The 57,671-nt window shown below is 40.1% G+C and carries 41 protein-coding genes, 1 tRNA gene, 1 pseudogene and 1 riboswitch (2 of these 44 cut by a window edge); of the genes and pseudogenes, 30 read left to right on the plus strand and 13 right to left on the minus strand.

What is annotated here, in order from left to right; genetic code table 11:
* From LI162_RS04885 to LI162_RS04895, 3 genes are all read left to right on the plus strand, one after another.
* Nucleotides 1–539, plus strand: the 3' portion of a protein-coding gene (locus LI162_RS04885) for a class C sortase (protein WP_227155884.1). It extends 517 nt beyond the left edge of the window; the window shows 539 of its 1,056 coding nt (coding positions 518–1,056); its start codon lies beyond the left edge, outside the window; it ends in the stop codon at nt 537–539.
* On the plus strand, nt 475–1,020 hold the full coding sequence (locus LI162_RS04890; protein ID WP_227155886.1) for a hypothetical protein: 546 nt from the start codon (nt 475–477) through the stop codon (nt 1,018–1,020). The genes LI162_RS04885 and LI162_RS04890 overlap by 65 nt, the downstream gene beginning before the upstream one ends.
* Nucleotides 1,021–1,130: 110 nt before the next feature.
* A tRNA-Arg gene (locus LI162_RS04895) sits at nt 1,131–1,202 on the plus strand.
* A 73-nt stretch (nt 1,203–1,275) separates the two neighbouring features.
* Here LI162_RS04895 and LI162_RS04900 read toward each other — a convergent pair.
* Entirely contained in the window at nt 1,276–2,181 is a 906-nt protein-coding gene (locus LI162_RS04900; RefSeq protein WP_020436167.1) for a deoxyribonuclease IV, read from the minus strand.
* Between the two features lie 286 nt (nt 2,182–2,467).
* Between LI162_RS04900 and argS the strand changes: the two genes are divergently transcribed.
* From argS to LI162_RS04930, 6 genes are all read left to right on the plus strand, one after another.
* The gene (argS, locus tag LI162_RS04905; RefSeq protein WP_227155888.1) at nt 2,468–4,231 is read left to right on the plus strand and encodes an arginine--tRNA ligase; all 1,764 of its coding nucleotides are present in this window, start codon (nt 2,468–2,470) and stop codon (nt 4,229–4,231) included.
* An 8-nt stretch (nt 4,232–4,239) separates the two neighbouring features.
* The gene (locus LI162_RS04910; protein WP_227155889.1) at nt 4,240–5,454 is read left to right on the plus strand and encodes an alanyl-tRNA editing protein; all 1,215 of its coding nucleotides are present in this window, start codon (nt 4,240–4,242) and stop codon (nt 5,452–5,454) included.
* Nucleotides 5,444–6,349, plus strand: a complete 906-nt coding sequence (locus tag LI162_RS04915; RefSeq protein WP_055144871.1) for a CPBP family intramembrane glutamic endopeptidase — start codon at nt 5,444–5,446, stop codon at nt 6,347–6,349. Before LI162_RS04910 ends, LI162_RS04915 begins: the two co-directional genes overlap by 11 nt.
* 371 nt (nt 6,350–6,720) lie before the next feature.
* Nucleotides 6,721–11,256, plus strand: a complete 4,536-nt coding sequence (gene gltB / locus LI162_RS04920; RefSeq protein ID WP_227155891.1) for a glutamate synthase large subunit — start codon at nt 6,721–6,723, stop codon at nt 11,254–11,256.
* Between the two features lie 11 nt (nt 11,257–11,267).
* Nucleotides 11,268–12,767 carry a glutamate synthase subunit beta gene (locus LI162_RS04925; RefSeq protein ID WP_226871210.1) on the plus strand — a complete coding sequence of 500 codons (1,500 nt, stop codon included), beginning with the start codon at nt 11,268–11,270 and terminating at the stop codon, nt 12,765–12,767.
* Between the two features lie 334 nt (nt 12,768–13,101).
* Nucleotides 13,102–14,277, plus strand: coding sequence for a C40 family peptidase (locus LI162_RS04930; protein ID WP_227155893.1), 1,176 nt, complete (start codon nt 13,102–13,104; stop codon nt 14,275–14,277).
* A gap of 47 nt (nt 14,278–14,324) precedes the next feature.
* On the opposite strand, the gene LI162_RS04935 is transcribed toward LI162_RS04930, so the two are convergent.
* On the minus strand, nt 14,325–14,693 hold the full coding sequence (locus tag LI162_RS04935) for a VOC family protein (protein ID WP_015528774.1): 369 nt from the start codon (nt 14,691–14,693) through the stop codon (nt 14,325–14,327).
* A 311-nt stretch (nt 14,694–15,004) separates the two neighbouring features.
* Between LI162_RS04935 and LI162_RS04940 the strand changes: the two genes are divergently transcribed.
* Both LI162_RS04940 and LI162_RS04945 read left to right on the plus strand, forming a co-directional pair.
* The gene (locus LI162_RS04940) at nt 15,005–16,291 is read left to right on the plus strand and encodes an aminotransferase class I/II-fold pyridoxal phosphate-dependent enzyme (RefSeq protein ID WP_055144859.1); all 1,287 of its coding nucleotides are present in this window, start codon (nt 15,005–15,007) and stop codon (nt 16,289–16,291) included.
* Nucleotides 16,292–16,564: 273 nt separating this feature from the next.
* Nucleotides 16,565–17,254: an HAD family hydrolase gene (locus tag LI162_RS04945; RefSeq protein WP_020436158.1), complete on the plus strand. Its 690-nt coding sequence runs from the start codon at nt 16,565–16,567 to the stop codon at nt 17,252–17,254.
* 98 nt (nt 17,255–17,352) lie between these two features.
* Here the strand turns inward: LI162_RS04945 and asnA are convergent, their stop codons facing one another.
* Complete coding sequence (gene asnA, locus LI162_RS04950) at nt 17,353–18,363, minus strand: aspartate--ammonia ligase (RefSeq protein ID WP_020436157.1); 1,011 nt, start codon at nt 18,361–18,363, stop codon at nt 17,353–17,355.
* A gap of 194 nt (nt 18,364–18,557) precedes the next feature.
* Between asnA and LI162_RS04955 the strand changes: the two genes are divergently transcribed.
* Nucleotides 18,558–19,613: a transmembrane protein gene (locus LI162_RS04955; protein ID WP_020436156.1), complete on the plus strand. Its 1,056-nt coding sequence runs from the start codon at nt 18,558–18,560 to the stop codon at nt 19,611–19,613.
* Nucleotides 19,614–19,682: 69 nt separating this feature from the next.
* On the opposite strand, the gene LI162_RS04960 is transcribed toward LI162_RS04955, so the two are convergent.
* The 3 genes from LI162_RS04960 to LI162_RS04970 form a co-directional block, all read right to left on the minus strand.
* Nucleotides 19,683–20,177 (minus strand): 4Fe-4S binding protein, encoded by a 495-nt coding sequence (locus LI162_RS04960; RefSeq protein WP_015528779.1) that lies wholly within the window; start codon nt 20,175–20,177, stop codon nt 19,683–19,685.
* A 2-nt stretch (nt 20,178–20,179) separates the two neighbouring features.
* Nucleotides 20,180–22,762: a selenium-dependent xanthine dehydrogenase gene (xdh, locus tag LI162_RS04965; RefSeq protein WP_227155895.1), complete on the minus strand. Its 2,583-nt coding sequence runs from the start codon at nt 22,760–22,762 to the stop codon at nt 20,180–20,182.
* 290 nt (nt 22,763–23,052) lie between these two features.
* Complete coding sequence (locus LI162_RS04970; RefSeq protein ID WP_055144847.1) at nt 23,053–24,234, minus strand: hypothetical protein; 1,182 nt, start codon at nt 24,232–24,234, stop codon at nt 23,053–23,055.
* A 276-nt stretch (nt 24,235–24,510) separates the two neighbouring features.
* Here LI162_RS04970 and LI162_RS04975 point away from each other — a divergent pair, with 276 nt between their 5' ends.
* On the plus strand, nt 24,511–24,825 hold the full coding sequence (locus LI162_RS04975) for a YerC/YecD family TrpR-related protein (protein WP_015528782.1): 315 nt from the start codon (nt 24,511–24,513) through the stop codon (nt 24,823–24,825).
* 112 nt (nt 24,826–24,937) lie between these two features.
* Here LI162_RS04975 and LI162_RS04980 read toward each other — a convergent pair whose 3' ends face one another.
* Entirely contained in the window at nt 24,938–25,564 is a 627-nt protein-coding gene (locus tag LI162_RS04980) for a DUF1836 domain-containing protein (RefSeq protein ID WP_020436153.1), read from the minus strand.
* A 153-nt stretch (nt 25,565–25,717) separates the two neighbouring features.
* On the opposite strand from LI162_RS04980, the gene pcrA reads away from it, so the two are divergent.
* From pcrA to LI162_RS05005, 5 genes are all read left to right on the plus strand, one after another.
* Nucleotides 25,718–28,024: a DNA helicase PcrA gene (gene pcrA, locus LI162_RS04985; RefSeq protein WP_227155897.1), complete on the plus strand. Its 2,307-nt coding sequence runs from the start codon at nt 25,718–25,720 to the stop codon at nt 28,022–28,024.
* A 105-nt stretch (nt 28,025–28,129) separates the two neighbouring features.
* Complete coding sequence (locus tag LI162_RS04990) at nt 28,130–28,372, plus strand: hypothetical protein (protein WP_015528785.1); 243 nt, start codon at nt 28,130–28,132, stop codon at nt 28,370–28,372.
* A gap of 96 nt (nt 28,373–28,468) precedes the next feature.
* The gene (gene rlmD / locus LI162_RS04995) at nt 28,469–29,839 is read left to right on the plus strand and encodes a 23S rRNA (uracil(1939)-C(5))-methyltransferase RlmD (protein ID WP_227155899.1); all 1,371 of its coding nucleotides are present in this window, start codon (nt 28,469–28,471) and stop codon (nt 29,837–29,839) included.
* Between the two features lie 336 nt (nt 29,840–30,175).
* Nucleotides 30,176–30,664 carry a Panacea domain-containing protein gene (locus LI162_RS05000; RefSeq protein ID WP_155203971.1) on the plus strand — a complete coding sequence of 163 codons (489 nt, stop codon included), beginning with the start codon at nt 30,176–30,178 and terminating at the stop codon, nt 30,662–30,664.
* Complete coding sequence (locus LI162_RS05005; protein ID WP_155203969.1) at nt 30,657–31,457, plus strand: hypothetical protein; 801 nt, start codon at nt 30,657–30,659, stop codon at nt 31,455–31,457. The genes LI162_RS05000 and LI162_RS05005 overlap by 8 nt, the downstream gene beginning before the upstream one ends.
* A gap of 414 nt (nt 31,458–31,871) precedes the next feature.
* On the opposite strand, the gene LI162_RS05010 is transcribed toward LI162_RS05005, so the two are convergent.
* The 5 genes and pseudogenes from LI162_RS05010 to LI162_RS05030 form a co-directional block, all read right to left on the minus strand.
* A complete protein-coding gene (locus LI162_RS05010) occupies nt 31,872–32,060 on the minus strand; it encodes a hypothetical protein (protein ID WP_155203967.1) in 189 nt (62 codons plus the stop codon).
* Nucleotides 32,061–32,075: 15 nt separating this feature from the next.
* Nucleotides 32,076–32,368 (minus strand): annotated as a pseudogene (locus tag LI162_RS05015) (ssDNA-binding protein).
* Nucleotides 32,369–32,460: 92 nt separating this feature from the next.
* On the minus strand, nt 32,461–33,129 hold the full coding sequence (locus LI162_RS05020) for a DUF2800 domain-containing protein (RefSeq protein ID WP_330582935.1): 669 nt from the start codon (nt 33,127–33,129) through the stop codon (nt 32,461–32,463).
* 32 nt (nt 33,130–33,161) lie between these two features.
* Entirely contained in the window at nt 33,162–33,446 is a 285-nt protein-coding gene (locus tag LI162_RS05025; RefSeq protein WP_330582934.1) for a hypothetical protein, read from the minus strand.
* A gap of 290 nt (nt 33,447–33,736) precedes the next feature.
* Nucleotides 33,737–34,255, minus strand: coding sequence for a helix-turn-helix transcriptional regulator (locus LI162_RS05030; protein ID WP_155203965.1), 519 nt, complete (start codon nt 34,253–34,255; stop codon nt 33,737–33,739).
* 546 nt (nt 34,256–34,801) lie between these two features.
* Here LI162_RS05030 and LI162_RS05035 point away from each other — a divergent pair.
* From LI162_RS05035 to LI162_RS05090, 12 genes are all read left to right on the plus strand, one after another.
* On the plus strand, nt 34,802–34,996 hold the full coding sequence (locus LI162_RS05035) for a helix-turn-helix domain-containing protein (protein ID WP_004851913.1): 195 nt from the start codon (nt 34,802–34,804) through the stop codon (nt 34,994–34,996).
* Between the two features lie 36 nt (nt 34,997–35,032).
* On the plus strand, nt 35,033–37,702 hold the full coding sequence (locus tag LI162_RS05040; protein WP_155203963.1) for a type I restriction-modification system subunit M: 2,670 nt from the start codon (nt 35,033–35,035) through the stop codon (nt 37,700–37,702).
* Nucleotides 37,696–39,021 carry a restriction endonuclease subunit S gene (locus LI162_RS05045; RefSeq protein ID WP_155203961.1) on the plus strand — a complete coding sequence of 442 codons (1,326 nt, stop codon included), beginning with the start codon at nt 37,696–37,698 and terminating at the stop codon, nt 39,019–39,021. Before LI162_RS05040 ends, LI162_RS05045 begins: the two co-directional genes overlap by 7 nt.
* Before the next feature lie 13 nt (nt 39,022–39,034).
* Nucleotides 39,035–42,175, plus strand: coding sequence for a type I restriction endonuclease subunit R (locus LI162_RS05050; RefSeq protein ID WP_155203959.1), 3,141 nt, complete (start codon nt 39,035–39,037; stop codon nt 42,173–42,175).
* 3 nt (nt 42,176–42,178) lie between these two features.
* Nucleotides 42,179–44,728 (plus strand): YgjP-like metallopeptidase domain-containing protein, encoded by a 2,550-nt coding sequence (locus tag LI162_RS05055; RefSeq protein WP_155203957.1) that lies wholly within the window; start codon nt 42,179–42,181, stop codon nt 44,726–44,728.
* Nucleotides 44,729–44,750: 22 nt separating this feature from the next.
* On the plus strand, nt 44,751–47,465 hold the full coding sequence (locus LI162_RS05060; protein ID WP_155203955.1) for an ATP-dependent DNA helicase: 2,715 nt from the start codon (nt 44,751–44,753) through the stop codon (nt 47,463–47,465).
* 19 nt (nt 47,466–47,484) lie between these two features.
* On the plus strand, nt 47,485–50,010 hold the full coding sequence (locus tag LI162_RS05065; protein ID WP_155203953.1) for a DUF4268 domain-containing protein: 2,526 nt from the start codon (nt 47,485–47,487) through the stop codon (nt 50,008–50,010).
* A gap of 29 nt (nt 50,011–50,039) precedes the next feature.
* Nucleotides 50,040–51,086 carry a virulence RhuM family protein gene (locus LI162_RS05070; RefSeq protein WP_155203950.1) on the plus strand — a complete coding sequence of 349 codons (1,047 nt, stop codon included), beginning with the start codon at nt 50,040–50,042 and terminating at the stop codon, nt 51,084–51,086.
* Between the two features lie 421 nt (nt 51,087–51,507).
* A complete protein-coding gene (locus LI162_RS05075; protein ID WP_173021107.1) occupies nt 51,508–52,383 on the plus strand; it encodes a YitT family protein in 876 nt (291 codons plus the stop codon).
* Between the two features lie 92 nt (nt 52,384–52,475).
* Complete coding sequence (locus tag LI162_RS05080) at nt 52,476–53,270, plus strand: 7beta-hydroxysteroid dehydrogenase (protein WP_155203946.1); 795 nt, start codon at nt 52,476–52,478, stop codon at nt 53,268–53,270.
* Between the two features lie 188 nt (nt 53,271–53,458).
* Complete coding sequence (locus LI162_RS05085) at nt 53,459–54,655, plus strand: hypothetical protein (RefSeq protein ID WP_227155901.1); 1,197 nt, start codon at nt 53,459–53,461, stop codon at nt 54,653–54,655.
* A 158-nt stretch (nt 54,656–54,813) separates the two neighbouring features.
* Nucleotides 54,814–54,982, plus strand: a riboswitch (Lysine riboswitch).
* A 140-nt stretch (nt 54,983–55,122) separates the two neighbouring features.
* The gene (locus LI162_RS05090; RefSeq protein WP_226871199.1) at nt 55,123–56,757 is read left to right on the plus strand and encodes a Na+/H+ antiporter NhaC family protein; all 1,635 of its coding nucleotides are present in this window, start codon (nt 55,123–55,125) and stop codon (nt 56,755–56,757) included.
* Nucleotides 56,758–56,875: 118 nt separating this feature from the next.
* Here the strand turns inward: LI162_RS05090 and LI162_RS05095 are convergent, their stop codons facing one another.
* A protein-coding gene (locus tag LI162_RS05095) for a phosphoribosylaminoimidazolesuccinocarboxamide synthase (protein ID WP_015528795.1) crosses the window boundary here: on the minus strand, nt 56,876–57,671 show its 3' portion. 80 nt of this gene lie beyond the right edge of the window; 796 of the gene's 876 nt are visible here — the last part of the coding sequence; its start codon lies beyond the right edge, outside the window; its stop codon occupies nt 56,876–56,878.

Raw genomic sequence — 57,671 nt, forward strand, 5'->3', positions numbered from 1 at the left:
TGGAAGTACTGGGAGAAAAACTCGCATATAAAGTAGAAGAAATAAATGTAATCTTACCAGAAGAGGTAGAAAGTCTGGAAATCAGACCGGGAGAAGATCTGGTTTCGCTTGTCACATGTACCCCATATGGAATTAATACCCATCGGTTAGTGATTACTGGAAAGCGGGTTGTGTATGAAGAGAAAAAAGAAGAGGAAATCAAAAAGAAACGTCCGTCTGTCAGAGAAATAATCTTCACAATGATTCCAATTCTCTTTTTGGTATATGTTGTGATTGAAAGAATAAAAAGAAAGCGAGAAAAAAGAAATTGTGAGGGAAAGAGAAAAAGAAACAGAAACCAGAAAAGGAAATGTAAGCACTACAGGAGAAAGAAACGTAAAAGAAAGAAAAGCAGGAGACAAAAAAGAAAGATGCAAAAGACGGCAAAATGGGAAAATCAAATGCGGAATTCTTCTTCTTTTGATATGTTTTCTGGTGGTAGCAGTAAAGAACCCGGCGTTTGCAGAAACAGAAACAGGAAATATAGAAATCTGTATTGAAGATACCAGAGAACAAATTAAGAGAGAAGGTGTTACATTCCAGTATTCCAAAGTGGCATCTCTTGTTGATGGTGCTTACGAGATGGAGAAAAGATATGAAGATAAAGGCGTGGATCTCAATGAGGTAAGGTATGCCAGAGAACAGGAAGAGCTGGCGCGGACTTTGAGTAAATATCATTATAGTGATGGATTGTGCAGGACGGATTGTGATGGAAAAGCAACCCTTACGAATCTGAGGGCAGGAGTTTATCTGATCTATGTTGAAGATGAATCAGAATACGAGGTTCAGCCGGTTCTTGTCCAGCTGCCAAAATGGGAAGAGGACAAAGGGGCAATGAACTGGAATGTCAGGGTATGTCCAAAACAAACGATAAGGGAAGAGGCTGCAAAGACCGGAGATTCACAACAGGCAGGTGCATGGGCAATGCTTTGTCTTGGGGCAGGGATATTAATTCTTCTGCTTGCAGTGAAAAAAGATTAACCGCAGAAAGTTAGAGGTTTATTTGCCACTTTACATTTATACAGAATTGTGCTAGGATAAAAAAGGTTGTTAGCTGTACGAAATTAAATTTTCCTACTAACAACCGAGATGCGTCTGTAGCTCAGTGGATAGAGCGATGCCCTCCGGAGGCATGTGCGGCGGTTCGACTCCGCTCAGACGCTATAGGATAAAAAAGTCCTGTTATTTCAGCGCATTCAGATGGCTGATAATAACAGGATTTTTTCATATAGTTTTTTATTCACAATCTGCAAGGATGTGGTCTTTCATTTCAGGATCAAACCGGTTGTTTCTTAGCATTTCAATCTCATACTTATAAGGGGCATAAGATTTCTTTGCTTTTGTTACAGAAGGAATATAAGGAGTCTCAAGGATCTTCGGTACAGATTCGAAATCCGGGTGATGGACAATTGTAGAAATTGCATCAAAACCGATTTCTCCAAAGCCAATATTTTCATGCCGGTCTTTCGCGGCTCCTGGAATATTTTTGCTGTCATTGATATGGAAGACGGCAATCTGATCTTTTCCAAGCAGACGGTCAAAAGACTCCATAACATCATCAAAATGATGGATGATATCATATCCGCTGTCGCTTGTATGACAAGTGTCAAAGCAGACTCTCAATTTATCATTCTGGACAACTCCATCATAAATCCGGGCAAGTTCTTCAAAATTCCGTCCGATTTCTGATCCCTTTCCGGCCATTGTTTCAAGGGCAATACAGCAGTCAGTCTCAGCAGTGAGAACTTCATTGAGTCCTTTGATGATCTGTGCAGTTCCGATTTCGACACCGGCACCTACATGAGCACCCGGATGAAGGATCAGAGTATGGCTTCTGCAGGCAATCGTGCGGTCGATTTCTTTTGCCAGAAATTCTACGGCAAGAGAGAACGTTTCTGGTTTTACTGAATTACCGAGGTTGATGATATAAGGTGCATGAACGACAATTTCATCAATTCCGTGTTCTTTCATATATTCCCATGCTGGTTCGATATTCAATTCACTGATTTCTTTTCGGCGGGTATTCTGTGGGGCTCCGGTATAAAACATAAATGTATTGGCACCGTAAGAAACGGCTTCTTTCGCAGAACCAAGAAGCATTTCTTTTCCACTCATGCCAACGTGTGAACCTAATTTTAACATTGTTGGGTATCCTTTCTGTCTGATGTTACATCATACAGGTAACAGTATGTGTAAAGTTTTGGTTACATTATAAGTATTCGATATTTTTATGTCAATCAGTTTTGCGACTGGTTTCATTATCTTTGCACTTAATCTCTGTTAATCTCTGTTTACAGTATGTTAATCTCCGTTTACAGTAACGCTTGCTGTTCTGTTGGATACATGATAGAATAAATAGTGGCTGTTTGTCTCCAGAAAAGTTGGGAGGCAGAAAAGACAAACGAAAAGTAAAGAGGAGTGTGAAACTTTGAAGACATTACTGGAAATGATCACAATAGAAATGAAAGAAGCGTTCAAAGCAGCAGGATATGATGAAGAGCTTGCAAGAGTTACGCTTTCCAACCGCCCGGATCTCTGTGAATATCAGTGTAATGGTGCAATGGCAGGTGCGAAGAAATATAAGAAGGCTCCAATCATGATTGCGAATGCAGTTGTGGAAGAACTTGCAGATAGCAAGTATTTTGCATCAGCAGAAGCGGTGAATCCGGGATTTATCAACCTGAAGCTGGCACCGGAAGTTGTTGCAGAGTATTTGAATGAGATGGCAGCAGATGAGAATCTTGGTGTTGAAAAAGAAAAGAATCCGAAAAAAGTTATTATTGATTACGGCGGACCGAACGTGGCAAAACCGTTGCATGTCGGACATCTTCGTTCTGCGATTATCGGAGAGAGTATTAAACGTATTATCCGTTTTAAAGGAAATGATGTAACAGGAGATATCCATCTGGGAGACTGGGGATATCAGATGGGTCTGATCATCACAGAGCTGAAAAAACGTAAACCGGAACTCCCGTATTTTGATGAGAGTTTTGAAGGAGAATATCCGGAAGAAGCACCATTTACGATCAGTGAACTGGAAGAGATTTATCCTACAGCAAGTGCTTATGCAAAAGAGCACGACGATTATAGAGAAGAAGCACTTCATGCAACTTATCTGTTACAGAATGGATATAAAGGATATCGTGCAATCTGGAAACATATCATGAATGTGTCTGTAACTGACTTGAAGAAGAACTACGAGCGACTGAGTGTAGATTTTGATCTCTGGAAAGGTGAAGCAGATGCCCAGGCATATATTCCGGATATGGTTGAGATGCTCAAGGAGAAAGGATTCGCACATTATGATGAGGGTGCGCTTGTAGTAGACGTTGCAGAAGAGACAGATAAGAAAGAGATTCCTCCGTGTATGATTCTGAAATCTGACGGAGCTGCGCTGTATGATACAACAGATCTTGCTACACTGGTAGAACGTGAGAAACTGTATGATCCGGATCAGGTGATCTATGTTGTTGATAAGCGTCAGGAACTGCATTTTGTGCAGGTATTCCGTTGTGCGAAGAAAACAGGAATTGTAAAACCGGAGACAGAACTTACATTCCTTGGATTTGGTACAATGAACGGAAAAGATGGTAAGCCGTTTAAGACAAGAGAAGGCGGTGTTATGCGTCTTGAGAATCTGATCCGTGAGATTGATGATGAGATGTATAAGAAGATCATGGACAACCGTACAGTAGAGGAAGAAGATGCAAGACGTACAGCAGAAGAAGTTGGACTTGCAGCGATCAAGTACGGAGATCTTTCTAACCAGGCTTCTAAGGATTATATCTTTGATGTTGACAGATTTACTTCCTTTGAGGGAAATACAGGACCGTATATTCTTTATACAATCGTTAGAATTAAGTCTATTCTCAAGAAATATGCTGAGAATGGTGGAGTTCTTGACGGAACGATCAGACCGGCTGAGAATGATGCAGAGAAGTCTCTGATGCTTCAGGTAGTGAAATTCAATGAAGTGATCGATAATGTATATAAAGAGACAGCTCCTCATAAGTTGTGTGCATATATCTATGATCTTGCGAACGACTTTAATAAGTTCTATCATGAGACAAAGATTCTTGCAGAAGAAGACGAAGAGAAGAAGAAAGGTTATCTTGCACTTCTTACACTTGCGAAGCAAGTGCTTGAGACTTGTATTGATCTTCTTGGATTTACAGCTCCGGAAAGGATGTAATACGAATTATGACAGAAAATGGATTGATGGATGGTACAAGAACAGAAAAACTGTTTTACAATGACAGCCATCTTTCAAAATTTACTGCAATGGTTCTGGAATGTGAGCCGTATGAGAAAAAGGAAGGATGCTATGCGGTAGAACTTGACCGTACAGCATTCTTTCCGGAAGGCGGCGGACAGTATGCAGATACAGGAAAACTGAAGGATGCGAAGGTATCTGATGTTCGGGAAAAGAATGGAAGAATTTTGCATATTACAGATCAGCCGTTTGAAGCAGGAGAGATTGTTGAAGGCGAGATCGACTGGGAGACCAGATTTATGAAGATGCAGCAGCACACCGGAGAGCATATTGTTTCCGGAATCGTGCATGCAAGATACGGTTTTAACAATGTCGGATTTCATCTTGGAACAGAAGATTGTACGATGGATTTTGATGGAGAGATATCAAAAGAAGCACTGCAGGAGATTGAACTTGAAGCAAATCGTGCAGTGTGGAAGAATCTGACAATAGAAGTGTCCTATCCATCCAAAGAAGAGCTGGAAGAACTGGATTACCGCAGTAAGATTGAGATTGAGGGACAGGTTCGTATCGTATCGGTTCCGGGATATGATATCTGTGCGTGCTGTGCGCCGCATGTTGAACGCACAGGAGAGATCGGTATGATCAAGCTTGTTAATATGCAGCGATACAAAGGCGGCGTTCGTGTGACAATGCTCTGTGGAAGCCGTGCACTTACAGATTATGAGAAGAAGCAGGAACAGAACAGGAAAATTTCAGCGTTGCTCTGTGCGAAAGAATATGATACAGCAGAGGCAGTGGGACACTTGAAAGAAGAGCTGGATTCTTTGAAACGGACACTGGTGGAGAAAGAACGCCAGCTTGTACACGTCTGGGCGCAGTCTGTTCCGGAAGAAGAAAAAACGGTCTGTATGTTTTCGGAGGATATCAGTGCGGATGCCATGCGTCAGTATGTGAATGAAGTGCTTGGAAAAGAAAGAATTCTTTGTGCTGTGTTTTATGGAAATGATGCAGCGGGATACCGTTATGTGATCGGAAGCAGAACCCAGGATCTTCGTGCATTTTCCAAAATGTTAAATGCTGCATTCGAAGGACGGGGAGGCGGAAAGCCGGAGATGGTTCAGGGAACTGTAAAAGGTGAAGCCGGAAAGATCAGAGAGTGGATTCAGAAGATAGCGGAGGAATTGTCTTATGAAAAATGATCCGAGACGCTCCTTCTGGAGAGCTGCCGGTCCTTTACTTGGATTCTGGGGAATCCAGCTGGTGATGGAATTTGTGATTGAGTTTATAATCATTCTTCCTTTTATGGGGGAAGCATCTTCCAGGATGACACAAAGTGGAGAAGTTCTTAATTATCAGGAAATGATGAATAAGTACTATGAAGTGTTAAGTCCTGCGTTTGATAAAATCATAGGAGGTCAGATTGCGATTGCAGGGATTGCTACAGCAGCAACGTTGTTTCTGACAGTTACATTGTTTGTTATCGATCGAAAGAAAGAGCAGATTGCAGGGATACAGCGGATGGGGGTTCAAAAGCCACTGAAGAATTACTGGTCACTTTTTGTGATGGGAGTGATCGGAAGTATTGGTGCTACATGTCTGTCCGCTATGGCACAGGCCGTTTTGGTTGATCCGGAGTATATCCAGACCGCACAGAATATGTATTCAGCAGATTTTGTGGTCCAGATTATTGTATTTGGATTTGTAATTCCGATTGCAGAGGAATTTATGTTCCGCGGAGTGCTCTATCAGAGGTACCGGGAGACCAGAGGATTTTATTATGCGGCAATCTGGTCAGCACTGTTTTTCTCAGTCACACATACCAACACGGTACAGATGATTTACACTTTCCTCCTAGGAATTCTTCTGTGCTATATTTATGAGAAATTTGGTTCAATGAAAGCTCCGATTATGCTTCACGTTGTTTTGAATCTGGGCTCTTTGATCTTTACAGATATCGGAGTATTTAAATGGCTTGCCAGAGAACCGTTTAAAATGGCAGTGGCAGTGATCATCAGCACATTTATCTGTGCAGCTTGTTTTGTGTGGATTCAGAGAAGCGGGGATCCGGTGAGTACTCAGAAAACAGAAGAATAGTGAAAAAATACGAATGAAATAAATTGTACTAATAAAAATACAATCTTAAATTGTGCGCGATGAGGTGCGAAACCTTGTCGCGCATTTTCTTTTTAATCCAGTATTTTATTAAATAAAATCAAAGAAAAACAGAAATCTTAATAATTAATATTATTTTTATAAGAAAATCAAAATAATCTGACTATTAAAAGAAAAATAATAAAAAATCAAATAATCAGACAATTTACAAGAGTTTCCCTATTTACAGCCTAGGTAAAAGGGTGTATATTCTAGAAAAAGTTTTACACGACGTGAGAAAGAAATGATTGAATGCGCCGGACAAAGAAGATTTTAAAGTAAACTTTAGATTACAGGAAGAAAGGATAGCGACTATGAGGAAAGAAATGGAAAGTCAGAATCGTGGTCTTTACCGCGAAAGTTTTGAACATGATAACTGTGGTATTGGTGCAATTGTCAATATCAAAGGCAAAAAGACACATAGTACAGTGGCAGGAGCCTTGAGTATTGTAGAACAACTTGAGCACAGAGCCGGAAAAGATGCAGAAGGAAAGACAGGAGATGGCGTGGGTATTCTGACACAGATTCCTCATGGATTTTTCAAAAAAGTCTGTCAGCCACTTGGGATCAAGCTGAAAGATGAAAGAGATTACGGTGTAGGTATGTTCTTTCTTCCGCAGGATGAATTAAAACGCAATCAGGCGAAAAAGATTTTCGAGGTTATTGTAAAAAAAGAAGGATTGAAGTTCTTGGGCTGGAGAGAAGTTCCGATTCATCCGGACATTCTTGGAAAGACAGCAGTAGATTGCATGCCATGTATTATGCAGGCATTTATTGAACGTCCTGCAAAATACGAGAAAGGAATCGACTTTGACCGTCGACTGTATGTAGTCAGAAGAATCTTCGAACAGAGCAGTGATGATACTTATGTTGTTTCACTTTCCAGCAGAACAATCGTTTACAAAGGAATGTTCCTTGTAGGACAGCTGAGACTTTTCTTTGAAGATCTGCAGGATGAAGAATTTATTTCTGCAATTGCAATGGTACATTCAAGATTCAGTACGAACACAGCACCGAGCTGGCAGAGAGCGCATCCGAACCGCTTTATGGTCCACAACGGAGAGATCAATACGATCCGTGGTAATGCAGATAAGATGCGTGCCCGTGAGGAAACGATGGAGGCAGGATGTCTGAAAGGCGAACTTCACAAAGTACTTCCAGCAATCAATACTTCAGGTTCTGACTCCGCAATGCTTGACAACGCATTAGAATTCATGGTGATGAGTGGAATGGATCTTCCGCTTGCAGTTATGATCTGTATTCCGGAACCATGGATCAACAATAAAGAGATGTCCCAGAACAAGAAAGATTTCTATCAGTATTATGCAACAATGATGGAGCCATGGGATGGACCGGCGTCAATCTTGTTCTCAGATGGAGATGTTATGGGAGCCGTACTTGACCGTAACGGACTTCGCCCTTCCAGATATTACATTACAGATGATGACAATCTGATTCTTTCTTCAGAGGTTGGAGTTCTGGATATTGATCCATCCAAGATCGTGATGAAAGAAAGACTTCATCCAGGCAAAATGCTTCTTGTTGATACTGTTGCAGGACGCGTGATCGATGATGAGGAATTAAAAGAAAAATATGCAAATCAGTTCCCATATGGAGAATGGCTGGACAGTAATTTGATTCAGCTGAAGGATTTGAAAATCCCGAATAAGGATGTGCCAAAGTATACTGCCGAAGAGTGTACACAGCTTCAGAAAGCATTTGGCTATTCTTATGAAGACGTGAAAACTTCTATTCTGACAATGGCAAAGAACGGTGCCGAAGGAACTGCAGCGATGGGAATGGATGCACCGATTTCAGTCCTTTCGCAGAAACGTCAGCCACTGTTCGGATATTTTAAACAGTTGTTTGCACAGGTAACAAACCCACCGATCGATGCAATCCGTGAGGAAGTTGTAACATCTACAACAATTTATGTCGGAACAGACGGTAACCTTCTGGAGCAGAAGGAAGAGAACTGTAAGATGCTCAGAGTCAATAACCCGATCCTGACCAATACAGATCTTCTGAAAATTAAAAATATGAAAGTGGATGGATTCAAAGTTGCAGAGATTCCGATCACTTATTATAAAAACACAAGTCTTGAGAAGGCAATCGAGTATCTGTTTATTGAAGTTGACCGTGTGATCCGTGAGGGTGCTAATATTTTGATTCTGACAGACCGTGAGGTAGACGAATATCACGTTGCAATCCCGTCACTTCTGGCAGTATCCGGACTGCAGCAGCATCTGGTACGTACAAAGAAGAGAACCTCAGTCGCGATGATTCTGGAAAGTGGAGAGCCTAGAGAGGTTCATCATTTTGCAACACTGCTTGGATATGGAGCATGTGCGATTAATCCATATCTTGCGCATGAGTCGATCCGTCAGCTGATTGAGTCTAATCTGCTTCACAAAGATTATTATGCAGCAGTAGATGATTATAACTCAGCAGTAATTCATGGAATTATTAAGATTGCATCCAAGATGGGAATTTCAACGATCCAGTCCTATCAGGGAGCAAAGATCTTCGAGGCAATTGGTCTCAAGACAGATTTTATTAACCGCTATTTTACAGATACAGTCAGCCGTGTTGGTGGTATCGGTATTGAAGAAATTGCAGAAGATTACACAGCATTCCATACAGAAGCATTTGATCCGCTTGGACTGCAGGTTGATACGACACTGGACAGTGTTGGAAAACATAAATATAAAAGTGGCGGAGAAGAACATCTCTATAATCCACAGACAATCCATATGCTTCAGCAGTCCACAAGACGTGGTGATTATGAAATGTTCAAGCAGTATACAGAGATGGTTGATGAGGAAGGCAAGAAGATCAATCTGAGAGGTCAGCTTGATTTCAATTTCCCGAAGAAGAGTGTACCGCTTGATGAAGTAGAAAGCGTAGATTCAATCGTAACAAGATTCAAGACAGGTGCGATGTCCTATGGATCTATTTCAAAAGAAGCACATGAGACAATGGCGATCGCCATGAATATGCTTCATGGTAAATCAAACTCCGGTGAAGGTGGAGAGGATATTGAACGTCTTGACACAAACAGATGCTCTGCAATCAAGCAGGTTGCTTCCGGCCGATTCGGAGTTACATCCAGATATCTGGTCAGTGCACAGGAAATCCAGATCAAGATGGCGCAGGGAGCAAAACCAGGAGAAGGAGGACATCTTCCGGGTGGAAAGGTATATCCATGGATCGCGAAGACTCGTCATTCAACACCTGGTGTGAGCCTAATCTCACCACCGCCACATCATGATATCTATTCGATTGAGGATCTTGCACAGCTGATCTATGACTGTAAAAATGCAAATAAAAATGCAAGAATTTCTGTGAAACTGGTATCAGAAGCAGGTGTAGGAACAGTCGCTGCTGGTGTTGCAAAAGCAGGAGCCGGAGTTATCCTGATCTCAGGATATGACGGAGGAACAGGAGCAGCACCGAGAAGCTCGATTCAGAATGCAGGACTTCCGTGGGAGCTTGGACTTGCAGAAACTCATCAGACATTGATTCAGAATGGTCTGCGTGAGCGTGTCCGTATTGAGACAGATGGTAAGCTCATGAGTGGCCGTGATGTTGCGATTGCAGCAATCCTTGGAGCAGAAGAGTTTGGATTTGCAACAGCTCCGCTTGTAACAATGGGATGTGTTATGATGCGCGTCTGCAACCTGGATACTTGTCCTGTTGGTGTTGCAACTCAGAATCCGGAGCTTAGAAAACGTTTCAGCGGAAAACCGGAATATGTTGTCAACTTTATGCGTTTTATTGCAGAAGAACTAAGAGAATATATGGCAAAACTTGGTGTCCGCACAGTGGATGAACTGGTAGGACGTACAGATCTTCTGAAAGTAAAAGACGTTCCGACATCAGAGCGTGCTGCAACACTGGATCTGTCACAGATTCTGTACAATCCATATGCGAAAGAGAAGAAAGGTGTTATCTTTAATCCAAAGAAAGTCTATGATTTTGAACTTAACAAGACATTGGATGAAAAAGTACTATTGAAACAGCTTCTTCCAGCCCTTGAAAGAGGAGAAAAGAGAGGACTTGAAGTAGATGTTACAAATACAGACCGTACTTTCGGAACAATTTTCGGATCTGAGATCACAAGAAGATATCCGGAAGGACTGGAAGAAGACAGCTATGTGATCCAGTGTAAAGGTGCAGGCGGTCAGAGCTTTGGAGCATTTATCCCAAGAGGACTGACACTGGAACTGACAGGAGACAGTAATGACTATTTTGGAAAAGGACTTTCCGGTGGAAAACTGGTTGTTTGCCAGCCGAAAGGTGTGAAATTCAAATCAGATGAGAATATTATCATCGGAAATGTTGCTCTTTACGGAGCTACAAGTGGTAAAGTATTTGTAGGAGGTGTTGCCGGAGAACGTTTTGCGGTAAGAAACTCTGGTGCACGCGCAGTTGTAGAAGGTGTCGGAGATCACGGATGTGAATATATGACAGGTGGATGTGTTGTTGTACTTGGACAGGTTGGAAAGAACTTTGCAGCCGGAATGAGCGGCGGTATTGCCTATGTGATCGATCTCGATAACAGCCTGTATCGTAAAGTAAATAAAGCAATGGTCAACATTGAGCGTGTCACAGATAAGTATGATGTACAGGAATTAAAAGGAATGATCCAGGAGCATGTTGCTTATACAAACTCTGAGGTAGGTAAGAAGATTCTTGATAATTTCAAAGAATATCTGCCAAAATTCAAGAAGATCATTCCGGAAGACTATGAGAGAATGATGTCCACGATCATCCAGATGGAAGAAAAAGGACTTAGTAGAGAAAAAGCAAAAATCGAAGCATTTAATATGATCAAGAACGGAAGATAGGAGGCATAGAGATGGGAAAACCGACAGGATTTATGGATTATGAAAGACAGGATAAACCGGCAGAGAGCCCATTGGAACGCATCAAACATTTCAATGAGTTCCATACGCCTCTTAGCAAAGAAGAACAGGAGCTTCAGGGCGCACGCTGTATGGCGTGCGGAGTTCCGTTCTGTCAGTCTGGAAAGCCGCTTGCAGGAATGGCCAGTGGATGTCCACTGCACAACCTTGTGCCAGAGTGGAATGACTTGATTTACAATGGAAATTGGAAGGAAGCTTATTTACGTCTGAAAAAGACAAATAATTTTCCGGAATTTACTTCCCGTGTATGTCCGGCACTGTGTGAAAATGCATGTACCTGTGGACTGAATCAGGAAGCAGTTGCATCAAAAAGTAATGAATATGCAATTATTGAAAATGCATATGAGATGGGATATGCAAAGGCAAATCCACCGAAAGTGCGTACAGGAAAGAAAGTCGCAGTGATCGGTTCCGGTCCGTCCGGACTTGCGGCAGCAGATCTTCTGAACAGAAGAGGTCATCAGGTAACTGTTTTTGAACGTGAGGACAAACCGGGCGGATTGCTCCGCTACGGAATTCCGAATATGAAGCTGGAGAAACAGATTATCGACCGTAAGATTGCGATTATGGAAGAAGAGGGAATTATCTTCCAGACTGGATGTAATGTCGGAAAAGACGTGAAGGCGGCAGATATCTTGAAAGAATATGACCGCGTGATCCTTGCATGTGGAGCATCAAATCCAAGAGATATCAAAGCACCGGGAAGAGATGCACAGGGAATTTATTTTGCAGTAGATTTCCTGAAATCAACAACGAAAGCATTATGGGCAAATGACATGAAGCTTAAAACAGGAAGCTACATTTCTGCAAAAGGAAAAAATGTAATTGTAATCGGAGGTGGAGATACAGGAAATGACTGTGTCGGAACATCTATCCGTCATGGAGCAAAGAGCGTTCTCCAGCTGGAGATGATGCCGAAAGCACCGGACGAGAGGACACCGCTGAACCCATGGCCGGAGTGGCCAAGAGTCTGCAAGACAGATTATGGCCAGCAGGAAGCAATCGCTGTGTTTGGTTCTGATCCTCGCGTTTACACAACGACAGTGAAAGAATTCGTAAAAGACAAGAAAGGAAATCTCTGTAAGGCAGTTCTTATCAAGCTTGAGAGTAAGACAGATGAGAAGACCGGACGGAAAATGATGGTTCCGGTAGAAGGAAGCGAGTATACCGTAGATGCAGATCTTGTTCTGATCGCAGCTGGATTCCTTGGAAGTCAGGATTATGTAACAAAAGCATTCGGTGTAGAAGTGAATGAACGCACAAATGTAAAGACAGAGGCAGGAAAATATTCTACAAATGTGAAGGATGTATTCACAGCCGGGGATATGCACAGAGGACAGTCTCTTGTTGTATGGGCTATCCGTGAAGGTCGTGAAGTGGCAAGAGAAGTAGATGAAAGCCTGATGGGATATACAAACTTATATATTCAGTAGAAAATAAAAGATCATACAGTGAAACAGGAATCTGGAAAGTTTATCTAAGAATAAAGAGAACTTTCCAGATTTTTTGTTACAAAAATGTTACGAAAAAATGAAAAAAGTAAGGGAAACTATTGAAAATATTACATAAATACGCTATAATATTGAACGTAGAATGTAAATAAAATACCCTCTTGTTACGAGAAATATGTTGAAAAAACACAATAGATGTTGTATTATAACATATGAGTATGTGGAATTATAATGTAACTATTTACAATGAATTGTGATACGAAAAATTATAATGCATCACATGGGGGACTAGATAAAAATAAGGATAGGTGGAAAGATGAAGTTAAAAAAAGTAAGCAGTATGATTCTTGCAGTAACACTTGCATGTACAATGACTGTTACACCGGTACTTGCTGACGAGGTCAGTGATCTGAAGCAGAAGAAGCAGGAGACACAGAATCAGGTAAGTAATCTTCAGACACAGCTGAATTCACTTATGACCAAGATCTCTGATCTTGAGAATGATCTGATCGAAACAGGTGAGGAAATCTCTCAGACAGAGGAAGATCTGAAGACAGCGCAGGAGGAACAGGAACAGCAGTATGCAGCTATGAAGCTTCGTATTAAGTACATGTATGAAGAAGGAACAGGCACTGCTACAGTGGAGAAGGTACTGACATCCGGAGATATTTCCAGTGTACTGACACAGGCAGAATATTCCCAGCAGGTACATTCTTATGACAGAGATAAGCTCGAAGAGTATGTTGCGACAGTTCAGAAAGTAGAAGATCTTAAGACAACGCTTGAGACAAAGATGGCTGATCTGCAGGAGACACAGACAGAGTATGATGCGCAGAAGGATGAACTGAATACAACAATCACAGAGAAGAGTAGTGAAATCGCAAATCTCGATGTTAAGATTGATGCAGCTGTAAAGAAAGCAGCGGAAGAAGAAGCTAAGAGAAAGGCAGCAGAAGCAGCAGCAAAGAAAGCTGCCGAGGAAGCAGCTAAGAAGAATAACTCAAGCAGTAGTTCTTCTAATAGAAATAACTCAAGTAATAGTTCTTCCAGTAGTTCAAGCTCAAGTAGCTCAAGCTCAGGAAGTTCAAGCAGCTCAAGCAGTAGTTCTTCCAGCAGTTCAAGCTCAAGCAACTCAAGTTCTTCCTCATCAAGCCCAAGCTATAGTGCAGATAAGGGAAGCATTATTGTAAATGCAGCTTATTCACAGATCGGAGTTCCGTATGTATGGGGCGGATCCACACCGGGAGTTGGACTGGATTGTTCAGGACTTGTACAGTATTGCTACAGACAGGCAGGAATTTCAATTCCAAGAACAAGTGGAGATATTCTTGCAGCAGGAACAATCGTAAATGATCCACAGCCGGGAGATATTTGTTGGACACCGGGACATGTAGCGATTTACATTGGCGGCGGACAGATGATCGAAGCACAGCAGACAGGAGTACCGGTTAAGGTAAGTTCTGTACGTGTTACATATTATGTAAGATATTAGAACAAAAAAGGAATCAGTGATGCTGATTCCTTTTTTTAAAACTTTTTTTATTTGCCCGGTACAATTTCCAGCCAGTATCCGTCAGGATCTTCAATAAAATAAATTCCCATAGATGGATTTTCGAAGCAGATACATCCCATCTCTTTATGTTTTTTGTAAGCAGCATCGAAATCATCGACAGCAAATGCAAGATGGATCTCATTATCTCCCAGTTCATATGGTCGATCCATATCACGCAGCCAGGTGAGCTCTAAAAGATGCGGGGTCACACCGTCTGTGAGATATACAAGCTTAAAACTTTCGTCATCGGCAAGTTTTTCACGTTCTACTTTTAAATTCAGAGCTTTCTGGTAAAAATCCAGTGATTTTTCAAGATCATATACATTCAGGTTATTGTGTGCAAATGTAAAATTCATTTTATTACCTCCATAGAATCATAAGATTTTTATTCACAGTCAAGTGGAATGATGACTGGAATCTACTTTCTAAGGATATCACAGGAGGAGAGGAAAAATCAATAATGCATAGATAAAACCTGATGGGATAGAGTGATAACACAGAATACAGTGAAAAATGAATGAAAAACATTTTTGAAATGCAAAACATGTGGAAATAAAGCTGAAAAAAACAAGAAAATAAAAAAGAATGCAAGAACCCATTGACGAAACGTCAAAAATTATATACAATAACAAAAGTGAAAAAATAAAGAAAGTGGAGGATTCCTGCAATGACTGCATATAAAGATTTGAGCAAAGAAGAGTTATTGGAATTAAAGAGTGGCCTGGAGGCGCAGTTTGAAGAAGTGAAGGCAAAAGGTCTGAAACTGGATATGTCCAGAGGAAAACCGTCAGCAGACCAGCTGAATCTGTCAATGGGGATGATGGATACACTGACAAGTGGTGTTGATCTGACTTGTGAAGATGGTGTTGACTGCCGTAACTATGGCGGACTTGATGGAATTGATGAAGCAAAACAGCTTCTTGCAGATATGATGGAAGTTCCGAAAGATAACGTGATCATTTTCGGAAACTCAAGTCTGAATGTGATGTATGATACGGTAGCACGTGCAATGACACATGGTATCATGGGAAGTACTCCATGGTGTAAGCTTGATAAGGTAAAATTCTTATGTCCGGTTCCGGGATATGACAGACATTTCGCGATTACAGAGCATTTCGGAATTGAGATGATCAATGTACCGATGACATCAACAGGACCGGATATGGATATGGTTGAGAAACTTGTAAGCAGTGATCCGGCAATCAAAGGAATCTGGTGTGTACCGAAGTACTCTAACCCACAGGGAATCACATATTCTGATGAGACAGTGTTCCGTTTTGCGAACCTGAAGCCGGCAGCAGAAGATTTCCGTATCTTCTGGGATAATGCTTACTGTGTACATCATTTATATGAAGATAAACAGGATTATCTGATTGAGATTCTGATGGAGTGTAAGAAGGCAGGTAACCCGGATATGGTTTACAAGTTTTCTTCTACATCCAAGATCAGTTTCCCGGGATCAGGAATTGCAGCAATGGCAGCATCTGATGCGAACCTGGAGGATATCAGAAGCACAATGCGTGTGCAGACGATCGGACATGATAAGGTAAATCAGCTGCGTCATGTAAGATTCTTCGGAGATATTCACGGAATTGTAGAACATATGAAGAAACATGCAGATATCCTGCGTCCGAAGTTTGAGACTGTTCTTGAAGTTCTTGAAAGAGAACTTGGCGGACTTGAGATTGGATCCTGGATCGCGCCACGCGGAGGATATTTCATCTCCTTTGATGCGCTGGACGGATGTGCGAAGGCAATCGTTGCGAAGGCGAAAGAGGCAGGCGTTGTTATGACAGGAGCGGGAGCAACATTCCCTTATGGAAAAGATCCACATGACAGCAATATCCGTATTGCACCGTCTTATCCGACACCGGAAGAACTTGCAGTTGCCGCTGAAGTATTTGTATTGAGTGTAAAACTGGCAAGTGTTGATAAGATCCTTGAGACAAAATAAATAACAGCATTTTATAAAGACCTTTTGCAAGTGGTTGATCTGCCGGCAGAAGGTCTTTTTCTGATGGTTGACAGTTACTGTTCACTCCCGTGTCAATCACTCCGTTGATTGACACGGAGGATGCGTGTTTTGGCTTGAATGCATCTCGCCCATCGCCAAAGGCGATTTAAAATGGCGAGATGCGTTGCTGGTCACACATCGTGTGAACAGTAACGGTTGACATGCGTTTCCAGGGAGATTATAATGTAGTGCATAGCAGAAAAGAGGAATGACATGATAAAAGGTGTAATATTTGACGTAGATGGTGTCCTTCTCAATTCCATGCCTGTCTGGGAGAATCTTGGAGAATTGTATCTGGATCATTTGGGAATTGAGGCCGAGAAGAACCTGGGGGAGACATTATTTGAGATGAGCCTGGAGGAGGCGGCAGATTATCTGATCTCACATTATAACCTGGAGAAGACAGTGGAAGAGGTTGTACAGGGACTGAATAAAGAAGTGGAAGACTATTATGCAAAACGAGTTCCATTGAAAGAAGGGGTTCGTCAGTATCTGGAGGAATTCAGAGAGCGGAAGATTCCTATGGTGATCGCAACAACCGGTGACCGGAAGAATGCAGAAGCAGCTCTGAGCAGATTGAAGGTATTACCTTATTTTCAAGGAGTTTTTACAGCATCTGAGATCGGAAGCGGTAAGGATCAGCCGGATATTTATTTTGCAGCACTTTTGCAGCTGGATACGGAGCCGGAACAGACCTGGGTGTTTGAAGATACTTACCAGGCTTTGAGAACGGCAAAGCATGCGGGATTTAAGACAGTAGCAGTTTATGATAAGGCAAATGACAAGAATCTGGCGCAGATCTGGAATACGGCAGATATCTATTTGCCGGAATTTGATGATTTTAATGTTTTTTGGAACAGGGTGTCTGAGGAAGAGAAAGAACAGTTGCTGATTGTAGAATAAGAGGAGAATGAAAAAAGCAGATTCGAATTCAAAGGAGAGATGCTCCGGTAGAATTCGAATCTGCTTTTTATCATATAATTGGCTGGTCTGTCTTGTGTTTAGAGAAGGTGAATGCCGGCATCAGCAGCAGCTTCAACTACATTTTCAGGCCAGAGGGAAGACTGTACTTCACCGATATGAGCCTTTCTTAAGTAATACATACAGATACGGGACTGTCCAATACCGCCGCCGACTGTATATGGAAGCTCGCCGTTCAGCAGTGCCTTCTGGAATGGAAGTTCTGCACGATCTTCACATCCGGCTTCTTTGAGCTGTGCCTTTAATGAGTCTTCGTCAACACGGATTCCCATAGAAGAGAGTTCAAGACCGATGTCAAGAACCGGATAGTAAACGATAATGTCACCGTTCAGCTCCCAGTCATCATAGTCCGGAGCACGACCGTCATGTCTTTCGCCGGAAGCAAGTACGCCACCAATCTTGGAGATAAACACTGCGCCTTTTTCCTTCGCAATCGCTTTTTCACGTTCTTTGGTAGTAAGATCCGGATAAAGGTCTTCCAGCTCCTGTGTAGTGATGAAAAAGATATCATCAGGAAGAAGAGGATCGATATAGTTGTAACGTCTGGAAATGTATTCTTCTGTATCTTTCAGAGCCCGGTAGACTTTGCGGACAGTGTACTGAAGTGTCTCTGTGTTACGTTCTTCCTTAGAAATTACTTTTTCCCAGTCCCACTGGTCAACATACAGAGAATGGATGTTGTCTGTATCTTCATCACGACGTATCGCACTCATATCTGTGTAAAGCCCTTCGCCGGAATGGAAATTATAATTCTTCAATGCATATCTCTTCCATTTTGCAAGAGAATGAACGATCTCTGCAACAGAACCATCCTGTTCTTTGATGTCAAAGGAAACCGGACGTTCAACACCGTTTAAGTTATCATTCAGACCAGATTCCGGACGGACAAACAGTGGTGCTGACACTCGTGTCAGGTGGAGATTCTTTGCAAGAGCACGCTCGAAGTGGTCTTTCACTTCTTTGATGGCTACTTCTGTCTCACGAATTGTAAGAGGGGAATGATAGCCAGCAGGTATTCTTAACTGTTCCATAATAAACTCCTTTATGTTAGCATTTTATTGCTGTTCACAGTATTATGCGGTCAGCAATAGCATTTCTCTTCTATTTTAAGTGGAGAAGAATAAGAAGTCAATGGAAAGGTGAAATGAACACTTGTAATCAGTAAAAAAAATTGCTAAAATGAGCAGTAGTGAGTAATAAATAGTAAGGGACGAAGGTGTAAATAATGAATGTAAATGATATGATTGATACAATTCTGAATTTTGACCTGGATGTTGTTCTGGCTGGACTTAATGAAAGCAGTCACCATTTGAGTCAGATGGAATTTATTTCTCTGATCGTTATAATGGCCGGAGCGGTACTGTTATGTCTGACGGGGCTGAAACTGGTACGTTTCTGGTCTGTGATCGCAGGATTGTCAGCAGGATGCGCAGCCGGAATTGCGGTCGGAGCGATTGCAGATCTGGATCAGACAATCGCATTGGCGGCAGGAGCAGGTGTGGGACTTGTATTGGCGGTGCTTGGTGCATGGAAGAAGCAGATTGGTGGATTTGTGACAGTAGCGGTACTCGTCTTTGTTGTCAGTGTACATTTGATGAAACCACAGGATTTTATTATCTATGGAATCTGTGCGGGTATTGGTCTTGTGTGTGCATTGCTTTCTATTAAGTTTCATAACTTTATGCTGATTGCTTCTTCTTCTGTGTTTGGAGCAATGGCAGCGGGCAGCAGTATCTTTTATCTGCAGCCATATAAAAACGGAATGATCCATGTGGCACTTTGTGCTGCAATTGGTGCACTTAGTATCTGGATCCAGCTTCTTTTGGAATCCGGAAAACGTAAGAAAAAGAATTTACTTAAAGCCGCAGAGATCCGTGAAGAACATTCTACAGAAAATGAAGTCGAGAAGGCAAGGGCACTGGTTGAGAATCTGGATGATTTTGATGAGCTGGATGAGATTATAGAGAGTCTTCCGGAAAATGTCCTGAAAGAAGACAAGGGCACAACAGTTGTCAGCATGGATGAATTTGATGATCTTGAAGATGATCTGGAAGAGGATGAAGTGGAGAACTTTAAAGAAGAGAAGTTTGATGTAGACGAGGAAGATTGGGAGGAAGACGTCGAAATTGAAGTAACTGCTGATGAGGCAGATGCGACAGAGGATTATGATTTTGATGAAGATCCGGATGACTTAGATGACTTGAATGATCTGGAAAATCTGGATGATTTAGATTATCTTGATGACGATGATGATATCGAGTTTCTGGATGAAGATGAGTAGATAAAAAAGCTATCGATTACAATAACTTAACACATATCTGTGTTGTTATCGTAGTCGATAGCTTTTGTATTATCTTACTGCTGTAAATACTCCGCGGAGATCATGGATTACATGTCTTGGACATTTTACAGAGCACATTCCACAGCTTAAGCAGATGTCTTCCTGGATTACTGCGCAATTATCTTCTACATGAATTGCACCTGCAGTACATGTTTTTTCACAAATACCGCATCCAATACAACTGACTTCACACTGTTTACGTGCAACAGCTCCTTTTTCTTTGTTAGAGCATTTTACTACAATGTAGTTTGCACATTCGTGAATCTTGATCAGGTTCTGTGGACAGACTTTTGCACACTGTCCACAGGCAATACATTTTTCTTCGTCTACTTCGGCAACGCCATATTCATTCATGGAAATTGCGCCAAATTTACATTTTTCTATACAGGCTCCACATCCGATGCAGCCATCTTTGCATCCACCGTCTTCAGAGCCGGCTGCGCGGCAGCCACCGTTACAGGCAACCAGAGCTGCCCGGTAAGGAAATCTCTTTTTAATTGCCATGATTATTTCTTCCTTTCGTATGGTGTGTTAGAAAGAGGAAGGCTGTAGCGTCTTTCTCCGTCAAATCTGCAATATGCATCCGCGATTGCAGGAGCAGTAGGGATGGATGTGATCTCTCCGATACCGATTGCTCCACAGGCAACATCCAGACCAGGTTTATCAATAACGATTGCTTCAATCTCAGGAACTTCGTGAGAACGGAAAAGTCCTAAGGAACCATATTTGTCAATTGGTTTACAATTTTCATCGATTGGATACTGCTCTCTGAGTGCGAATCCCATAGACATTACAACACCGCCTTCAATCTGACCTTCGCAGGAAAGTGGGTTGACAGCTTTACCAACATCGTGTGCGGCAATCATTTTCTCAATCTTACCTGTCTTAGAATCAAGGATGCAGACCTGAGTTGCATATCCATAAGCAACGTGAGATATCGGATTAGGCACATCTGCACCAAGTGGATGAGTCTTAGCGAGATACTCTCCGTAGAAAGTTTCTCCAATCATATCTTTCATGGACTTACCGCTGTTTTTCGCTTCCATGAATTTTTCACATGCTCTGCGGCACGCTTCACCAGTTACAAGTGTCTGACGAGAACCGGAAGTTGTACCGGAATCAGGTGAAATCCATGTGTTGCTTCGCTCATAGACGATATCATCATGGGAAAGATCTGTATTTGTAACGATCATCTGTACAAGTACAGTACCAAGTCCCTGACCGATACAGGAAGCACCAGTGAAGATGTGAAGTTTTTCATCTTCTTCAACAATTAATTTTACACGTCCTGTATCCGGGATACCAACACCGACACCGGCATTTTTCATAGCACAACCAAGGCCAACAGCCTTACCGGCCGCAAGTGCAGCATCATACTCTTCTTTGACAGCTTCCAGTGTTTCTACAAGACCTGTAGAGTTATCTACAATCTGTCCGTTCGGAAGTACTTCGCCTGGGCGGATCGCATTGCGGTAATGAATCTCCCAAGGCGTAATGCCTACCTTGTCAGCCATCATGTTCAGAAGTGTCTCTGTTGCGAAACAAGTCTGTGTAACACCAAATCCGCGGAATGCTCCGGCAGGTGGGTTATTTGTATAGTAAGCAGTTCCTTCAATTTCAAAGTTTTCATAATGATAAGGTCCTGCTGCATGTGTACATGCACGTTCAAGAACCGGGCCACCAAGAGAAGCGAATGCACCTGTATCAGATTTAACAATCGCTTTTACACCCTGGATCACTCCATTCTCATCGCATCCCATTGTCATATCCATGTAGAATGGGTGACGTTTCGGATGAACAAGCAAGGATTCCGCTCTGGATAATTTCATCTTGATCGGTTTCTTTGTTACGTAAGTAAGCAATGCGCTTAAATGCTGAACAGTCATGTCCTCTTTACCACCGAAACCACCGCCGACTAATGCGTTCTGAACTTTTACTTTATCTGTTCCAAGCATAAGTGTAACTTCGTGCAATGTCTGGTGAGCGGACTGGTCTGTTGAATATACGAAAATGTCACCGTCTTCATCATAGAAAGAAACAGCACATTCCGGTTCAAGGAAAGCATGCTCAGTCCAAGGTGTCTCAAAGTGATGTGAGATCACGTACTTGGAATTCTTGATTGCTTCTTCCGCATTTCCGCGGCTGATGTGCTTATAAGCACATACGTTAGTCTCTTCTTCATCATAAACAAGAGGTGCATCCGGAGCAGCAGCTTCTTCCACTGTATGCACATGAGGAAGTACTTCATATTCAACTTTAATAAGTTTCTTTGCTTTTTCTACAGTTGCCATGTCAGTTGCAGCTACAAGGGCAATTGCATCTCCGAGATAATGTGTCAGTCCACCAACCGGAATCAGTGAATACTGATCATGTTTTAAGTGTCCGATCTTATTCTCCCCAGGAATATCATCGGCTGTTACAACCGCTTCTACGCCAGGCAGAGCCTCGGCAGCAGAGGTATCAATAGAAAGTACGCGAGCTCGTGGATATTTACTACGAAGAGCAGCGCCATAGAGCATTCCTTCCGGATAATAGTCATCCGGATATTTACCTGTTCCAAGCACTTTTTCTTCAACATCTATACGAGAAACACGGGAACCAAGAGTCCAGCTAGGATCTCCGTCATCTGGTAAAACTCCTTCTTTCAGAATCTTAGCTGCCAGACGTACCGCGTCCATGATCTTAACATATCCTGTACAGCGGCAATAGTTGTTGCGCAGCGCATAGCGAATCTCATCATCGGTTGGTTCCGGATTTACATCCAAAAGTGCTTTTGTGCACATAACCATACCAGGAATACAGAATCCGCACTGTACAGCGCCTGCCTTCCCGTAAGCATAAGTGTAAACTTTCTGTTCCCAATCAGAAAGCCCCTCGACTGTGATGACATTCTTTCCGGCCAATGAATCTGTGTCAGGTACGCAGGATTTGCAAGTCTGTCCATCAATGATAACAGTACAGGCTCCACAAGCGCCTTCGCTGCAACCATCCTTTGCAGAGGTAATGTGCAGTTCATCACGCAGGAACCGTAACAGTTTCTGATTCTTTGAAGGTGAGACTTCCTGACCATTTACTATAAATGATGCCATGTCAGTTACTCCTTTCTTTGTGACAAAATCCCCAAAGAAAAATCTTTGAGGAGTATATGTTTGTTGTGTATTTTTAATTATATAAAGATACCTATGGTTATATTTTATCACATATTCAACAAAAAGCAATAACTATTCTAAAAAAGTTTTTGACACCTAAAAAAAATTTAGATATATGATATGAAAAATGCATACCAGGACAAAAAAAGGGAAGTACCGCAAAATGATACTCCCTTGTAATTATCTTATATAAATTGTTCTTAGAAACCAAAAAGATTTACAACGCGATTTTAATTATCGTGTTCTTCTTCAAATGGATCGTCGTAATCATCTTCATCATCGTAATCATCTCCACCGCGGGAAGCAATTGCGAGAATCAGTGAAATAACAGCAAGTACACCACTTACACCGGCTAAAATCAGAAGCTCGAATTCATCTCCATGTTTCAGGAAAGCAAAAACAGCACTACCGATATAGACAATCATCGGGATAAGGAATGCAAAAAGTGTATCACGGTTATTCATGATGAAGTATAACAGTGCAGTGACAAGCATACAAAGAGCAACAATGACATAATTCATGCCAGGAGCAGAAGTTACGTCAGCTCCTGATGTGCTGAGTCCTGTTACGAAACCTTTATAAATACAGAAACCAAATGCAAGCAGGGAAATGATTCCAAGGATGATGCGTCCAGGTCTGAAACGTGGATATTCGTCTACGTATTCATATTCATCATCATCTTCATCATCAGAGGATTTCTCATCATCATAGTCATCCATTTTTCTGGATTTTACATCTTCTTTTGCTTTCGCAGTTTCGGCTTCCTCTTTCTTTTTCTTCTTGGCAGCTTTACTGTCAGGGTCAGTTGCAAGCATATCTTCGTATCCCTTGCGAACTGCTTTTTCACGCTTATCACGGATTTCTTCCGCTGGAATGTTCCCATATTTCTGCTCTTCGGAATTATCAGTGGCAGTGGCATCAGTGGCAGCTTTCTGTGCAGCGGCTTTGCGGGCTCTGGCTCTCTCCTTAAGAATACGTTCAGCTTCTTCTTCTGAAATCCCTTTGTCAGCAGCAAGGCGGGCAATCGCTTCTTTGCGGGCGCGGGCTTTTGCTTCTCTGCGGGCAGCTCGTTTCTCTTCAGCGGCACGGGCGGCGGCATCAGCTTTCGCTTTTTCTTCAGCAGCGCGGGCGGCAGCTTCAGCTTTCGCTTTTTCTTCAGCAGCACGGGCGGCAGCTTCAGCTTTTGCTTTCTCTTCGGCGGCACGAGCCTCAGCCTCAGCTTTTGCTTTCTCTTCTGCGGCTTTCTTGGCAGCGATCTTCTTTGCACGTTGTTTATCAAGGTTCCATTGCTTTTTACAGCTATGGCAGATTGCATATTCATTAAAGATTGGATCCCCGTTTTCGCTGGTGCCAATCTGCTTATTCTGCAAATCCAGGTCTTTTCCACATATTGGGCACTTCATATTAATCATGTACTCCTCTCTTTTGTATCAAAATATTTATAACAGATTTATTATAGCATCTTAAAAGAGGAAGAACAACGAAAAAAGTGTGTTTTACATAAAATGTTTTAGAAAAAAATCAAAATTGTGCAAGAATTTAGTTTAAATTCATAAGAAATGGTGGACTTTAAAAATTTAATGTGTTAAAATCAAAAAGTGGCCTGAGAAGGCAAAAGGTATTGTTATGGTTTATGGTATGCCGTAGGCCATCATATAATTAGCCGGTTGAGAAGGAGATTGTTTCGTATGAGTAAGAAGATCAGAACCGAGGCAGTAGATTATTTGTTTCAGGCAATCTTAAGCCTTGAGAATAAAGAAGAGTGTTATACATTTTTTGAAGACATCTGTACGATCAATGAGCTGCTTTCATTGTCACAGAGATTTGAAGTGGCAAGAATGCTCCGTGAACAGAAGACATATCTGGAGATCGCGGAGAAGACAGGAGCATCCACTGCGACAATCAGTCGTGTGAACCGTTCTCTTAATTATGGGAATGACGGATATGATATGGTTTTCAAACGTGTAGGGCTTGCTGAGGAAGAGAATGGAACGGAAGAATAACACTTAAGAATTAAGCTTACAATAAAATACCTTTTATCAATCAAAAGATACAGCTTGCGGAAGATCCTGATAAAGTCTTTCGCAGGCTGTATCTTGTTTTAAACAGAAATGTTTATTTCCCTTTCTTTTTCTCTTCGTTTTTTGAAGACTTGGAAGAGAGGTCATCAATGATTCGTTCAATGATCATTTTCTTGATATATACATCAAAACTCAAGCTGCATATAAATGCAAACTGCTGTAAGATCTCCTTATCTTCGCCATCAGCAAGATGAGTGAAAGTCTCAGCAGATTTCTCATAAGTAGCAGTTACATTCTCTTTGATGGAATCCAGCTGTTCTTTTTCAATCTTGCAGACTTCTTTGTAAATATCCGCTAATTCAAAAGAGCTTCCATCCGGAAAATATTTCTCTGTGAGCGGTGCAAGAACTGTCTCAATATCTTTGATTGAAAGGATATTTTTAAAATAATAAATGAAGACCAGAAGGAGCAGGTGCTCTCTGGAATACTTCTTCTTCACCGGGGGTGGAAGAAGATTGTTCTTCGTATAATTATTGATCATGGTCTTTGTCAGGATCTTATCATCAGGGTAACGTTTGGTCGAAGCCAGCTGCTCATCCATAAAAGTAGTTACTTGATCCATGTAAAGATTAATATTCGGAACATCGCCGGGATGCACATAGCTTAAAGAAGAAAGTTCTTCTAAAATGCTGTTTAACAGATTACTTGTGTCTATATTCATGTTATCACCTCAATACATTTATTATATAGTATTTAAAACTAGATAGCAAGCAAAAGATAAGAAGGCCGGAAAATGTAGTTGACAAACAGGAACGTGTGTTTGATAATGGGAATACATTTACAGATATCTTTATAACTTTAAAGGAGTGGAAAGATGAGCATTTATGATAAATTAAATGAACCGCAGAGAGAGGCTGTTTACCACACGGACGGCCCTCTTCTGATCCTTGCCGGAGCCGGTTCAGGAAAAACAAGAGTTCTGACGCACAGGATCGCATATCTGATCGGAGAACGTGGCGTGGACGCATGGAATATTCTTGCAATCACATTTACGAACAAAGCGGCAGAAGAGATGCGCCAACGTGTGGATAATCTTGTCGGTTTTGGAGCAGAAAGTGTATGGGTGAGCACATTTCATTCTGCATGTGTGCGTATTTTGAGAAGATTTATTGACAGATTAGGGTATGAGAATCATTTTACTATATATGATACGGACGATCAGAAGACATTAATTAAGGAAGTCTGTCGGAAAGTAGATGTGGATACGAAAGTGTTTAAAGAAAGAAGTCTGCTTTCAGCAATTTCATCTGCAAAGAATGAGATGATCCTTCCGGATGAATTTGAACTGAATGCCGGAGGAGACTTCGCAAAGATGAAGATTGCCAAGGTTTACCGTGAGTATGAGGCGCAGATGAGAGCGAATAATGCACTGGATTTTGATGATCTGCTTGTAAAGACAGTACAGCTTTTGCAGACACAGCCGGATGTGCTTGAGAGTTATCAGGAAAGATTCCGCTATATTATGGTAGATGAATATCAGGATACAAATACAGTCCAGTTTCAGCTGGTAAGCCTTCTTGCAGGAAAATATAAGAATCTTTGTGTCGTTGGAGATGATGACCAGTCAATCTACAAGTTCCGTGGAGCGAATATCCGGAATATTCTTGACTTTGAGCATGAATTTCCGGATGCAAAGGTGATCAAACTGGAGCAGAACTACAGATCTACAGGGAATATTCTGAATGCAGCGAACAGTGTGATCGCGAATAACCGCGGAAGAAAGGAAAAATCACTTTGGACGGAGAACGGAGAAGGTGAACTGATCCGTCTGCGTCAGTTTGATACTGCATTTGATGAGGCGGATTTCATAGGCGAAGATATCAAAAGTGCTGTCAGACAGGGAGGTTCCTATAATGACAGTGCAGTTCTTTATCGTACGAATGCACAATCCCGTCTGCTGGAAGAGAAATTTATTGCTATGAATATTCCTTATAAGATTGTCGGCGGTGTAAATTTCTATGCGAGAAGAGAGATTAAGGATCTTCTTGCTTATCTCAAGACAATCGACAATGGACGTGATGATGTTGCGGTTAGAAGAATCATTAATGTCCCAAAGAGAGGAATCGGTCTTACAACAATTAACCGGATTCAGGAGTCTGCAACAGAACGTGGAATTGGTTTTTATGAGGCATTACTGGCACCGGAGCTGATCGCAGGAGTGGGAAGAAGTGCAACAAAACTGGACTCTTTTGCGGCATTGATCGAGTATTTTAAGACGTTGGCAGAAGAGATGAACATCACAGATCTTTTACAGGAAGTGATTGAGAAGACAGGATATATAGAAAGCCTTGAAAATGAAGATAAAGAAGAGGCGAAAACAAGAAAAGAGAATATAGACGAGCTGATCAGTAAAGCGGCAACTTATGAGGAAAGTTGTCAGGATAAAGATGAAAAGGCAACATTGAGCGGATTCCTTGAAGAAGTTGCTTTGGTTGCGGATATTGACAGTCTGGATGAAGACCAGGAATATGTTGTTCTGATGACTTTACATAGTGCAAAGGGACTTGAATTTCCACGTGTTTATCTTGCAGGGATGGAAGATGGGCTTTTCCCGGGATATATGAGTATTAATGCAGGAGACAGAGAAGAACTGGAAGAAGAGCGGAGACTTTGTTATGTTGGAATCACAAGGGCAGAGCAGGAACTGACTTTGACAAGTGCGCGCAGAAGAATGGTGCACGGTGAGACACAGTACAATCCGATGTCAAGATTTGTGAAAGAGATCCCGAGGGAACTGCTTGATACAGGAAACAAGAAGTTTACCCAGGAGACGGAGATGCCAGCACAGCAGAATACATATGCACGTGCCAGGGAAGCGTTCAGGGCACAGGCATTTGGAGGAACATTTGGTGGAATGACACCTGCGAAGAATCAGGGGACAGGTAAGCCACTTACAGGAAATCAGGCACTGGCATCCTTGCAGAAAGGCAGTCAGCTGGCAGCAGGTGGAAATGGTCCACTTGGATATGAGGCCGGAGACCGTGTGCGTCATGTGAAGTTTGGGGAAGGAACTGTAACTGAGATCAAAGAAGGCGGAAGAGATCACGAGGTTACGATTGAATTTGACAGTGTCGGAACACGTAAGATGTTTGCCAAATTTGCCAAGCTTGTAAAGGTATGAGAAAGTTATAAAAAAATGATAAATCAGTAGTAATATGAATCGTCAGGTGTTATAATAAACACAGATTATCTGTCACCGCAAAAGGTGAAGAAAGGACGTGTTAATATGAACAAGAGAATAGAAGACATCATTGCAGAAACAAGATTGAACGAGATTCTTCATAAGAATGAGGCTGAGAAGCAGAAGAATACAGTAATCTGGACACTGGCTATCATCGGAGCAGTAGCAGCAGTAGCTGCAATCGCTTATGCAGTATATCGTTTCGTATCACCGGATTATCTTGATGATTTTGAAGATGATTTTGATGACGATTTTGATGATTACTTCAGCGAGGATGATCAGGTATAATTCTTGAGTGAATTGCAAAAGTGCAGACAGGGTGAGAGAAGAAACCATCCTGTCTGTTTTTCTGTTAAAATAGATTAGAATTGATAGGAGATTAGGATGAAAAAAGGTCAGATCTACGAGGGGATTATTGAACGTGTAGATTTCCCAAACAAGGGGATTGTATTTGTTCCGGAGGAAGAACAGTATGTTACTGTGAAAAATGGGATTCCGGGACAGAAGATCCGTTTTATGATAAATAAATTTAAAAGAGGAAATGCAGAAGGAAGACTTCTTGAAGTGTTGGAGAAATCTCCATTAGAGACAAGAGAGCCGGTCTGTAGTATCTTTCCGGCCTGTGGTGGCTGTATGTATCAGACGATGCCATACGAAGAACAGGTGAAGATGAAAGAAGGGCAGATCCGCAGGATTATGGATCCGGTAGTAAAGGGCGAGTATCTTTTTGAGGGTGTGAAGCACAGCCCGAAGGAATTTCATTACCGTAACAAGATGGAATTCTCTTTCGGAGACGAATTCAAAGACGGTCCGTTATCTCTCGGTCTTCATAAAAAAGGAAGTACTTATGATGTACTGACAGCAGGAGACTGTCAGCTTGTCCATGAAGATATGGATAAGATTCTTCTTTGTGTGCTTAATTATTTCAAAGAAAGAAATGTAAGTTATTATAAGAAAATGCAGCATGTCGGTTATCTTCGCCATCTTCTTCTGAGACGAGGCGATACAACAGGCGAGATTCTTGTGAATCTTGTAACGACAACGCAGGAAGAATATGACTTGACTCCATTAGTAGAAGAACTTCTGGCATTAGAATTAGAAGGAAAGATTGTTGGAATCCTTCATATATTGAATGACTCTCTGTCCGATGTCGTGAAGAGTGATGAGACAAGAATTCTTTATGGACAGGACTTCTTTTACGAGAAGCTTCTCGGACTGGAATTCAAGATTACACCATTTTCATTTTTTCAGCCGAACTCCAAAGGGGCAGAAGTACTTTATGAAACAGTAAGAGAATATATCGGAGATATCGATAATCAGGTTGTATTTGATCTGTTCAGCGGAACAGGAACAATTGGTCAGGTACTTGCTCCGGTTGCGAAGAAAGTGATCGGTGTCGAGATTATTGAAGAAGCAGTCGAGGCGGCAAAAGAAAATGCTGTCCGAAATGGACTTTCCAATTGTAAATTCATTGCAGGCGATGTGTTTAAAGTGCTTGATGAGATTGAAGAGAAGCCGGATGTGATCGTACTGGATCCGCCGAGAGACGGAATCCATCCGAAGGCACTTCCGAAGATCTTGAATTATGGGGTGGATAAGATTGTATATATTTCCTGTAAGATGACCAGTCTGGCACGTGATCTGGAGATGATGCAGCTGGCGGGATATCGTGTGGAGAAGATGACGGCGGTGGATCAGTTTTGTGAGACGGTGCATGTCGAGACCGTCTGTTTGCTGTCAAGGAAAGATAAATAATAGCCAAAAAGTGGCGTATTTCCGGGCTTTTTGCGAAGTGAGCATCATCAGAGAAGCCTTGCGAAAAGCTCGGTTTTCTTGTATGGAAACATATCTATTTTTCGGTCTGATTGGAGAAAAAGTGGATGGTCGAAAAAATGCGGTAGGATTTAGGCTGTGGATTAGATGTCATAGGTTGTGGCACTAGGATTGTTGTTAGAACCGACCGCAGTTTAAGACACTCGATATTAAGAGGCAGACTTGGCAGTGGAATGGATAATGATAAAATTTTCAAAAAGTTCACCAAAAATATAATAATAGTGATATAATATATATTTACATAGGAAGGAGGTTGATATGATGAGCTATAAGGTTTTAGATGTTTGTCGTCATGTAATTAATTATAGCAATGAGCATGACTATGGAATTTCAAATTTAAAACTTCAAAAAGTGCTTTATTTTATTCAGGCTTATTTTCTGACAAAAAAGAAAGACCACACGCCTTGTTTTGATGAGAAGATTGAAGCATGGGACTTTGGACCTGTTGTGCCAGAAGCATACCATGAGTATAAGCAGTATGGAAGTGGGGATATACCTGCAATAGAATCATATATTATGTTCGATGAAAATGATATATGGAACTCTAAAAGGATTGAATTTGAGGATACAACCATTGTGGATGAGGATAAAGCTCTTATTGATAAAGTTATAGACAAGTTTGCAGATTACTCAGCAACAGATCTTGTATCATTGACTCATAGACAATCGCCATGGATTGACGCGTATGTGCCATACCAAAATAACGAGATTACAATCAATGCAATAAGGGAGTATTTTAATGGCTGATGATAATTTGGATGTATTGCTCCGGACAACAGACAATACAACAATGTCATTGGAGCAGTCAAAAAAATTCAATAATACTAAAAGGAAGATCAATGGAATTTGCAAGGCATTGTCCATGAATACTCAGAAGTATGACCCGCAGAAAACAGTTGAAAATATATCTGCATATATTACATCAACAAATAAATTGGATAGGATTCTATATTCAGAGATAAGCAATTATGTCTATTCATTAGAAATGTCTGAGAGAGGAATCTTTGCTACAAACTTGGAAAAACTGTTGCTTTATTCACTTGATGACAATAATGAGGTAAGTGAAGATTGTAAAAAAATGATTGTGAAGATTTATGACCATTTTCAATTGGCTCTGCATCAGATTGAAAATGTTAATAATATTTTTGCAGATAGCATTGAAGAAGCAAAAGAAAATCTGCAAAAGCAGATAAAAGGTGTTGAAAAAGAATACATCTCTATACTTGGTATTTTTGCTGCAATTGTACTTGCTTTTGTTGGGGGTATTACATTTTCAACCTCAGTTTTGCAAAATATTTCTGCGGTTAGTGTTTTTCGATTGTTGTTGGTTGTTGACTTCTTAGCATTTGTTCTTATCAATGTAATTTATATTTTGGTTAAATTCATTTTTACTATAAATGAGAAGAATGCAAAGCTGTTCAATATTAAGGCATTGAATATTGCGTGTTTGGTTATTGCTATAATTATTGTGATTTCATGGATGTTCAATGCTAATCAGATTCCATATTTTATTTCAGAATTTTTACCTTGGGGTAAATAACAGACAACCCTCCCGGCCATCATGGTCAGGAGGGTTTCGTGCATCTATGGAACTCATGCATCTACATCAATGCTGACTGTATGTATCAATATCAATGCTAAGTGTTTTCATGAGATTGTCCTTTCTATAAAACAGGCAGCAGAGAAATCCCTGCCGCCGGGTGCTACTGTTTATCTTTATTGGATTTGTATTTATTGATGTCACGGCGGATATGGTATACCGCATAGCGGATAAGATAAAGAATAATTTTCCCTACGTTATAAATGATGAAGCTATATACTGCTACAAAAAAGGTGTATGCGATGACATTAGCAATAAATAGATTTAAGATTTCTGCAAATTCATTCGTAGATTATCTCCTTTTGTTGAAAGATGTGCTGACGGCAGTAAAACCACCGCTAGCAGGTTGATAGATTACTTAAAGTTCTTCGTGCGTTTTTCATGGTATTCGAGGTCACGCTTGTCCTTTTCCTGCTCACGCTTTTCGTGTTTGTGGTCATTGATGATACTCTGAACCATAGAGATGGCAGCAGCAAGGCCAACACACGCGAAGCAGCCGATATAGATGTTTACAAGAATTGTGCTAATCATAATTGTTTCCATAGTTTGTCACCTCCGTTAGTTAAGAAAATCATCGTCGTCATCAGTTGCAAAGTCAGATTCAGCAAAAGCCTTACCACCAAGAGGCTCACCATCACAAATTTTCTGTAGATTGTTAAGACCTCAGTCTCGATAGCAGCTTCAATCTTTGTGACAGTCTTGGCGTCAGATTTTGGGATGATCAGGCTGATACTGTACTTCGGAGTGCCACCGTTGATGGATTTCGGTTCCCAGACGTTGACGTAGCTCCAGCGTGTGTTAGGACCAGTGATAACCTTCATGGGATTTGTCATTTTTGCATTTTTACTCATTGTCATATTTCTCCATAAAATCATTTTTGGCTGTGTTCATTGCCGGGCACTTATCACTCTCCGGCACAAGAGTAGGTTTGCCTTGTGGCTTTTCAATATAGGCTGCAAGCACACAGGAAGTTTCCATCACCGGCAAAGGCAAGGTCTGCGGTAGGCTTCAGAACTTCATCGGCCCACAGATAAAGAGCATCTTTGCTGATCTCGTAGGTAGAAATGTTCTGGCGTCTGGGCTGATAGATGGTCATGCTGATCGTATTGATGTCGTAGATGTTATCGAAGAGTTCCAGTGCGCCAAGGGCGTAGCACTTTATCTGCGGATTGTCCTCAGCGGATACGAGGATTCCAAGACCATGTTTGTAGTCAATTACATGCATGGTGCCGTCGCTGATGAGAATGGCATCCGAGGTTCTGAAGCCCTGTTCCACCCAGCGAGAGAAGTCCACTCGCTGTTCAATCAGAACAACCGGGTCGGAGCAGGTCTGTTTGGCCTCTTCCAAAAGCTCCATGATGAAGCAGGCATACCCGGTGGCACAGTCCTCCATTTCAGCGTTATACCAGTCGAGATTCTTGGTAGGATCTGTAGCTTTCATGCCGAGTGCTTTGCGGAGCTTGTACTCACAAAGAGAGTGGGCGTCGGTGCCTTCTGCAGCATAATCACTACCTTTATCCTCGTAGGTTTCGCAGAGCCTTGTTGACGGTGGGCAGTGGAGCCAGCGGTCAGACGAGGATGCGGAGAGGATTGCATGTCCCTTAGGTGGCATATTAGAGCACCTCCGCTTCCCTGAGCAGGGCTTCATAATGTTTCGGGTCTACGGGTCTTGCTTGCACCGTACTTTTTAAGAAGTTCTCGAATTTCAGCTGTATGTCCGGCACGAGATTTATCAGCCAGAACAGCTCGAACCTCCTCGAGAGTCAGTGCAGGTTTTGTTTTCTTTTCAGGTCTAGCAGAAATATCTTCAGCTTGCTGCTTATCATCAGATGAAAACTGCTGTGCGAGCCAGTTTGCTGCATCATTAATAGCAGTGGCAGCATTTCTCAGCTCTTCGATGGTCATAGCCATATCGTTCATTTTTGACATTTACTGTTTCTCCTTCCTCGGATTGTTTGTGTGCGGCGATGATTCTGAGATTCTTCGCCATTCTTGTGGATACCTGGCTGGTTGCAGTGAGAGTAGCAATCACTTCTGCGTCAGTGCCGCTTCTGTTGTGAAAAGTTCGATTCACGATGTTCACCTCGCTTTCTGTAGGTCGCTTTGTTTCGCCTTACACTACTCAATGGAGGTGAGATTGCCGTTTGGCCGAAAAAATATAAGAAACTTTTTTGAAAAGAAAAATCGTCCCCTGAAGAATCAGAGGACGACCATTCATATTAGATGTAGTCCTTAAGCTCGGAACGGAGCTTCTTGAACAGCTTGTCCCTACGATATACAAAGGTATTGCGAGAGAGTCCCATTTCCTTGCCGCAGTCACGTTCAGATTTTCCCTGCATAATAAGCTGACAAATAAGACGATCTTCCGGGTCCAGCTTATTCAGCTTTGCATAGAGAGCGTGAAAAAGTTCTGCATCCTCTAATACTTCAGCGATAGCTGTAGACTCATCTGGCATATCATCAAGCCAGCTCTTTTCGTTTCCGTCACTGTCGCTAATGGTGTTGTCGAGAGAAAGCTGATCGTCAGCTTTGGCATAAGGACAGGTTAAGCAATCCATGTCGCATAAGTAACGCTTGCTTGCAGGGCAGACACAGCGGCCATGCTCTTGTTGACGTTTGCGATAGGCGTTGATGTCACGATAGTAGTTCGTATAGAATTCCTTGTTTACATCCACCCAGCTCTTGGATTCCTTGATGTAGATACGATATGGTTTACTCTGATTGTCTTTGTTTGCCATAATTTTTACCTCCATTGGCTTCATGTTTGAAGCGGAGATAACCGTTATGGCTGCCAGTGTTTTTCATAAGATGGTCACCTCATGCGGATAACTCCGCTTCTTTCCGGTGACCAGCCGTTCGTAAGCTGGCACTCTATTAATAATGTTCTCTTGTTTATCAACTACGAACACACCACGTGGCCACGAAGATGGTGAGTTGATGAACAAGTCAGACTGGTTAACGTCTTGTCCGAGACGAGTTTTTAATAACTATCTTAAATATGCCAGATTTCAAAATAAAAACCTCAGACATGCCTATGTCCGTTTTTAGGAATAATGAGATGATTGATGGAACGGATAATGATTGAAAATCCTGGATTTACAGAAGAAAAGACCGGACATATACATGTCCGGCTACCAAAAAACAAATATGAGCGAATAGTAAATTTTCTAAGAAAAATAATAACAAATATAAACAAATAACAAGAAACTACTTGTTTTTGCTGGCGAAAATGACTATAATATTATTGGGTAATTGTATCTATATGTAACTTCGAGAGGTGAAATATGGAAGATAAGTTGAATGATAAATGGATAAACATTGAAGAAGCTGCTGAATACCTAGGTGTCAAGCCAGTGACGCTCCGAGGATGGATACGTAATGATAAAGGAATACCAGCACACAAAATCGGGAAGCAATGGAAGTTTAAATGTTCTGAACTTGATGTGTGGGTTAAAAGTGGAAAAAGTGCTATCGAGTAATTGATACAGTAAATAAAATACAAGGAGATTCTGGCAATGGCAGTAAAGAAAACAGAGCTATACAGCTCCCTTTGGGCGAGCTGCGATGCATTGCGCGGAGGCATGGATGCATCACAATATAAGGATTACATACTTACACTTTTATTTATGAAGTATGTCACTGATAAATACAAAGGACAGAAATACGGAGATTTAACTGTTTTTGATAAGGCAAATGATCCGAATCCTGACCCTGAGAAAAGAACAGGCTGTTCTTTTGATGATTTTATAGCACTAAAAAATAAGAAAAACATTGGTGAAGGTATAGATAAGATTATAGCTCGCCTAGCTGAAGTAAACGAAGGATTGAAGGGCGTTATAGATATTGCTCATTTTAATGATGAAGCAAAAATAGGTAAAGACAAAGAGATGGTTGATAAGCTTACTAAGCTTATTGCAATTTTTCAGCGTCCTGAACTTGATTTTTCAAAAAACAAAGCAGAAGGCGACGATATTATTGGTGACGCTTACGAATATTTGATGCGTAACTTTGCGTCTGAAAGTGGAAAGAGTAAGGGACAATTCTACACTCCAGCAGAGGTGTCTCGAATTCTTGCAAAAATTATCGGTATCGATAAGTGTACAGACCATGATGCAACCGTATGTGACCCGGCTTGTGGAAGTGGATCTTTGTTAATCAGAGCATTAGCAGAAGCTCCTTTTGAAATTTCAGGCTATGGTCAGGAAAAAGATGGTTCTACAGCTGGTTTGGCAAAGATGAATGCGGTTCTTCATAACAAAGCTACAATTAGAATTATGTCAGGAAACACATTCTCAGATCCTAAGTTTATAAAAAATGATAACCCATCAGAACTTGAGCGATTTGATTATATTGTGGCAAACCCTCCATTTTCTCTTAAAAACTGGTCCGATGGATTAAAAGAGTTTGGGCGATTTTCTGGATATGGGGATAGACCACCTGAAAAGAATGGCGATTACGCTTGGTTAATGCACATTTTGAAAACCCTGAAGTCTACTGGTAAAGCAGCAGTAATTCTTCCTCATGGAGTATTGTTTAGAGGAAATGCTGAAGCAACTATCAGACAGACAATTGTTGATAAAGGCTGGATTAAAGGAATTATCAGCTTGCCTCCGAACTTATTTTACGGAACGGGTATTCCTGCTTGCATTCTCGTAATTGATAAAGAAGGTGCGGAAAACCGCGCTGGTATATTTATGATTGATGCAGGCAAGGACTATGTAAAAGATGGAAGCAAGAACAGACTCCGTGAACAGGATATTTATCGTATTGTAACTACTTTTAATGAGCAGATTACAACAGATCCTAAATATGCTCGTTTTGTACCAAACAAAGAAATTAAGGAAAAGAATGGGTACAACTTAAATATTTCTCGTTACATTGATTCTTCTGAACCGGAAGATATTCAGGATATCTATGCGCATATTCACGGTGGTATACCAGCAGCGGATATTGATGCACTAGAACATTTCTGGACTGCATTCCCGACTCTGAAGAATGAACTTCTTGGTGTGTTTAGTGAAGGATACTATAAGCTGAATGTAGAAGAAGATGTGATTCGTCAGACAACATACTCTAACGCAGAATTTGCTGCTTATGGAGAAATGATTGATGAAGCATTCGCAAGTTGGAAGTCTTACGTAGATTCTAAACTTAAGAATTTGAAGGCTGGCGTGTCTGCAAAAGAACTGATTATTGAATTGGCTCAAGCTATATTGAAAGAGTTTGAGAGCCTTTCACTTATTAATAAATATGATGTATATCAGGTACTTCTTGCTTACTGGAATGAAGTGCTTAGTGATGATGTTTCTATGATTATCTCCGACGAAGCTGGTTATGGCGTTGCAAGAGAAAAAGAAAACATTATGAAAGAAACAAAGAAAAAAGATGATGATGGGAATCCGGAATTGAAAGTTGCAGGATGGGAAGGAAAACTTATTCCCAAAGCGCTTATTATTTCCGAACTTTTTCCGGAAGAGAAAAAAGCGATGGATGACCTTGTTGATTTTGTTGTAGAAACAGATTCTCGCCTTATGTCTTTAGTTGAAGAATCTGCGGAGGATTCCACTTTGTCTGAAGTGTCAGAAGGTGGAAAAGTAAAGAGCAAAGACATTCAAGAGAAGATGGATGAAATTATGAGCCATGTTCATACACCTCTGATTGATGGACTTGTTAAATTGCAGGGCATGCTTCCTATGAAGAAAAAGGAGTATGTTGCATATATCAATGACAACATTATATTGGAAGTGGCTTATACAGAAAAAGGCACTGTGACAAAGTCGTCTGTTGCATATGCATTGGCAATGGCACGGGCAGAAGCACCAGTACCGGAAGCCTATGCAGACGATTATGCAGAGTTGAAAGTTGCGTATGAACTTGCTAAGAAATTGGAAGATTCAACAAAGCTTACCAAGGAGATGAATAAAGAACTTGATGAGAAGGCTCGTGAGAGATATGCAACTTTAACAGACGATGAAATCATAGATTTACTGGTAAATAAAAAATGGTATTACACCATCGGTACAGGTATTAATGATTTGTATGCAGCAATCTCCCATCAGCTTGCAGACCGCATTATTGAACTTTCTAAACGTTATGAAAATACTCTTCCTGATCTTATGAAGCAGACTGCTGACTATGAGGCAAAGGTCAAGAGTCATCTGGAGAGGATGGGCTTCAAATGGTAAGAGAATTAAAACATACGGAGATTGGTGATATTCCAGTAGACTGGGAACTCCAAACATTTGACGAAACGTTTAGGGTGATATCCAATAACACTCTGTCACGTGAAAATTTAAATAATTGTGGTGGTGCTGTAAGAAATATTCATTATGGTGATATTTTAACAAAGTTTCCGGAAGTATTGGATTGTAACGAAGAAGAAATTCCATACATAAATGAGTTATCTCTGTTATCCTCATCGACTCAATTACTTCAGGACGGTGACATTGTTGTTGCAGATACGGCAGAGGACGAAACTGTTGGAAAAGTTATTGAGGTACAGAATCTCGGTGATAGTAAACTTGTTGCAGGACTTCATACCATTCCATGTAGAGTGAAAAAAGGTGATTTTGCTCCGGGGTGGTTAGGATATTACATGAATTCCGATTTATTTCACAATCAAATATTGCCATATATAACAGGTATAAAAGTGTCATCTATATCAAAAGGAGCTATTTCAGAGACGTTGATATTGGTACCTCCATTTGATGAACAGGAGAAAATAGTACAATCATTAAATAAAATACAGTTATTAATGACAGCAGAAACAAAAGTTGTAAATAAGATAAAGCTTGTTAAAAATGGATGTTTATCGAAAATGTTTCCACAAAAGGATGACACAGTTCCAGAAATGCGTTTGCCAGGATTTACTGAAGCTTGGGAACAGCGTAAGTTGGGGGAACTTGTTAAAGAGGGAATTTTGGAAGCACCTTTAGATGGAAACCACGGAGAGAAACATCCAACTTCGGATGAGTATGTAGATTCTGGAATTCCTTTTTTGATGGCATCGGATATTCATAATGGAGAAGTAAATATTTATTCATGCAAACATATTACAAAAGAAAGAGCGGAAAGGCTTGATAAGGGATTTGCACGAAATGGCGATGTCCTACTAACACACAAGGCAACTATTGGCGAGACTGCTATTTTAAGCAATTTGATGACGGAATATGCAATGTTAACACCTCAGGTTACTTACTATAGAATTAAGAATGAAGAACGGTTAAACAGAGAGTATTTGTATTCCTTTTTTAATTCTTTAGATTTCCAAACTGAGTTAAAAACTAAAGCGGCACAATCTACAAGACCATATATTGGAATCACAGCTCAACAAAATTTGAAAATAATTTTACCAGCGGAAATTGATGAACAAAGAAAAATAGGTCTCTATTTTAGGAACCTTGACCATCTCATCACTCTTTATCAGTGTAAGTGTGATAAATATTCGAATATTAAAAAAGGTATGATGAGCGACTTGCTTACAGGGAAAATACGATTAGTTTAGGAGGAATGTACGCATGAGTATTGGCGACACAGAAAGAGCTACCCAAGATCGTGTGGTTAGCTTCTTTAAGGATAGAGATATCCTTGATTATGAATACGTAGGCAATTTAAAAGATGCCGCAAACAAGAACATCCGTGAAGACCGTCTTCGTGCGTACTTGCGCCTTAGCGGTTACAGCCAGAAATTGATTGACGGAGCTGTTTCTGAACTGGTAAAAGCAGCAGATGATATGACACATGGTTTGTACGATGCAAATCATAAAGTCTATTCTCTTTTGAAGTATGGTGCCAAGGTAAAGGAAACAGCCGATGGAGCACCAAAGACGGTTTATTTCATGGATGTGGAAACACCTACCAATAATGACTTTGCGATTGCCGAGGAAGTTACAGTAGTTGGTCGTCAGGAAAAAAGACCAGACCTTGTAATTTATGTGAATGGTATTGCGATGGCGGTCATTGAATTGAAGAAAAGTAGTGTATCTGTTTCTAATGGTATTCGTCAGAATTTGACAAATCAGAAAGATGGATTTATCGCTCCATTCTTTACGACGATGCAGTTTTGTATGGCCGGTAATGAAATAGAAGGTTTGCGCTATGGAACGATTCAGACCAAAGAGAAATATTATATGGAATGGAAACCAGATGGATTTCATGAAAATGAGGATGAGCGTGACCCAGAGGATGCACGCATCATGGCTTATTGCGAAAAACTGGACACCCTTCTTTTACAGCAGATTTACCAGATGTTTGATAAAAAGCGTTTTATTGACCTTATTGAAAACTTTGTTGTGTATGACAAGGGAATCAAGAAGGTGTGCCGATACAACCAGTTCTATGGTATCAAGCGTACACAAAGGCGATTGGCAAAACAGCGCGGCGGTATTATTTGGCATACTCAAGGTAGTGGGAAAACACTTACTATGGTCTGGCTTTCAAAATGGATTCTTGCAAATTGTGAAGAAGAGAATCCTCGTGTGCTTATCGTTACAGACCGAGATGAGCTGGATGAACAGATTGAAAAAACTTATATCGGTGTTGATGAAAAGATTACCAGAACCAAGAGTTGCGATGACTTGCTTCAGAAATTAAATTCTTATGATGATTCATTGTTGTGTTCATTGGTGCATAAGTTTGGCCGTCGTGGTGGTGAAGCCACAGAATCTGATTATGATAAGTATATTGATGAGTTGAAAAAAGCACTCCCTGCAGATTTTAAGGCAAAGGGTAAAATTTTTGTATTTGTAGATGAGTGTCACAGAACTCAGTCTGGTAAATTACATGCAGCAATGCAGGCAATTATGCCGGAAGCTATCTTTATTGGTTTCACTGGTACACCATTATTAAAGAAAGATAAGAAGACAAGTATCGAAGTTTTTGGAACATATATCCATAGCTATAAGTACAATGAAGCGGTTAAAGATGGTGTTGTACTGGATTTGAGATATGAATATAGAGATATTCCGCAGGATATTACAGCCCATGATAGGATTGACCAGTGGTTTGATGTTAAGACTCGTACTCTTTCAAGCAGAGCAAAGGCAAAACTAAAAGAGAAATGGGCAAGCATGCAGAAGATTTATAGCTCACGTTCAAGACTTGAGCGTGTTGCTTGGGACATTATTCAGGATTTTGACTTGAAGCCTCGTCTGATGGATGGTAATGGAAATGCTATTCTTGTAGCTGATTCTATTTATACTGCATGTAAGTATTATGAAATCTTCCAGCAGCGTGGGTTTAAGAAATGTGCAATCATTTCATCCTACACACCACAAGCAGGAGACCTCAGAACAGACACTGTAAGTGCTGATGACGAAACAGAGACTTTTGAAAAATACGAGATTTATCTTCGCATGTTAGGCTTTGACCCTGACAACCTTCCAGAGAAAGTTTCAATTCAGAAGAAAGTGGAAGATTTTGAGAAAGAGGTAAAGGAAAAGTTTGTCAATGAACCTGCAAATATGAAGTTGCTTATTGTAGTTGATAAGCTTCTCACAGGATTTGATGCACCTCCTTGTACATATCTTTATATTGATAAGAGCATGCAAGACCACGGTTTATTTCAAGCGATCTGTCGTGTAAATAGACTGGATGGTGATACCAAGGAATTTGGTTATATTGTGGATTACAAGCAGCTTTTTGGAAATTTAAAAAATGCTATGGATAAGTACACATCTGGAGCATTTGAGAACTATGCCCCTGAAGATGTAGATGGACTTCTTAAAGACAGAGGTGATGAGGCTATTAAACATTTCAAAGATATTTACGAAGAGCTAGAAGAATTATGCGAGGGTGTCGAAGCTCCGAGAGAAGATTTGCAGTATCTTCACTATTTCTGTGGCGTTTCCGGCATGAGCGAAGACATGGATGAAATCTATGCTCGCCTTCGTGAAAAATTATATAAACTCGTAAGCAGTCTAGTTCGTGCTTATGCTGAAGCAAAGCAGTATATGGTTGATATTTGTTCTGCAACAGAACTTAATGCTTATGAGAATAAAGTACATTTCTATATTGAGTTAAAGCAAACTATCGGAAATAAGAGTGGCGATTTCTTGGATTTTAAGGCATATGAACCGGATATGCGAAAACTTATTGATAATTACATCATGGCTTCTGATAGTATTAAAATTGGTGAATTTGATGACCTAACGCTTCTCGATTTCGTAATGGATCAAGGTGAAACGATGACCGGAGAAGATACGCCTTCTGGTCAGAAAGAAGGTGCGGCGGAAGCAATTGAAAACAATATCCGTCGTAAAATGGTAGAAAAGGTAACTGTAAATCCAAAATACTATGAAAAGATGTCAGCGATTTTGGATAAACTGATTCAAGATAGACAGAAGGGCGTTTTGTCCTATAAGGAACTTCTTGATGAATATATTAAACTCGCAAAGAATGTTGACCATCCGGAAGAAAATGAAGACTATCCTGAAAGTGTGAGACATAGTAAGGCCATGCAAGCATTATATGATAATGTTGGCGGGGATGAAGTGTTGGCTATTGAACTTCATAAAGCTGTTATGGATAGTAAAATGTGTGGTTTTCGTGGGGATTCAATCAAGGAAAGAAGAATCAAGAGAGCGTTGTTTGCAATTCTCAATGATGATACAGAGGTTGAACGTCTGTATAAGATTATTGAGAAGCAGGAGGAATATTAATAGATGAGAATTGTGATTTCGGGCATACCGATTGATATTCAAAAAAAGAATATTAAGAATATGCACCTTCAGATAAAACCGCCTGATGGACATGTTGTTATTTCGGCACCATTATCAATGGATGATAAGGCAATCGAGGTGTATGCTCGAACCAATCTCAGTTGGATAAAAAAACAAATTGAGAAGTTCCAGCAACAACCAAGAAGTGCTAAGCGACAGTATGTTAGCGGTGAAACTATGTACATCTGGGGCAAACAGTATTACTTATCTTTTGTACCAGATGCTCAAAAGAACAGCTTTGAAATTCAAGGAGATAAAGTAATTCTCTCAATGAGAGAAGATAGTACGGTTAAGCAACGAGAAAACTATGTGCGTGAACAGTATCGTAGCTTATTAAAAGTTGAGATAGAAAGACTTCTTCCTAAATGGGAACAAATTACTGCGCTTCACTGTGAGTCGTGGCAAACAAAATATATGGTTACGCGTTGGGGAACCTGTAACACTGAAAAAAAGAAGCTGTGGTTTAATCTGCAGTTGGCCCAGAAACCTATTGAATGTTTAGAATATGTTATTTTACATGAATTGATTCATCTGAGGGAACGTACACATAATTCGACATTCATTGCATATATGGACATGTATATGAAAAACTGGAGAGCAGTACGAAAAGAATTGAATGATTCAAGACTAGACTATTATGATGCTCAGGATGAGAGTCCTTTGCAAAAATTAATCGACCAAAGAAGATATGATGAGATAAAAGACGCTGTTCTTGATTATATGACGGAAAAAGTGAAAGAGAATAAAGCTACACTATCAGACATTGAAATCCAAAATGTAGTCCATATTGAACAGGTAGATGATGGTGCGATTAGCTTTTCTGTAATTGTTAGTTGTGATATCGAACATTCTATATCTTCAACGGGTAGGGTTTCGTTTACTGAAAAATGGCTTGATGTAAGGTGTAAAGTTCTTTTAGGCGTGGAACTAACAGATTTTGAAATTATAAATATTAATGAATGTGAGCAACAGGAAGATTCAGATAATGACAAGTATTCCGGTGAATTGGTACCGATTATTTCAAGAGATGCTTTTGAAAATGAAGCTACAAAATTCCTGGAGAAATATTATCCTTTGGCTTTACAGGAACCGGTAGCTGTTCCTATTAGAAAAATTGCAGAGGATATGGGTCTTTCGGTTATAGAAGATTCGTTGCTTTCATCAGAACTTGATATTTTTGGTTTGGTTGTTTTTGAAGGCGGAAATATTAAGGATAAAAACAAGAATATTATTATCAGAAATGCTAAACGTGGAACAGTTTTGATAGATCCTCGTGTATATTATGAACGAACCTTAGGTACTGTGAACTTTACCATTGCGCATGAGTGTTTCCATTGGTATAGGCATCAACCGTATCATGCTTTGATGAAGATGCTTGGAGCAAATGATGAATTAGGGAAAATAATACAGTGTTCTATAGGTAGCAACGCAAAAGATTCAGAAAAGTGGAAGGCTGTGGATTGGATGGAGTGGCAAGCTAATGGAGTTGCTCCACGTATCTTGATGCCAACAAATACAGCAAAAATAAAAATTTCAGAACTCGTAGAAAAATACCATATTCATTTTGATGGTACGGATGGTTATCTAATCGAGGAAATGATTTCAGAATTAGCTGATTTCTATGGATTATCAAAACAGGCAGTTAAGATGCGCATAAGAGAAATGGGTTATGCAAAGATTGATGGTGCATTTACATATGTTAATGGACAGTATGTTACGCCATTTTCATTTGATGCTTCAGCTTTATCGGATAATCAATCATTTACGATATCATCAGCTGATTTGTTTAAGGCGTATTGTTTAAATAAAGACTTTAGAAAAGCCATTGATACCGGAAGGTTTGTTTATATCGAAGGTCATGTTTGCCTTGATAATGAGAAATATATCGTACGTTCTGACGAGCAAATCAAACTTACGCAGTATGCTCTATCCCACATAGATGAATGCTGTTTTGTGTTTGATAAAGGATATAGCTACGAATCTAAGTATCAAGGACAGAAATATTACACTCAAATGATGTATAAAACTCCGGAGCAGCCTAATGCTCAGGAATATTCGTTTGAGCTGAATGCGCATAATAAAATACTGCTTTCTCAGATTCAAGGAGCAAGTAAGAGTGCTAATGCTATGAGGTTATATCCAGGTGCATTCTCTGAAACATTGGTACAGCTTATGAAAGAGCGAAAGCTTTCAAATAAGAAATTGGCTGATGCATCATTAGTTGGAGAACGTACAATACAGAGATTAAGAAATGATGAAGAGTATCCGACTACCGTTCAAACAGTTTTAGGACTATGCTATGGGTTAAAACTCTCAGTACCAGAAGCAGAAATGTTGGTTGGAAAGACAGATTTTAATATTAAACCTACCAATCCGCAAAACTATGCTTATAGATGTGCTTTGAGCGCATGTGCTGAAAATAGTATATACGAAATAAATGAGATGTTGGAAGCTTGCGGTTATATACCTTTCGGTAGTTCGAATCTTGAATAAGAGTGATAAAGGAGAGAAAACGATGTCAACGATAGATGATAGAATTCTTAATATTGACCGAGTGATATGTCGACATATTGGAAGCGCGGATTTTTCACCTCGTGGTGCGGTTTCGCAAGACGTATTGGCACAGTTGAGAAATTTCCTTGAACATATAATGCTGAAATTTTATGCTAACGGAGGAGACATTGATAATACGTATGAAAATATATGTAAAGCGATAGAGTTTGTACAAACGCGCGGAGACTTGAAGCTGTTATATAAATTCCATGATTACCTTCAGATTGTAGCATCTCATTATACTTTGGACGAAGAGAATTCTGAGCGTCTTATGTTGAAATACTATAAGTATCTTCTTGGAACAAGAATACTTTTAAGAGAAAAATGCGGACTAGAGGTACTAAGTAATCTTGAAAAGTTTCCTTTAAATGTAGACAAAAATCTTCAGGAGTATTACGAAAGAATTTCAAATAAAGTTGATAGGTATGATACGCGATTGGCTGGCAGTGGTGAGAAGTATTATATTCAAAAAATCAAGCCATTTTTTGTCGGTGGGAAAATTTACTATGAAGTGACATTTACGCCTGCGAATGATTATTCCAGTAAATCCAACAGAGTGATTGCGTTTACGAGAATAAATGTCACAGACAACTATGCGGCAAAATTTCATCTCGTAAACGACAGTATAGAAATGCTTGGTAAAACAATGCCAATCATAATTATAGTTGGATGGGAAGTGGCTATAAGAGATTGTGAATATCAGAATTTTATATCGGTAGTGACCGGTACAAGAACAAAACCGTCATATCTTGAGCAAAGGGTGATAAGTGGATTTTTGTCATGCACAGGCTTTTCATTATGTGATTTGATGGATTTCCCGGATAATGAATATCGAAAATTGGTTAGAAGCTGGAAAGAAGAACTGCGCTCTACATCGTTTATTGATGTTCTTGCATCATGCAGAAAAATAATAAAGTCAAAAAGTGCTGGGCAAAATGTGCTTCGTTATCTATTGTATAGCATGAATAATGTTGTGATTAAATGTCAAAAGCAGATGACAAAGAATGAAAACCTTTCAAAGCTTTATTTGCAGAATGGATGCATTCCATTTGATACAATGCCTTTTATCAATTCGCCCATTGGTCACAACCCCAGAATGGGAGCACTGTTCGACTGTATTCCAATTAAGGATAGAAAACACGAACTATTAGCACGGTTGGTTCGTAATAATACAGAGATTCAAGGACAATTATTTACAACAGTGAGAGATATTGTTGGGTTCGATGATATACCTACTCTAGCTGAACAGTACAATGATGCATTGTGGTTTGGTCACAGAGAATATAGTAAATTGGTAATAGAGAATGGCCAGATTTTTATCAATGGCTATAAACAAGACACATGCAATATTATACGAAAACTTAAGTCGTTATCTGTCAATGGAATTCAAAATTATACAGGCACAGTAGAAGCATGGCTTAATGGAGCTGGATCCGGAGTTGACAGTGAAGAAAAAAGAGAAGCATTGAAACAGATGTTTTCTCAATCACAAGTGGCGATAGTATACGGTTCTGCAGGTGTAGGAAAATCAACGCTTATTAACCATGTTGCACATTTTTTCTCGGAAAAAAACAAGTTGTTTTTATCTCAGACAAATCCTGCAGTAGATAATCTAAAACGAAGAGTAACCGCTGCAAGCTGCACTTTCTCAACAATAAAAAGGTTTTTGACTAAACGGGATGTTAGAACAAATTACGATTTGCTTGTTATAGATGAGTGCAGTACCGTAAGCAATAGTGATATGAAGAAAGTCCTTGAAAAAGCAACATTTCAATTATTATTGTTGGTTGGTGATACATACCAGATTAATTCTATCCGTTTTGGTAACTGGTTCGCTGTTGTTAGAAAATTTATACCTGAATCAGCTGTTTTTGAATTGAATAGTCCATACAGGAGCAGCAATGAAGGGCTATTAACGTTATGGTCAAGAGTTCGCAACATGGATGATACCATAATGGAACTTATAGCAAGACAGGAATATTCGATTTCTTTAGATACTTCTATTTTCAATCCAGCAGAAGAAGATGAAATTATTCTATGTCTAAACTACGATGGGCTATATGGCATCAATAACATAAATAGATTTTTACAAGAAAGCAATCCTAACCCATCAGTAACATGGGGAATTCAACAATATAAGATTGGTGATCCAATATTGTTTAATGATTCTGATAGATTTTCACCTGTGATTTACAATAATATGAAGGGGAAAGTCGTTGGAATTCAGGTGTTTGATGAAGATGATATAAGTGGTTATATTCAATTTGATATTGAGCTGAACAAGATAATAAACGGCCTCGATGCAATGGGCTGCGATTTTGAACTTCTTGAGAACTCGGAAAATGGCAATTCTATAATTAGATTTATTGTAAATAAAACGAAGAGTGTTGATGAAGATGATTCTTCGAATTCGAGAGCAGTAGTTCCGTTTCAAGTGGCTTATGCTGTTTCAATACATAAGGCTCAGGGATTGGAGTATAGTTCTGTAAAGATTGTAATAACAGATGAAATAGATGAACTGATAACTCATAACATTTTCTACACTGCAATAACGAGGGCGCAGAATAAGTTGAAAATTTACTGGACACCTGAAGTTGAGCATAAGGTGCTTACCAGTATAAAGCCTCGTGATATCAAGAAAGATGTAGGCATTTTGAGGAAATACTTATTGCAGTAGGAGTTTAAGGAGGCACTTAATGAAAGGTTCAGAATGTAGATTAATAGAATATATGGAAGGCTCAAAGAAACGCTTTATTATTCCTGTCTATCAGCGCAACTATGATTGGAAGACAGAAAACTGTAAGCAGCTTTACGATGACCTTGTAAAGGTAATAAAAAATAACAGAAGAAGTCATTTTTTGGGGAGCCTTGTCTCTGTTTACGAACCTTCTGGAAGAAATACTGAGTTCCTTGTAATTGACGGACAACAACGATTAACAACTGTGTCATTGCTATTTTTGGCGATGTATAATTTAATATCTAATGGCATTACTGTACCAGAAGATGCATCTCTTGGAAAGCAGATTTATGAAGACTTTCTTGTTGATAAATATCAAACACAGGATACGCGTATAAAATTGAAGCCTGTTAAAAATGATCAGAAAGCATTTGGAAAGCTCTTTGATAGTGAGGATGAGCATATCAGAGAATCAAATCTGACTATGAATTATAATTATTTTTATGACAGAATCCAGAAGCAGGAAATCACAATTGACCAGCTTTTTGATGCTATATGCAGCTTAGAAATAATCAATATTACTTTGAACAATGAGGATAATCCTCAGCTTATTTTTGAGAGTCTTAACTCTACGGGGCTTGACTTGAGTGAAGGAGATAAAATCAGGAACTTTATTTTGATGGGGCTTCCAGCAAAAGAGCAAGATGAGTATTATGAAAAGTACTGGAATCGCATCGAGGAATGTACAAAATACGATGTAAGCTCATTTGTAAGAGATTATCTTAGTGTTAAGCAGCTTGTTATCCCTTCTCAGAAGAAGATTTATATCAGCTTTAAGGAGTATGTGGAGCTATCATTATTGGGAGTAGAAGAACTACTTAAAGATTTGCTGGCTTATGCAAAACGATATGAAATCTTATTAAATGGAAATACAAAGAATAAGGCATTGGATTCTTGTATTAATAGATTGAATCGATTGGAAACAACAGTAACCAGACCGTTCTTTCTTGAGGTATTGCGTTTAAATAATGAAGGTAAATTGGACATTTCTCAAGTAACAGATATATTTCTGATTACAGAAAACTATCTGTTCAGAAGAACTATTTGTGACCTCCCTACCAATGCTTTGAACAAAATATTTTTGAAGCTTCATCGAGAAATCATCAGATATGATGGTACTGATGCAAATTATGTAGAAAAGTTCAAGTATGCACTTCTTTCTAAAAAAGAAAAGGCTCGTTTTCCGGATGATGATGAATTTGCTACACAATTTACTGAAAGACAAGTTTATCAGATGAATAGCAAAAACAAGATTTATATTTTAGAGCGTTTAGAGAATTATGGTACTGCAGAAGACAAAGACGTATATAGTCATTGTGATGATGGAACATATTCTATTGAACATATTATGCCACAGCATTTAACTCCAGCATGGGTAAAGGCATTAGGTGATGATTACGAGCAGATTCATGAAACTTGGTTGCATAGAATTGCCAATCTTACATTGACTGCTTATAACTCAAAATATAGCAATAGTAGTTTTGCAGAAAAGAAAATCATGAAAAATGGCTTCGAAGATAGTGGTATTCGCATGAATACATATATTGCAAAGAAAGAAAAGTGGACGCTTACAGAATTAGAAGAGCGTAATCAATACCTTATGGGACGTGCTCTTGAAATATGGTTAACTCCATCAACTGAATTTAAACCGGAGGAAAAACAACTTGACTCATATACGCTTGATGATGATGCTAATTTAAGTGGAAGATTGATTGCACGCTTTAGCTATAAGAATACAGAACAGCCAGCAACAAGCTGGGTAGAAATGTTCCAGAAAGTGCTGCAGATTCTATATGCTGAAGATAAAAATGTTATTACAAAACTTGCAGCATCTAAAGAAGATAATATCGCATTACACTTCAGCATGAACGAGACTGATTTTACTAAGAGTGCCGAGATAGGCGATGGTATTTATGTGTGGACGAATACAAGTACACAAAGCAAATTATCTGTATTGAGTAGAGTGTTCAAGTTGTATGACGCTGACCCAACCGATTTAGTATTCTATCTTCGCGATGAAAATGAGGGCGTTGAAGATGAAGTCGGCACAAGATATGAGCTTCGCAGAAAATACTGGACATATGCTCTAGATTATATAAAGAAGACTCACGGAGAAGGTGGTTCATTTTCCAATGTTAATCCATCGAAAGAAAACTGGATTAATGGGTTCTTTGGAATCAGTGGTTTTAGTTTGTGTTGCGTGGCAAATTATGATTCTGCAAGAGTTGAGTTGTATTTTGGCAAAGCAAAGAAAGAAGATAATAAGAAAGCTTTTGATGCTGTAATTCTTCATAAGGATGCAATTGAAAATTCATTAGGAGTGAAATTGATTTGGAACCGAGGAGATGATATTAAATCGTCGAAGATTTCTTATCAGATTAATAATGTAAGCATTGAAAATGAAACAGACTGGCTTCAGATGGCAAAATTCCATGCTCATTGGAGTAAGAAATTCTATGATGTTATAGTGCCATATTTACGCTAAATGAATTTTGAATAAGGAGGGAATCTTATTTGAAAAAGAAAAAAGACGAAGTAACCATCCGTTCCAGTGCTGCAGAATACCTGACCTATGTTGCCTCTGTGGGGGAACAGCAGGACAGTATTGAGATGCGCTATGAGGATGAGAGTATATGGCTGACACAGAAAATGATGGCAACATTATATAGTGTTGGTTTGCCAACGATAAATGAACATATTAAAAAGATTTATGCTGATAGTGAACTAGAAGAGTCTGCAACTATTCGGAATTTCCGAATAGTTCAAACCGAAGGTTCCCGTCAGGTGACTCGTGATACAAAGCATTATAATCTTCAAATGATTATTGCGGTTGGATTCAAGGTGAATAATGAGCGAGCTGTACAATTTCGTAAGTGGGCCAATGGTATTGTCAAGGACTACACTATTAAAGGCTGGGTTATGGATGATGAACGTCTGAAAAATGGTGGATCTGTGCTTACAGTAGAATACTTCGACCGTTTGCTTGAGCAGATTCGTGAGATTCGTTTGTCTGAGCGTAGATTTTATCAGAAGATAACAGATATCTATGCTACAGCTCTCGATTATGATCGAACAGCAAAAACAACAAAGCAGTTCTTTGCAAAGGTCCAAAACAAGATGCATTATGCGGTTCATGGACATACAGCAGCGGAGTTGATTTATGAGCGAGCCGATGCAGATAAGCCTCATATGGGATTAACCACTTGGGCAGCAGCATCGGAAGGAAAGATCGTAAAAAGTGATGTGAGTGTTGCGAAGAATTATCTTTCAGAGAAAGAAATGCGTTCACTGGAGCGTATTGTATCTGCTTATCTGGATTTGGCAGAGGACCGTGCGGAACGTCACATTCCAATGACAATGGAGGACTGGGCAAAGCGTCTGGATTTATTCCTGATGGCTGATGACAGAGAGGTCCTTCAGGATGCAGGTAAAATTACTGCTGAGATTGCCAAGGCAAAAGCTGAAACCGAATTTGAAAAATATCGTATTATTCAGGACAGATTATTTATGTCTGATTTTGATAAGTACATGCTGGAACTGGAAGAGAATGCGAAGAAGTAGCAGTGGCGCCATTAAAATTTTCAGCTTGCCAAGGTCGAGTGCATGGGAGTTGCTTTCCTGCTTCTTTATATATAGCAACAATAAATCCGAGAATGTCAGAATCCCATTTTTGATTTCTGATTTCAGAATAATTAAAATTTCTCATTCCCTTACCTCACTTTCTTTCCTTTAAAATATAACTTGAAATAAGGGAAAAACAATACATTAAGAGAAAATTCCCTTAATATTATCTTTGATTAAGGGGAAAATATACATAGATTAGATAAATAAAATGCCTCTGTCATCATATACAAAAGCACCGATTCATTAAAAAATGTCTCTTAATGAATGTGCGAGGGCTGTGGAAATATAACTACTTCTGTGGTATGATTTAAAAATCAACCAACATTGGTAAATTTATTTTGACAAAGGAGCGCTTAAAATGAGACAGACCCAGAAACCTCGAATTGTAAATCTTTTGATGCTTACGGTTGCCGGAATGATAAACGCTTTTGGCATTACACTTTTTATGACACCGGTCAAATTATATGACAGTGGTATCTCAGGAACATCGATGTTACTTGAACAGATAACCCCTTCGTGTTTATCATTGTCGTTCTTCTTGTTGGTTTTAAATATTCCATTGTTCCTTGTGGGACTTAAGAAGCAGGGAGGACTCTTTACTTTCTATGCAATCTATACGGTCGGAATCTACTCCTTGTTTGCATGGCTGATCACAGATATCTTTCCAATTGATGTCAGTATTGCTTCACCGCTTGCAGGAACAGATTTACTGCTATGTGCGCTGTTTGGAGGTGTGATCTCCGGAATTGGAAGCGGTCTTGCGATTCGCTATGGCGGTGCGATGGATGGTATCGAAGTTATGGCGGTTATTTTTGCAAAACGTGCAGGCGTTACAGTAGGAACATTTGTTATGGTATATAATATTATTTTATATATTATCTGTGGATGTGTACTTCAGAGTTGGGTGCTTCCATTGTATTCGATCGTTGCGTATTCCGCAGCATTGAAGACGGTTGACTTTATTGTAGAAGGTATCGACAGAGCAAAGTGTGCAATTATTGTGACAGAGTGGCCGCATGAGATATGCAAGGTGTTGACAGAAACATTTGGAAGCGGTATTACGCGTGTCAGCGCCAAAGGCGGATACTCTAATCGCGATAAAGCAATGTTGTATTTTGTGGTGAACAGATATCAGGTGATTCGAATGAAAGATATTGTTCACGACATTGATCCAGCAGCGTTTATTATTATTAGTGAGGTGGCTGACATTTTCTCTAGTAATAATGACGAATAATAGAAAAATATACTGTTTTTGATTGTTATTTCTATCAATATGTGTTATATTATATTTCGGTTTTTAAATCGGTAAACTAGGAGGAAAAAGTAATGACATTAAGAGAAAAGTATGGTGAGTGGGGTATCATCCTTGGAGCAACAGAAGGCGTTGGAAAAGCATTTGCAGAGAAAATCGCATCTGAGGGAATGAGTGTTGTCCTGGTAGGAAGAAGAGAAGAGAAACTTCAGGAGCTTGGAAAGAGTATCAGCGAAACATATGGTGTGGATCACATGGTTATCCGTGCAGATTTTGCACAGTCCGACTGTACTGACAAGATTTTTGAAGCAACAAAAGACCTTGATATGGGATTCATGAGTTATGTTGCATGTTTCCATACATTTGGAAAATTGCAGGATACTCCATGGGAGAAGCATGAGCAGATGATCAATGTTAATGTTATGACATTCTTGAAATGTTTCTATCATTACATGGGAATCTTTGCAAAGCAGGATCGTGGAGCTGTAATCAATGTGTCTTCTTTGACAGCAATCAGTAGTTCACCATATAACGCACAGTATGGTGCAGGAAAATCTTACATTAAGAAACTGACAGAAGCTGTGGCAGCAGAATGTGAGAGTACAAATGTAGACGTTGAGGTTATTACGTTAGGAACAACAATTACACCAAGTTTGTTAAGCAATCTTCCAGGCGGTCCAGCAGGAGAAGCTGTTATGAAGACAGCTATGACACCGGAAGCTTGTGTAGAGGAAGCATTTGACAATCTTGGAAAATCTCTTTCTGTTATTGCAGGTGAGCACAATAAAGCAAATGTTCATAATTGGCAGGCAAATAAAACAGATGATGAATATATCCGTTATATGGGTTCATTCTATTCTAACAACTAAAAAATCAGATTTTAGATGAATCATCTTTCAGTGATTATAGTAGCTGTTTCTCTGAGTAGGGGAAGCAGCTATTTTGTTTATGGGAAATATATAACTTTAAGTATCTTTAATGATAACGATATGGTAAGATAAAGTTAAGGAATAGGAGTTTCCAATAATTGTTTAGAACGGATAGGAGGAAACTTTTTATGAGAACTATGAAAAAGAGAATTAGACGAATTGTAACAGGAATGATTTGTCTGCTGCTTATGTTTACCTTGACGGGCTGTCAGATAAAAATTGACATACCGGGATTAGGGCAGATAAGGCTGGGTGATTCGAAAGAAGAAAAGGAGGATGCGGAATCAAAGAAACAGAAGAAAACAAAGAAACCGGATTCGGGGAAAAAGCCTGAAACAACAGATACAGATAAGCCTATCAGTCCAGAGGAGTCTCTTGCGAATCTACGAAAGAGTATGGATGGCACATTACAGCAATTTGCAGTAGCATACCTGGGATATGTTGAGGCGGATTATGTTGATCATGTGCAGGAATGGATTGAAAAGAAGTATCCTGACCTGTTAAGTAAAATGACATTTATTAAAGAAATCGGTACGGATCGAATCTGTGGACATGGTCCGGCGGAGCTTTTCTGCATTGTACCTCGAAGTGGCGAGGATCCGGTTAGTGTAGGTCGAATGGAATTGAATTATGACACAGGGATATCGGAGATTGTGGAGAGTTTATATCAGTCTGAGACAGGCGAACCGTTCCTGGTAATGTGTAATGGGGAGAACGAAGGTATTGGTGGAACTATGGTATCTATGGGAACAGAAGCCGGATATCAGGCTGACTGGGTGCCGATGATGGGAACAGATGGACATGTCTGGCTGCCAACAACGGAGAATAATGTAGAGCAGGCAAAGGATTTTACAGACTATAAAGCATGTGATGCAAGTCGTTTTACAGATTGGTATGGAGATGTACATGAGAACATACAGGAAGCAGATCTGATAGGCAGCTGTTGGGAATTCGGAGTAGATGAGTATAATAGTGATATATTTGGAGATTATTTTGTAGAATTATTAGACAACGGATATGCACGTATTTCCTGGAGTGAGAAAGAATACGGAATAGAAGACTATAGTGATATCATTTATGAAATTTATGAAGGAACCTGGTCATGTACGCAGCAGGATGGACATCCTTATTTGTCTATACAAAGTACGCGGACAGGTGGTGAATGGTATTATGAGGGAGAAAATCCTGTTAACTGGTCAGAAGATTATCGTATTTATATTTCAACAGACGGAACGATGTTATTGTTGGAAAATCAGGAAGGATTTGCAGGGATGCCTTCAAAGACGGGAATATATCATGTACTGAGCGGATTTCGAACAAACTAATTTTATAGTGTAGGAAACGAAAGTGATAGCTGTTGATATGAGAGTATTGACAGCTATTACTTTATTTAATAGGAGTTTAATAAAAATGTAGAAATATAAAAATGAAAACTATTATAAAATAAGTCTGGCTTTTTTAAATAGAATGTGATAATATAGTAACGTTTGATAGAGGCGCGGTGATATGAGTACCCGCTGACGAGAGTCTTGGGAAGACTGTCAGTGAGAGAAAGGAGAAGCCGCCGAAGGAATGATATTCCCAGATATGATTCCTGGGCCGGATGTAGAAGATACGCCGGACTGTCACAGGTGTGGAGAGCTATCGATGACGCTAGAATTATTATGCCATGGGTGACTCACCAGCAGAGAGTGCCTATGGCATTTTTTGCGTTTAGAGAATCCCAGGCAAAACCCACTATGCTTACACACAAACTTAACAAACATAAGTTTACAGGAAAGGAAAAAAGGAAATGAGAAACAAAAGAAAAATGGGGTATGTGTTTCTGATGTCTCTGCTCATTCTGTGCTGTAGTTCAACAACAGTATTTGCCGCAGATACATCTGCCGAGTATGTACCTCAGCTCTATGCAACAATCTGGTCTCTGGTGCCGCCGGTCGTTGCAATCGTACTGGCACTTATTACAAAGGAAGTTTACAGCTCCTTATTCGTTGGAATTTTGATCGGAGGTGCATTTTGGTCAGGATTTAAACCGGAAGCTACAATTTTACATGTATTTCAGGATGGAGTAGTGGGAGTACTTACAGATTCTTACAATATGGGTATTCTAGTATTTCTGGTAATTCTTGGTGTTATGGTATGTATGATGAATAAAGCCGGTGGTTCTGCAGCATTCGGACGCTGGGCGAAAGAGCATATCAAGACAAGAGCGGGTGCACAGCTTGCAACAATCGCACTTGGAGTGCTGATTTTTATTGATGATTATTTTAACTGCCTTACAGTTGGGAGCGTTATGCGTCCGGTAACAGACAGCCACAATGTATCCCGTGCGAAACTCGCATATCTGATCGATGCTACAGCAGCGCCAATCTGCATTATTGCACCAATTTCTTCCTGGGCAGCAGCAGTAACAGGATTTGTTAAAGGGGAGGATGGATTTTCAATTTTTATTCGTGCAATCCCATATAACTATTATGCAATTCTTACAGTTATAATGATGGTAACACTGGTTCTTGCAAAAGAGGATTATGGTCCGATGAAGGCGCATGAGAAAAATGCGATTGAAGGGGATCTTTTTACAACAGGAGACAGACCATTTGAAAATACATCCGAAAATGCGATTTACAATAAAGGAAAAGTAATCGATCTTGTATTCCCGATTCTGTCACTTATTGTATGCTGTGTCATTGGTATGATTTATTCTGGTGGGTTCTTCTCAGGAACAGGCTTTGTAGAGGCTTTCTCCGGAAGTGATGCATCGGTTGGACTGATGCTTGGAAGTTTCTTTGCAATGGTGATCACAATTGTTTTTTATGCAGTAAGAAAAGTTCTTCGTTTTTCGGATTCTATGGCTTGCATTCCGGAAGGATTTAAGGCAATGGTTCCGGCTATCCTGATTCTTACATTCGCATGGACTCTGAAAGCAATGACAGACAGTCTCGGAGCAGCTCCGTTCGTAGCTTCTGTAATGAATTCAGCAGCAGGCGGATTGATGAACCTTCTCCCAGCAATCATCTTCCTTGTAGGATGTTTCCTTGCATTTGCAACAGGTACTTCCTGGGGAACATTCGGAATTCTGATTCCAATCGTAGTTGCAGTATTCCAGGGTACGAACGAGACAATGATGATCATCTCAATCTCAGCTTGTATGGCCGGAGCAGTTTGCGGAGATCATTGTTCACCTATTTCAGATACAACAATCATGGCATCCGCAGGAGCGCAGTGTAATCATGTAAATCATGTATCCACGCAGCTTCCATATGCAATGACTGTAGCAGCAGTTTCCTGTATTACATATGTGATCGCAGGTATCTTGCAGAATGCAGTCATCTGTCTCGTGATCGGAATTGCTCTGCAGATTGGAGTTCTGCTTGCAATCAAAGCAATCACAAAAGATCACACAGGTAGGGTGAAAACAACAAACTAAAAACCAGAAGAAAGCGAGGAGTTGATCCTCGTTTTCTTTTTACAGAAATGTAGTAAAAAAGGACGAAATGAAAAGCTTGTTAAGCGGTTCATTTCGTCCCTGTTTGTTTTATGAAATCTTATTTATCCAGATCTTTTCCTGTCAGCATCTTATATGCCTGAAGGTATTTCTCAATCGTCTTATCTACAATTTCCTGTGGAAGTGTCCAGTCGTTGTCCGGATTTGCTTTCAGCCAGTCACGGGCAAACTGTTTGTCAAAAGATGGCTGTCCATGTCCGGCTTCATAACCGTCAGCAGGCCAGAAACGGGAACTGTCAGGAGTGAGCATCTCATCTCCAATTACCATATTTCCATTTTCATCAAGTCCGAACTCAAATTTTGTATCTGCAATAATGATACCTTTGCTCAGAGCATATTCGGCACATTTCTTATAGAGAGCAATTGTGTTGTCGCGAAGTTTCTCAGCGAGTTCACGTCCTCTTCCAGGATAATATTTTTCAAGGTGATCAACGCTCTGCTCGAATGAAATGTTCTCATCGTGATCTCCGATTTCAGCCTTTGTGGAAGGCGTATAGATTGGTTCAGGAAGTTTGTCAGATTCCTTTAATCCTTCCGGAAGTGTGATTCCACAAACAGTTCCGTTTTCTTTATAGCTTTCCCAGCCACTTCCAGTGATATAACCACGAACGATACACTCGATCGGAAGCATTTCGAGTTTCTTACACATCATAGATTTTCCATCATATTTTTCCTGCTGGAAGAACTCCGGCATATCTTTTACATCAACAGAGAGCATGTGGTTAGGAAGAATGTCTTCTGTCAGATCAAACCAGAATTTGGACATCTGAGTCAGGACAGTTCCTTTCTTTGTAACTTCATTGTTGAGAATCACGTCAAAGCAGCTGATGCGGTCT

The organism is Mediterraneibacter sp. 210702-DFI.3.120, from assembly GCF_020561005.1.
In the GTDB taxonomy this organism is placed as follows: Bacteria; Bacillota; Clostridia; order Lachnospirales; family Lachnospiraceae; genus Mediterraneibacter; species Mediterraneibacter faecis.

Coding starts and splice junctions, on each gene's coding strand:
- LI162_RS04900 (WP_020436167.1), bottom strand. CDS start 2,181: ATGTTAAAATTAGGTTCACACGTTGGCATGAGTGGAAAAGAAATGCTT.
- LI162_RS04910 (WP_227155889.1), top strand. CDS start 4,240: ATGACAGAAAATGGATTGATGGATGGTACAAGAACAGAAAAACTGTTT.
- LI162_RS04915 (WP_055144871.1), top strand. CDS start 5,444: ATGAAAAATGATCCGAGACGCTCCTTCTGGAGAGCTGCCGGTCCTTTA.
- gltB (WP_227155891.1), top strand. CDS start 6,721: ATGAGGAAAGAAATGGAAAGTCAGAATCGTGGTCTTTACCGCGAAAGT.
- LI162_RS04925 (WP_226871210.1), top strand. CDS start 11,268: ATGGGAAAACCGACAGGATTTATGGATTATGAAAGACAGGATAAACCG.
- LI162_RS04930 (WP_227155893.1), top strand. CDS start 13,102: ATGAAGTTAAAAAAAGTAAGCAGTATGATTCTTGCAGTAACACTTGCA.
- LI162_RS04935 (WP_015528774.1), bottom strand. CDS start 14,693: ATGAATTTTACATTTGCACACAATAACCTGAATGTATATGATCTTGAA.
- LI162_RS04940 (WP_055144859.1), top strand. CDS start 15,005: ATGACTGCATATAAAGATTTGAGCAAAGAAGAGTTATTGGAATTAAAG.
- LI162_RS04945 (WP_020436158.1), top strand. CDS start 16,565: ATGATAAAAGGTGTAATATTTGACGTAGATGGTGTCCTTCTCAATTCC.
- asnA (WP_020436157.1), bottom strand. CDS start 18,363: ATGGAACAGTTAAGAATACCTGCTGGCTATCATTCCCCTCTTACAATT.
- LI162_RS04955 (WP_020436156.1), top strand. CDS start 18,558: ATGAATGTAAATGATATGATTGATACAATTCTGAATTTTGACCTGGAT.
- LI162_RS04960 (WP_015528779.1), bottom strand. CDS start 20,177: ATGGCAATTAAAAAGAGATTTCCTTACCGGGCAGCTCTGGTTGCCTGT.
- xdh (WP_227155895.1), bottom strand. CDS start 22,762: ATGGCATCATTTATAGTAAATGGTCAGGAAGTCTCACCTTCAAAGAAT.
- LI162_RS04970 (WP_055144847.1), bottom strand. CDS start 24,234: ATGATTAATATGAAGTGCCCAATATGTGGAAAAGACCTGGATTTGCAG.
- LI162_RS04975 (WP_015528782.1), top strand. CDS start 24,511: ATGAGTAAGAAGATCAGAACCGAGGCAGTAGATTATTTGTTTCAGGCA.
- LI162_RS04980 (WP_020436153.1), bottom strand. CDS start 25,564: ATGAATATAGACACAAGTAATCTGTTAAACAGCATTTTAGAAGAACTT.
- pcrA (WP_227155897.1), top strand. CDS start 25,718: ATGAGCATTTATGATAAATTAAATGAACCGCAGAGAGAGGCTGTTTAC.
- LI162_RS04990 (WP_015528785.1), top strand. CDS start 28,130: ATGAACAAGAGAATAGAAGACATCATTGCAGAAACAAGATTGAACGAG.
- rlmD (WP_227155899.1), top strand. CDS start 28,469: ATGAAAAAAGGTCAGATCTACGAGGGGATTATTGAACGTGTAGATTTC.
- LI162_RS05000 (WP_155203971.1), top strand. CDS start 30,176: ATGATGAGCTATAAGGTTTTAGATGTTTGTCGTCATGTAATTAATTAT.
- LI162_RS05005 (WP_155203969.1), top strand. CDS start 30,657: ATGGCTGATGATAATTTGGATGTATTGCTCCGGACAACAGACAATACA.
- LI162_RS05010 (WP_155203967.1), bottom strand. CDS start 32,060: ATGGAAACAATTATGATTAGCACAATTCTTGTAAACATCTATATCGGC.
- LI162_RS05020 (WP_330582935.1), bottom strand. CDS start 33,129: ATGCCACCTAAGGGACATGCAATCCTCTCCGCATCCTCGTCTGACCGC.
- LI162_RS05025 (WP_330582934.1), bottom strand. CDS start 33,446: ATGTCAAAAATGAACGATATGGCTATGACCATCGAAGAGCTGAGAAAT.
- LI162_RS05030 (WP_155203965.1), bottom strand. CDS start 34,255: ATGGCAAACAAAGACAATCAGAGTAAACCATATCGTATCTACATCAAG.
- LI162_RS05035 (WP_004851913.1), top strand. CDS start 34,802: ATGGAAGATAAGTTGAATGATAAATGGATAAACATTGAAGAAGCTGCT.
- LI162_RS05040 (WP_155203963.1), top strand. CDS start 35,033: ATGGCAGTAAAGAAAACAGAGCTATACAGCTCCCTTTGGGCGAGCTGC.
- LI162_RS05045 (WP_155203961.1), top strand. CDS start 37,696: ATGGTAAGAGAATTAAAACATACGGAGATTGGTGATATTCCAGTAGAC.
- LI162_RS05050 (WP_155203959.1), top strand. CDS start 39,035: ATGAGTATTGGCGACACAGAAAGAGCTACCCAAGATCGTGTGGTTAGC.
- LI162_RS05055 (WP_155203957.1), top strand. CDS start 42,179: ATGAGAATTGTGATTTCGGGCATACCGATTGATATTCAAAAAAAGAAT.
- LI162_RS05060 (WP_155203955.1), top strand. CDS start 44,751: ATGTCAACGATAGATGATAGAATTCTTAATATTGACCGAGTGATATGT.
- LI162_RS05065 (WP_155203953.1), top strand. CDS start 47,485: ATGAAAGGTTCAGAATGTAGATTAATAGAATATATGGAAGGCTCAAAG.
- LI162_RS05075 (WP_173021107.1), top strand. CDS start 51,508: ATGAGACAGACCCAGAAACCTCGAATTGTAAATCTTTTGATGCTTACG.
- LI162_RS05080 (WP_155203946.1), top strand. CDS start 52,476: ATGACATTAAGAGAAAAGTATGGTGAGTGGGGTATCATCCTTGGAGCA.
- LI162_RS05085 (WP_227155901.1), top strand. CDS start 53,459: ATGAGAACTATGAAAAAGAGAATTAGACGAATTGTAACAGGAATGATT.
- LI162_RS05090 (WP_226871199.1), top strand. CDS start 55,123: ATGAGAAACAAAAGAAAAATGGGGTATGTGTTTCTGATGTCTCTGCTC.